Origin of the sequence: Streptomyces sp. NPDC002018, assembly GCF_042890865.1 — a bacterium.
Classification (GTDB): Bacteria; Actinomycetota; Actinomycetes; order Streptomycetales; family Streptomycetaceae; genus Streptomyces.
In genome coordinates this window covers 319277-376947 of the sequence record NZ_JBIASO010000005.1, presented here as the reverse complement: position 1 = coordinate 376947, position 57671 = coordinate 319277, and the positions used below count along the sequence as shown (strand labels likewise).

The window sequence follows — 57671 nt, the reverse complement described above, 5'->3', positions numbered from 1 at the left end:
ACGCCTGGATCGCGATGCACGGCGAGGAGTACGACTTCTTCGCCTCCGTCGACACCGACCATGTACCGCTCCCCAACTTCCTGGAGCGGATGATGGGTTACTTCCGGGATCCGGACATCGCCTTCGTCGTCGGCCCCCAGGTTTACGGCAACTACACCTCACCGGTCACCAAGGCCGCCGAGTCGCAGCAGTTCCTCTTCCACGCGCTGATCCAGCGGGCCGGCAACCGCTACCACGCCCCCATGTTCGTCGGCACCAACAATGTCGTACGGATCGCGGCGGTGAAGCAGATCGGCGGGCTGTACGACTCGATCACCGAGGACATGGCCACCGGCTTCGAACTGCACCGCAGGCTCAACCCCCGTACCGGCCGGTTCTGGCGCTCCGTCTACACCCCCGACGTCCTCGCCGTCGGTGAGGGCCCCGCCTCCTGGACCGACTTCTTCACCCAGCAGCTCCGCTGGTCCCGGGGCACGTACGAGACGCTCTTCACGCAGTACTGGAAGGCGCCCCTGCGGATGCCGCGCGGCCGGCTGCTCAGCTACACGCTGATGCTCGTCTACTACCCGATGACCGCGGTCAACTGGTTCCTCGGCATCCTGAGCTGCGTTCTCTTCCTCTGGCTCGGCGCCTCGGGCACCCAGGTCTCCTCCTCGGTGCTGCTGATGCTCTACAGCGACGCCGCCGCCCTCCAGATCGGCCTCTACCTCTGGAACCGACGGCACAATGTCTCGCCCCACGAGCCCGAGGGCTCGGGCGGTCTGGCCGGGATGGCGATGTCCGCGCTCTCCGCGCCGGTCTACCTCCGCTCGCTCGGCTCGGCCGTGCTGCGCACCCGGGGCGGCTTCGTCGTCACCCCCAAGGGCGGCAGCGCCAGCCCCGACCGGCTGCTGACCTTCCGGCTCCATCTCTTCTGGGCCGGTGTCCTGATCGTCTCGCTGATCGCCTCGGTGTTCCTGGACCACACCCACGCGGCGATGCGCACCTGGGCCCTGCTGGCCCTGGCCATCGCCCTCGCGCCGGTCGGTGTCTGGGCCTGGACGACCTGGCGCGAGAGCGCCGGGCGCCGGGCCGCGGAGGGCGGAGCCGTCACCGTGACCGCCCCAGGAACGGGAGAGGAGCCTGAGCCCGCGCTCGCGACGACGACCGGAGGGAACTGAACCATGGCCTCCTACGGGGACAGACCGTCGAAGAAGTTCAAGAAGACGCTGATGGGCGGCGGGGCGCTGGTCGTGCTCGTCGGGCTCAACGCCCCCGCGGCCTTCTCCTTCGCCCAGGAGAAGTACCACGCGTACAAGATCGCGCAGCCGGGCTACAAGCGGCAGTACGGCTCCTGGGCGATGCTCGACGTCCCCGAGGAGTTCCGTACGAACGCGATCCACGCGGCCCTGCTGCACACCGGCAAGGTGCTGATCATCGCGGGCTCCGGCAACAACCAGAAGAAGTTCGACGAGGGATCGTTCGACACGATCCTCTGGAACCCGGCCGACGACAGCTTCCGGAAGATCCCCACGCCCGAGGACTTCTTCTGCTCGGGCCACGCCCAGCTCCCCGACGGACGGCTGCTGGTGGCGGGCGGTACGGCGCGGTACGAGGTGCTCGACGGGAAGATACGCCGGGCGGGCGGCGGTATGCGGGTCAAGAACGAGAACCCGGACCGCTCCTACACGTTCAGGAAGGGCACGCGCTTCCGTTCCCCCTCGGGCGTCGAGTACGTCAGCACCACCGATGTCACCGTGCCGAGGGCGACGAAGCAGCTCAAGGTCGGATACGGCGAGGGCGACCGGATGCTGCCCTGGAAGACGAAGGTCACGGCCGGTGAGGCACGGGTCTTCGTGGAGGCGGTCGAGGAGGGCCCGCGGGCGCTCACCACCCAGGCCGCGCAGTACGAGATCGTCGGCCTCCGGGGCAAGGACGCGGACAACCTCTACGGTCTGGCGCAGAAACTCACCACGGAGAAGCAGGACTTTCAGGGCATCAGATCCGCGTACGAGTTCGACCCGACGGCCGAGAAGTACGTACCCGTCGACCCGATGAAGCAGGCCCGCTGGTATCCCACGCTGGTGACCCTGGACGACGGCCGGGTGCTCGCCGTCTCCGGGCTGGACGATGTGGGCGCGGTGCTCACCGGCGACAACGAGCTGTACGACCCGAAGACCAAGAAGTGGTCCAAGGGCCCCAGCCGGTACTTCCCGACCTACCCCGCGCTCTTTCTGACCAAGGGCGGAAAGCTCTTCTACTCCGGCTCCAACGCGGGGTACGGGCCCGCCGACAAGGGCCGGGAACCGGGCCTGTGGGACCCCAGGACGAACACCTTCACCACGGTCGACGGACTGACCGACAGCGACAGGACCGAGACCTCGGCGTCGCTGATGCTGCCGCCGGTCCAGGACCAGCGGGTGATGCTCCTGGGCGGCGGGGGCGTCGGCGAGTCGTCCCTGTCCACGCCGCGCACGGCGATCATCGATCTGAGCAAGGACAGCCCGGCCTTCGTGGAGGGGCCCCGGCTGCCGCAGGGCACGCGCTATCTCAGCAGTGTGCTGCTCCCGGACGACTCGGTGTTCACCACCGGCGGCTCGTCGGACTACCGCGGGCGCAGCGCCAGCGACATCCTCAAGGCGCAGTTCTACGACCCGGCGAGCAACTCCTTCCGGCGCGCCGCCGACCCCACGGTGGGCCGCAACTACCACTCGGAGGCGCTGCTGCTGCCGGACGGGCGGGTGGTCACCTTCGGCTCCGACCCGCTCTTCGACGACGCGGACAACACCAGGCTCGGGACGTTCGAGCAGCGCGTGGAGATCTACACCCCGCCCTATCTCCAGGGCGACCGGGCCTCGGAGAAGAACCGGCCGGCGCTCGGGGAGGGCCCGCGGCGGACGGACCGCGAGGGCCGGGCGACCTTCCGCGCGGCGAAGCCGGAACGGATCACCAAGGCGCGGCTGATGCGGCCGAGCGCCGTGACCCACACGACGGACGTCGAGCAGCGCTCGGTCGAACTGGGCCTCACCAGGACGGGGAACACGGTGACGGTGGAGGTGCCGAAGGACCGCGCGCTGGTGCCCCCCGGCTGGTACATGCTCTTCGTCACCGACAGCGCGGGCACCCCGTCCCGAGCCAAGTGGCTCCTGGTGGAGTAACCGCACCCGGGTGCGGACCTGTTCCGGCTGCTGTCGGCCGCCGGCGAGTGAGCCGAAGGGGCGCGTCGGTGCCGAAAGGGAGAGCGCGCGGAGGCCGTGAGGTACGAGCGGTCGAGCACGGTCGACTGTCGGCATCGACATGAGGCGCCCCGGAGGCGAACCGAGCCCCAAAAATAAGGGGGGCCGTCAGGCTTTGGCTTTGCGGGCCAGGCCCAGGGCGTAGTCGGGCCACCAGGTGCCGGCGGCCGGGCCGCCGCGGCAGGGGCCGTCGGATTCGCCGGGACGCTTGATCCAGAGATACGCGTCCAGCAGCTCGTTGCCGGTGTTGGTGGTGGGCGGGGTGCCGAGCGCGCGTCCCGGCGGGTTGCACCAGGCCTCGTTCCGGTCGCCCGACAGCGGTCCGAGGCCGTTCCTGCTGGTGTCGACGGTGAAGTGGGCGTCGCCCAGCAGTCCGGAGAGCCGGGTGCCGAACGCCTTGACCGTGTCGTTCGTCTGGAAGTTGGACACATTGAGCGAGAAGCCGTCGGCCGCCTCGACCCCGGCCCGTTTGAGCGGCTCGGCGATCCTGGCCGGGTCGGAGATCCAGGCCGGGTTGCCGGCGTCGAGATAGACCGTGGTCCTCGGCTGCCGCTTCAGCCGGCTGATCGCCTGGGCGAGCAGTTCGTACCGCTCGTCGTGGTACTGCGCCGGGGTGCAGCCGTCCGCGAGATGCGGTACGGCGTCCGGCTCCAGGATCACGATGGCCGGGGCGTCGCCGATGGCCTCCGCGAAGGCGTTGATCCACTCCCGGTAGAACCCGGCGTCGGGGGCGCCGCCCGCGGAGTACATGCCGCAGTCGCGGTGCGGGATGTTGTACGCGACGAAGACCGCCGTCCGTCTGCCGGCGGCGGCGCCCCGTACGGCCCTGCTGATCCGGGGAACGGGGTTGTCCCCGGCCGGCCACTCGGCCACCGCGCGCTCCGAGATCCGCCGGAGGGCCTTCGCGTCGTCCTTACGGCCCTCCTTCTCCCACTGTCTGACCTGGCGGGCGGCGTCGCTCTCCGGGTCGATCCAGAACGGCGCCCCGGCGCCCGGCGTGTCCTCGTCGCGGACCGCGGGGGTCTGCCCGTCGGCCGGTCCCTCGGCGGAGTCCCGCCGGGAGTCGGTGGAGGACGAGCCGCAGGCGGCGGCCGTCAGCGCGAGCACCGTCGTGACGGCGGCGGTGAAGGCGGCGGTGAGTGAGTACGAACGGTGCGGTCTGCGGCCGGACATACAGCCCCTCGGACGACGACTGACCACTGGGGAGTGGTGGCTGGCAGGTGGTGACGGTTGCGGCGGTGGTGACGGGGTGTGGCGGTGACGCGGATGCGTGACGGTGGCGGGCCGCGTGACTGCAACGGCAGGGAAAAGGCTGGCTCATCGTGACATAGCGGTACATCTCCGCCGGGCTGCGACACCGCGGGCCCCCTCGGCGGGACCGGTGAGACCGAAGGGCGAGACGGGGCTGACCGCTATATGACCAGTGGGTAAGGTCGATGCCGTGCCGAAGCCGCTCAACCTTCCCTTCGACCCCATCGCCCGCGCCGACGAGCACTGGCAGCGGCGCTGGGGTCCCGTTCCCGCCATGGGCGCCATCACCTCGATCATGCGCGCGCACCAGATCCTGCTGGCCGGGGTCGACGCGGTGGTCAAGCCGTACGGGCTGACGTTCGCCCGCTACGAGGCGCTGGTGCTGCTCACCTTCTCCAAGGAGGGGGAGCTGCCCATGTCCAAGATCGGCGAGCGGCTCATGGTCCATCCGACCTCCGTCACCAACACCGTGGACCGGCTGGTGACCTCGGGGCTGGTCGACAAGCGGCCCAACCCCAACGACGGCCGCGGCACGCTCGCCTCCATCACGGAGAAGGGCCGCGAGGTGGTGGAGGCCGCCACCCGCGATCTGATGGAGATGGAGTTCGGACTCGGGGCGTACGACGCGGAGGAGTGCGCGGAGATCTTCGCGATGCTGCGCCCGCTGCGCGTGGCGGCCCGGGACTTCGAGGAGTAGCCCGCCCGCCGAGGGCGGCGGCCCGCCGGAAGTCGGGGGCCGGACCGCGGTGGAGTACGGGCCGCCGGGCCGGGGAGGCGGGGCGCGGGCCGCCGGGGAGGCCGGGTGCGGGCCGCCGGAAGATCGCCGGTCGCGCCCCGTTACGCTCGTCGCCATGAAACAAAGCGTGCTGTCCCGCTACCGGGTGATGGCGTATGTCACCGCCGTATGGCTGCTGGTCTTCACCGTGGCGATCGTCATGAAGTACGGGTTCGACACCGGCGACACGATGCTCATCTCCCAGATCCACGGTGTGCTCTTCATCGTGTACGTGGTCTTCGCCTTCGACCTGGGCTCCAAGATGAAGTGGCCGTTCGGCAAGCTGCTCTGGGTGCTGGCGGCGGGCTGTATCCCGGTGGCGTCCTTCCTTGTCGAGCCGAGGATCACCCGCGAGGTCAAGGCGCAGTTCGCGGAGCAGGACGCCGCCTTCGCCGAGGCCCCGTAAACCCCGGGCCGCCTTTCCGCCCGCGTGGAGGAACGCGCGGGCGGCTGCCATCGACATTTACTTGGACGTCCTAGTAAATTTGAGCGTATGGACGCCGACGCGATCGAGGAGGGCCGCCAGCGCTGGCAGGCCCGTTACGACAAGGCCCGCAAGCGCGACGCGGACTTCACCACGCTCTCCGGTGACCCGGTGGAGCCGGTCTACGGGCCCCGGCCCGGTGACACCTACGAGGGCTTCGAGCGGATCGGCTGGCCCGGCGAGTACCCCTTCACCCGGGGGCTCCACCCGACCGGCTACCGGGGCCGGACGTGGACCATCCGCCAGTTCGCCGGCTTCGGCAACGCCCAGCAGACGAACGAGCGCTACAAGATGATCCTGGCCGCCGGCGGCGGCGGGCTCTCCGTCGCCTTCGACATGCCCACGCTCATGGGCCGTGACTCCGACGACCCGCGCGCGCTCGGCGAGGTCGGCCACTGCGGTGTCGCCATCGACTCGGCCGCCGACATGGAGATCCTCTTCGGTGACATCCCGCTCGGTGATGTCACCACGTCGATGACGATCAGCGGCCCCGCCGTCCCGGTCTTCTGCATGTACCTCGTCGCGGCGGAGCGCCAGGGCGTCGACCCCGCCGTCCTGAACGGCACGCTTCAGACCGACATCTTCAAGGAGTACATCGCCCAGAAGGAGTGGCTCTTCCAGCCGGAGCCGCATCTGCGGCTGATCGGTGATCTGATGGAGCACTGCGCCCGCTCGATCCCCGCGTACAAGCCCCTCTCGGTCTCCGGCTACCACATCCGTGAGGCGGGCGCGACGGCCGCGCAGGAGCTGGCGTACACCCTCGCCGACGGCTTCGGCTATGTGGAGCTGGGGCTCAGTCGCGGTCTGGACGTGGACACCTTCGCCCCCGGGCTCTCCTTCTTCTTCGACGCCCACCTCGACTTCTTCGAGGAGATCGCCAAGTTCCGCGCGGCCCGCCGGATCTGGGCGCGCTGGATGAAGGAGGTCTACGGGGCGAGGACCGACAAGGCGCAGTGGCTCCGCTTCCACACCCAGACGGCGGGTGTCTCGCTCACCGCGCAGCAGCCGTACAACAACGTCGTACGGACGGCGGTGGAGGCGCTGTCGGCCGTGCTCGGCGGTACGAACTCCCTGCACACCAACGCGCTGGACGAGACCCTCGCCCTGCCGAGCGAACAGGCCGCGGAGATCGCGCTCCGTACGCAGCAGGTGCTGATGGAGGAGACGGGCGTGGCCAATGTGGCCGACCCGCTCGGCGGCTCCTGGTACGTGGAGCAGCTCACCGACCGTATCGAGGCGGACGCCGAGAAGATCTTCGACCGGATAAAGGAGCGCGGACTGCGTGCCCACCCGGACGGACGTCACCCGATCGGTCCCATCACCTCGGGCATTCTGCGCGGGATCGAGGACGGCTGGTTCACGGGTGAGATCGCCGAGTCGGCGTTCCAGTACCAGCGCTCGCTGGAGAAGGGCGACAAGCGGGTCGTCGGCGTCAATGTGCACCACGGCTCGGTGACCGGTGATCTGGAGATCCTGCGGGTCAGCCACGAGGTCGAGCGCGACCAGGTCCAGGTGCTCGGGGAGCGCAAGGCCGCCCGCGACGACGCCCGGGTGCGTACGGCCCTGGAGGCCATGCTCGCCGCCGCCCGCGACGGCTCGAACATGATCGGCCCGATGCTGGAGGCGGTACGGGCGGAGGCGACGCTCGGCGAGATCTGCGGCGTCCTGCGGGACGAGTGGGGCACCTACACGGAGCCGCCCGGCTTCTAGGGCTTGTCGAACGGAGATTGTCGAACGGAGAAAGCAGACGGCCGCAGACGGCCGCGGACGGCCGCTCCCGGTGAGGGGGCGGCCGTCCGTCCGTGTGCGGGGTGGGCGGCCGTCGCCGCGTCCGGGGCGTCTCCTCCTGTCCGGCGCCTCTCTTCGCGGATACCTCTCAGTCAGAGCTAAGCTGGCGATATGACCACATTTGAGTCCCCCGAGTCGCTCGCCGATGTGCTGGCGGGAGTCCAGCGCATGATCCGCAGGCGGCTGCGTGACGGCATGACGGCCCCGCCGCTGCGCGGCGCGCAGGTCGATCTGCTGCGGCTGGTCGCGGCCCGGCCGGGGATCCGGGTGTCGGCGGCGGCCCGGGAGCTGTATCTCGCCGGGAACTCCGTCTCCACCCTGGTCAACCAGCTCAGCCGGGCCGGATATCTGCGCCGGGAGACCGATCCGTCCGACCGCCGGTCCGCGCTGCTGCTGCCCACCCAGGCGGCCACCTCGCGCCTGGCGGACTGGGAGGCACGCCGCTCCGCGCTGGTGCGCGAGCAGGTGGCCCGGCTGACGGACGAGGAGCGCGCCGCCCTGGCCGCGGCCCTTCCGGCGCTGCACACCCTCGCCAGGAACCTGCACGAGGAAGTGGAGGGCGCATGACCGGCACACCCGCTACGACCACCGGTCCGGCCGGTGACGACACCGAGGCCGTGAGCTGCCGCGGACTGGACTACGCGTTCGGCGACACCAAGGCCGTCTCCGACCTCGATCTCTCCGTACGCGCGGGTGAGGTCTTCGGTCTGCTCGGCCCCAACGGCGCGGGCAAGACGACCGCGATCCGCTGCATCACCACCCTGCTGCCCGTGCCCGCCGGCATGGTGCGGGTGTTCGGGCACGACGCGGCCAGGGAGAAGATGGCGGTACGCCGTCTGCTCGGATACGTACCGCAGCAGCTCTCCGCCGACGCCGCGCTCACGGGCCGCGAGAACGTGACGCTGTTCGCCCGCGTCTTCGACGTCCCGCGCCGCGAGCGTGCCGAACGTGTCGAGCAGGCGCTGACGGCCGTCGATCTGACCGGCGCGGCCGACCGGCTGGCCAAGACCTACTCCGGTGGCATGATCCGCCGCCTCGAACTCGCGCAGGCGCTGGTCAGCGCGCCCCGGCTGCTGATGCTGGACGAGCCGACGATCGGTCTGGACCCGATCGCCCGTACCAGCGTCTGGGACCACATCAACGCCGTACGGCGGGCCACGGGCATGACCGTGCTGGTGACCACGCACTACATGGACGAGGCCGAGCAGTACTGCGACCGGGTCGGGCTGATGCACCGCGGCCGGATCCACGCGCTCGGCACCGCCGACGAGCTGAGGAACGAGCTGCGCGAGCGCCGGGCGGCCTCGGGCGGCGCGACGGCCTCGGGCGGCGCGACGGAGAAGGACCCGAAGGGGAAAAGCCCGGCAGGGAAGGAAGCGGCGGGGAAGGAAGCGGCGGGGAAAGGCGCGGCGGGGAAAGGCCCGGCGGCGAAGGACGCGGCGGGGAAGGATCCCGCGCGCGAGGACGCCGTGCCGACGCTGGAGGACGTCTTCCGCGATGTGGCGGGCCGGGGCCTGGACGAGGAGGGAGGCGACTTCCGCGATGTCAGGAGCACGCGCCGTACGGCGTCCCGGGTCGGCTGAGGGCGCGGGACCCGGCCCGCTGGATCTGCTGCTCCAGCCGCCGCGCGCCCGTACCGGCTGGCGGGTGCTGCCCGCCAGGGTCATGGCGATGTGTGTGGTGGAGCTCCAGAAGCTGCGCCACGACAGGACCGAGCTGTACACCCGGGCCGTACAGCCCGCGCTGTGGCTGCTGATCTTCGGTGAGACCTTCACCCGGATCAAGGCCATCCCGACCGGAGGCATCCCGTACATCGACTTTCTCGCGCCCGGCATCATCGCCCAGTCCGCGATGTTCATCGCGATCTTCTACGGGATCATGATCATCTGGGAGCGGGACGCGGGCATCCTGACCAAGCTCCTGGTCACCCCCACCCCGAGAGCCGCCCTGATCAGCGGCAAGGCCTTCGCCTCCGGGGTGAAGGCGCTGGTCCAGGCCGTCGTGGTGATCGTCATCGCGGCGGCCCTCGGGGTGGGGCTGACCTGGAACCCGCTGAAGCTGCTCGGCGTCGCGGTCGCGGTGGTGCTCGGCTCGGCCTTCTTCTCGTGTCTGTCGATGACGATCGCGGGGATCGTGCTGACCCGTGACCGGCTGATGGGCATCGGGCAGGCCATCACCATGCCGCTGTTCTTCGCGTCGAACGCGCTCTACCCGGTGGCGATCATGCCCGGCTGGCTCCAGGTGATCAGCAAGATCAATCCACTGACCTACCAGGTGGACGCCCTGCGCGGGCTGCTGCTCGGTTCGCCGTCCCATCTTCTGCTCGACTTCGGCGTGCTGGCGTTCGCGGCGCTCGTGGGCATCACGGCCGCCTCGTCCCTGCTGGGCCGTCTGGCCCGGTGACCCCCGCCCGCGCGCCCTGGTCACCGTCGTCACCCTGAGTGCCCCTGGGCACGCACCCGTCAGGGTGAGGCGCCGACGGCGGACAGACCGCCCAGCAGCAGGGCCGTGAAGGCGCGCGCCCACTGCCGGTCGACCGGTTCCGCGCTGACCAGGGCGCGGTGGACCACCGCGCCGGCGATCACGTCGAAGATCAGGTCCGCGGTCCTGGCGGCCGTCGCGGTGTCCGGTTCACGGGGGAGTTCGCCCCGGGCCTGGGCGCGCTCGCGTCCCAGGAGCACCAGCCGTTTCTGGCGGTCGACGATCGAGGTCCGGATGCGCCGCCGCAGCGCCTCGTCCCTGGTGGACTCGGCGACCACCGCCATCAGCGCGGTCCTGGCCTCCGGCCGCTCCAGCAGCGCGGCGAACTGGAGCACGACGCCCTCGATGTCGGTGGCCAGACTGTCCGACTCGGGGAGTTCGAGCTCGTCGAAGAGGGCCGCGACCGCGTCCACCACCAGCTCGCTCTTGCCCGGCCAGCGCCGGTAGAGCGTGGTCTTGGCGACGCCCGCCCGGCTCGCCACATCGCCCATCGTCAGTCCGGGCCAGCCCCGCTCCACCAGGGCGGCCCTGGTCGCCTCCAGGATCGCCGCGTCGGCCTGGGCGCTGCGGGGGCGGCCCGTCCGGGGGGTACGCGCGCCGGCGGGACGGCTGTGGCTGCACATGGCGGCGACCATACCGGCCGGTGGAGGAGGTGTTGTGAGCCAGTTCACCGGACAGATCTCCCCTGGGTCCCGGGCGGCGGAGTTACGCTACGAGCCGTAGCGAAAGCCGGTGACAGGCCCGCGACGGCAACCACACGGCACGGGGTGGGGACCCCCTGCCGAACCGCGGTGTACGCACCGCTTTTCTGAAGTACGCGCGGAGGGGGGAGGATGTACTCATGCAGCCTAGGAACATGTCCATGAGCGGCGTCGTCGACCTCGCCGCGGTGAAGGCGGCCAACGAGGCCAAGGCGAAGGCGGAGCAGGCCCGCGCCGAGGCGGCCCGCCATGGGGGCGTCGGCGCCGTAGCCCCGTCCAGTCTGGTGATCGACGTCGATGAGGCGGGCTTCGAGCGCGATGTCCTCCAGCGTTCCACGGAGGTCCCGGTCGTCATCGACTTCTGGGCCGAGTGGTGCGAGCCGTGCAAGCAGCTCAGTCCGGTGCTGGAGCGGCTGGCCCGGGAGTACAACGGCCGGTTCGTCCTCGCCAAGATCGATGTCGACGCCAATCAGATGCTGATGCAGCAGTTCGGGATCCAGGGCATCCCCGCGGTCTTCGCGGTGGTGGCCGGCCAGGCGCTGCCGCTCTTCCAGGGCGCGGCCCCGGAAGCCCAGATCCGCGGGACGCTCGACCAGTTGATCCAGGTCGGGGAGGAGCGCTTCGGGCTGACCGGCATCGCGGTCGACCCGGGCGCGGACGGGGAGGCCCCGGCGGAGACCGTCGTCCCGGCCGGGCCCGACGACGCGCTGCTGGAGGCGGCCGTACAGGCGCTGGACGCCAATGACTTCGCCGGCGCGGCGCAGGCGTACCGCAATGTGCTCTCCGACGACCCCGGCAATACGGAGGCCAAGCTGGGCCTCGCCCAGGCCGAACTGCTCGGCCGGGTGCGGGACATGGACCAGGCGGCGGTGCGCAAGGACGCGGCGGAGCGGCCCGAGGACGTCCGGGCGCAGCTCGACGCGGCCGATCTCGATCTGGTCGGCGGCCATGTGGAGGACGCCTTCGGGCGGCTCGTCGAGACCGTGCGCCGTACGTTCGGCGACGACCGCGAGACGGCGCGGGTCCGGCTGCTCCATCTCTTCGAGGTGATCGGCGGGGACGATCCCCGTGTGACGGCGGCGCGTTCGGCGCTTGCGAGAGTGCTCTTCTGACGGTTCCCCCGGTCTCCGTCCGGGGCGCGGCACCTGAGGCGCGGCCCCTGGTGCCGCACCGCGCGGACGCGGCGGCAGTACGGCGACAACGGCCGCGCTTTACCAAATCTTGGTAAAAGCGGCCGCTGTTACTCGCAGTAAATCGCCCCCCTTGTTCTGTCCGGCTATGGGGGGCCTTCGCCGGTTCTGCCGCACCTGGGGGAGGCACCCTGTGTGGCCGCCCGGCACCGCCGGGTCGACGGCCGGTTATCGGGCCGTTACTAGCCAGTAACGAACCCCCTTGTGTGACGGCCGTGAATGGACCACGATCGGCGACGCTCGGTCCAGTTCCGCACCAGCACGGCAACCAGTCGCGCCGTCGGGACTGGGTCCCCACCGGGCGGACCGGCGGCAGCGCCGCCGGGCCGGACAGGGGGGTTCCTGCCTACCGGCAGGGCCTGTCCAGAGGTTGCGCGAAGGCGTGGCCAGTGGTTGTCGCTCGGGGGTGATCGCCGGTGGTTCCGGGCGCGGTTCGCGCCTTTGGGACAGGCGCTCTCCTTCCCGAGGACGTAGCACTTCTCCCATCCCAGGACGGGCTCCCACCCGATCCGGAGATGTACGTCCGAGAAGGAGGAAATTCATGGAGTCCCAAGTGCGTGGCGGGACCAGATGGAAGCGGTTCGCGGTCGTCATGGTGCCGAGCGTGGCCGCGACGGCAGCGATAGGTGTCGCTCTGGCACAGGGGGCGCTGGCGGCCTCGTTCAGCGTGTCCGGCCAGAGCTTCAAGGTAAGGGCCGACAAGCTGGTCGGTCACGACTTCGTCCAGTACGGCGGTGTCGCCGAGGGAACCGATCTCGAAGGCAACAAGGCCGTCCACCCGGTGGCCGTCTCCGGGTTCAAGTCGGCCGAGATCACGAACATGTGCCAGTCCGTGGTCACCCCGCTGCCTCTGCTCAACACGAGCGTGACGCTGGTGCTGAACGCCGGCAACAAGGGCACGGACATCGAGGCGCAGAACCTCTACCTCGATGTCGAGTCGCTCGACGCGGACGCGGTGTTCGAGAACATCGACATCGGTGTCGCGGCCGGTCAGAACAAGTCGCCCGGTATTCAGAAGGGAACGAAGGCGAACCCGTTCGGCTTCGCCCAGCAGGCCGAGACCGCCACGCTGACCGGCGTGGAGCAGACGGCCTGGGCCACCACCGCGGGCACGTTCAAGCTCCCGGACCTGAGCCTGCGGCTCAAGGTCGGTGACCCCAAGAAGTACGAGTGCTACTAGGTCGTGTTCCGGAAGGAGCGTCGTCCGCCCGCAGGGCGGGCCCCGTGGCCGCCGCGCGGCGGCTGAGGTCACCGCGGCGCGCGCACCGCACGGCGGAGGGCCGCCCGCGTACCGCACGTACTCGGGCGGCTCCCGGCGGCGCGGTGGGCGTGCGTACCGCGCACCGCGGGGTGGACGGGACTTCTGAGACACGGCCTGGGCACTCACCTCGGACGGGCCGTACGGTCCCCGGACTGTCCGGTCCGTCCGGCCCCCTGTCTTCTTTCGCAATACCGCATTCCAGGGAGCTGTTTTCCATGAGCGCCGAGTCCACAGGTTCCCGCGGATTCACCTACTGGCGGTCCCGGTTCCGCGCCTGGCGGGGCAGCCGGCCGTTCTGGGCGGGCCTGTTCACTCTTCTCGGTGGTCTGCCGATCGCCTACTTCCCCTACGCCCAGCTTCATCTCGGCAATCTCACGCTGGCCATGTCCACCACGGCCGGGGCGGGTTCGCTGATCATCGGCGTACTGCTGGTGACCCTGGGCCTGACCATGTGGTTCCACAGCATCGTCAGGGTCTTCGCCGGTGTCGCCGCCATTCTGCTGGCGCTGGTGTCGATTCCGGTCTCCAACATCGGCGGCTTTCTTCTGGGCTTCCTTCTCGCCCTGCTCGGCGGCGCGCTCTCCATCTCCTGGGTACCCGGCAAACCGCCCCGGCCGGCCGCCGATTACGACATCCCCCACCAGGCACCGGAACCCGACAGGGCCGGTGACCCCTTCCCCGTACCGCGCGACGGGGAGGACCCGAACGTGACGGAAACGACTGCCCAGGCCAACGGCGGGAGGAACAGTGCGGGGTGAGGAAACGCAGCGGATCGCGGCCGGAGGCGATGAATCCCGGGTGAAGAGAGGGCCGCGCCACGCGGCCCCGAGGAAATCGCTCCTGACCAAGCTGCACATACCCGCCGGCAAGGCGATGGCGCTCGCGGCCATGCCGACGGCGGTCTTCGTGGGGATGGGGCTCACGCCCCGGCTCGCGCTGGCCGACGACAGCAAGGACATCCCCTTCGCGCCGGGGCCGTGCGTGACGCGCTCGGACGATCCGGACCCGTCCGGTTCGCCGTCGCCCTCGCCGTCGGAATCGGCCTCGGGGTCGCCCTCGCAGGCACCGTCCCCCGGCGAGTCGCCGTCTCCCGGCGAGTCACCGTCGGCCCCGTTGGCACCGGAGCCGGGATCGTCGAAGACCCCGGCCGCGGGCGGACAGGGCACGAAGGCCCCGGAGTCCGGGGACGCCACCGCGCCGAAGGCTCCCTCGGCTCCCGGGTCCGGGACGGCACAGGACCCGGCGAAGCCCAGGAACCCGCTGGACCCGCTGGGACTGGGGGACGCGCTCGGCGACCTCCTCGGCATCCCCGGCAAGGAGGCACCGGCCACCCCGGCGCCGAGCCCCTCGGCCACCCCGCAGAAGCCGGGCGCCGGACCGTCCTCCGAGCCCACGCCGAAGCCGGAACCGGAACCGGAGAAGACACAGCGGCCGGACGGCCCGGGGAGCGGCGCCGCGGCCGGCGCCGAGGACGCCATCAGGGAGGCGGCCGGCCGGGCGGGCGTCACGGTCGAGGAGCTGGACGACGACGCCAAGGGGCTCGGCACCCGCGAGGACGGGGACATCCCGGCGGGCGCGGACGGCAAGGAACCCTTCCCCTGCCCGACCGCCGACCCCGAGGCCCTCGCCGCGGCCGAGGAGGAGCCGGGCATCCCGCTGCTCCCGGACGACCCCTGGACACTGCACAGTTCCCTGCTGACGCTGCGCGGGCTCGACTACCACGGCATCGTGGAGGTGAGGACCGGCAGCGGCAAGGTCAAGAAGGCGCTCAAGTTCACCGCGTCGTCGGTGGACATCGGGAACCTGCACCAGACCGTGGTCTACCCCGAGGGCAGGACGGCCCATGTGAAGGCCCGCCAGGGCTCCACGTCCACGATCCGCGACGGCGAGGTGACGATGTACACCGAGAAGCTGACGGGCAACCTCTTCGGTCTCATCCCCATCACCTTCAGCCCGCAGACGCCGCCCCCGCTGAATGTCCCCTTCGCCTTCTTCACGGAGGCCGAGGTGACCCAGGCGGGCCAGTTCGGCGGCACGCTCACCGTCCCGGGCCTCCAGAACTACCTCACGGACTGACCCCGAACTCCCGGGAGCCGCGGGAAGAACGGTGGCCCGCACCCCTCGACGGGGGTGCGGGCCACCGCCATGTGTCCGGCCCGGGGGTCCGTACGCGGGTGCCTGGACCCGCGTGTGCGGGCGCGGGTGTCCGGCGCGCGGGGGACGGTCACCGCTGGATGGACTTGACCTCCAGGAACTCCGCCACGCCGAAGGCCCCCATCTCCCGGCCGTTGCCGGACTGCTTGTACCCGCCGAAGGGGGCGAGCGGGTTGAACTGGGCCCCGTTCACATCGATCTGGCCCGCCCGCAGCCGTCCGGCGACAGCGAGCGCGTGCTCCCGCTCACCGAACACCGCGCCGTTCAGCCCGTACACCGTGCTGTTGGCGATCTCGACGGCCTGGTCCTCGTCGGCGTACGGGATCACCGACAGCACCGGACCGAAGATCTCCTCCTGCGCGATCACGGCCCCGGGATCGACGTTCGCGAAGATCGTCGGCCGTGCATAGGCGCCGGACTCCAGCCCCTCGGGCTTCCCGGGCCCGCCGGTCACCAGCGTGGCGCCGTCCGCGATCCCCCGCTCGACATAGCCGGTGACCCGCAGCCGCTGGGCCTCGGAGACCAGCGGGCCGAGCCGGGTGCTCTCGTCCGTCGGATCACCGACGGTGTACTCCGCGGCGGCGGCGAGGGCCATCTCGACGATCTCGTCGTGCCGGGAGGCCGGGACCAGCATCCGGCTCCACGCGCCGCAGACCTGGCCGCTGTTGATCCAGGCGTGGGACACCCCGAGCGTGACGGCCTGGACGAGATCGGCGTCACCGAGGATCACATTGGCGGACTTGCCGCCCAGCTCCAGGGCGACCCGCTTGACCGTCTCCGAGGCCACGGCCGAGACGCGCCGGCCGGCCCGGGTCGAGCCGGTGAAGGACACCATGTCGACACCGGGATGCGCGGCGATCGCCTCACCGACGACCGGGCCGGTGCCGTTGACGACATTGAACACACCGGCCGGAAGCCCCGCCTCGGCGGCCACCTCGGCCAGGACGCGCGCGCTCAGCGGCGCCACCTCGGACGGCTTGAGGACCACGGTGTTGCCGGCCAGCAGGGCGGGCACCACCTTGGTGACGGTCTGCTGGAGCGGGAAGTTCCAGGGCGTGATCGCGCCGACGACACCGACCGGCTCGCGCACGATCAGCGAATTGCCGATCTCCTCCGTCCAGGGGAAGTCCGCGGCGAGCCCGGCGACGGCCTCGGTCACCGCGATCGGCAGGCCGGCCTGGGCGAAGCGGGAGAGCTGGATCGGCGCGCCCATCTCGGCGGTGATGGTGGCCGCGATCTCTTCCGTACGGCTCTTCAGCCCCTCGGAGACCCGCCACAGGACCGCCGCCCGCTCGGCGGGGGTGGTCGCGGCCCAGGCGGGGAGGGCGGCCGTCGCGGCGGCGACGGCCCGGTCCACGTCGGCGGCGGTGCCGGCCGCCACGGAGGCGACGACCGCGCCGGTGGCCGGGTTCACCACCTCGATCGTGGCGCCGGTGCCGGGGACGGACCGGCCGTCGATCCAGTGGGCGGGGGAGGGGTAGGTGAAGGCGGTCGCGCTGTCCGTGCCGTTGATGCTGTTCATGGCGCCAGCGTGGCAAGACCGTACGGCCGCAACCAGGGACAACCGGTCCGGTGATCCAGGCCACACCCGGGCGGTCCCGACGCGGACCTCACGGTGCCGCGCGCGTCTGCGACGCTTGATGTCACGGGCCCCGGCCGAGATGTCACGGGCCCCGGCCGAGGCGCGGCGCCGCTGTCACGCCCGTATCCGCCGTCCGGCCGCACCGAGCGGTCCGGCCGCACGGAGAGCCGAGCCGTCCGACCGCACCGAGAGGAGCGTGGCCGTATGAACCGGGCCGCACTCGCCGACTTCCTGCGCACCCGCCGGGAGGCGCTGCAACCCGAGGACGTCGGCTTTCCCCGAGGGCGCCGGCGGCGCACCGGCGGGCTGCGCCGTGAGGAGGTCGCCACGCTGGCCAGCATGTCGGCCGACTACTACAGCCGGATCGAGCAGCAGCGCGGCCCCCACCCGTCCGAGCAGATGCTCACCGCCATCGCCCGGGGCCTGCGGCTGTCCCCGGACGAACGCGATCATCTCTTCCGGCTGGCCGGGTACGCCGTACCACCACGGGTGACCCACGACCGGATCGCCTCCGGCATGCTGCGGATCCTCGACCGCCTCGACGACAGCCCCGCCCAGGTGATGAACCACCTCGGCGAGACGCTCGGACAGAACCGGCTCGCGGTCTCGCTCCTCGGTGACGACATGGGCCGTACGGGACTGGCCCGCAGCCTGGCCTACCGCTGGTTCACCGACCCGGCCGCCCGGCTGCGCCACCCCGAGGCCGACCACGCCGCGCACGGCCACGCCCTCGCGGCCCGGCTCCGTGAGGCCGCCACCCGGGGGAGCGGCGACCCGCGCACCGCCGTCCTGGTCGACGCCCTGCTCTCGGCCAGCGAGGAGTTCGCCGCGATCTGGCGGGAGCACCCCGTCATGAGCCCCTCCTGCCCGCCCAAACGCATCGAGCACCCCCAGGTGGGCACCCTGGAGCTGCACGGCCAGAGCCTGCTGGACCCCGAGCGCTCCCAGACGCTGATGGTCTTCACCGCCGTGCCCGGCAGCGAGAGCGAGGAGAAGCTCCACCATCTCGCCGCCGTCACCGGCCGGCTCGTCCGACCGTGAGGCCGTGAATCCGTGAGAGCGGACCGCCGGACCTACCCAGCGGAACGGCCCGCCGGAAGCCGGCGGGCCGAGAAGCGGGAGGGGTCGGGACGGGTGTGGAACAGGCGGCCGGGTCAGACGCTGTCGGGGCCGCCCAGGTGGTGGACACGGACCATGTTCGTGGTGCCGGGGACACCGGGAGGGGAGCCGGCCGTGATGATCATGGCGTCGCCCTCGTTGTAGCGCTGGAGCTTCAGGACCTCCTCGTCGACCAGGTCGACCATCTCGTCCGTGCTGCTCACCCAGGGCACGATGAAGGACTCCACGCCCCAGCTCAGGGCGAGCTGGTTGCGCGTCGACTCGTCCGTCGTGAACGCCAGGATCGGCTGGGCCGCGCGGTAACGGGAGAGCCGGCGGGCCGTGTCGCCGGACTGGGTGAAGGCGATCAGCGCCTTGCCGCCCAGGAAGTCCGCGATCTCACAGGCCGCGCGGGCCACCGAACCGCCCTGCGTGCGGGGCTTCTTGCCCGGCACCAGCGGCTGGAGGCCCTTGGAGAGCAGCTCCTGCTCGGCGGCGACGACGATCTTCGACATCGTCTTGACCGTCTCGATCGGGTACGCGCCCACCGAGGACTCGGCGGAGAGCATGACCGCGTCCGCGCCGTCCAGGATCGCGTTGGCGACATCGGACGCCTCGGCGCGGGTGGGGCGGGAGTTGGTGATCATCGACTCCATCATCTGGGTCGCCACGATCACCGGCTTGGCGTTGCGGCGGCACAGCTCGATGAGCCGCTTCTGCACCAGCGGGACCTTTTCGAGCGGATACTCGACGGCCAGGTCACCACGGGCCACCATGATCGCGTCGAACGCCGCGACGACGGCCTCCATATTGGCGACCGCCTGCGGCTTCTCGACCTTGGCGATGATCGGGACCCGGCGGCCCTCCTCGTCCATGATCTTGTGCACGTCGAGCACGTCCTGCGCGTCCCTGACGAACGAGAGCGCGATCATGTCGCACCCCATGCGCAGACCGAAGCGCAGGTCCTCGATGTCCTTCTCGGAGAGGGCGGGGACGTTGACGGCCGCGCCGGGCAGGTTGATGCCCTTGTGGTCGGAGATCACCCCGCCCTCGATCACGATGGACTTGACCTCGGGGCCGACGACCTCGACCACCCGCAGCTCGACGTTGCCGTCGTTGATCAGGATCTGGTCGCCCTTGGAGACATCGCCGGGCAGACCCTTGTAGGTGGTGCCGCAGATGGACTTGTCGCCCGGGACGTCCTCGGTGGTGATGGTGAACTCGTCACCGCGGACCAGCTCGACCGGGCCCTCGGCGAAGGTCTCCAGACGGATCTTGGGGCCCTGGAGGTCGACGAGCACGCCCACCGCCTGGCCGGTGTCCGCCGAGGCCTTCCGGACGCGGTGGTACCGCTCCTCGTGCTCCGGGTGGCTCCCGTGGCTCATATTCAGACGGGCCACATTCATTCCGGCCTCGATGAGCGACTTCAGTTGCTCGTACGAGTCGACGGCGGGGCCCAGTGTGCAGACGATTTTGGAACGGCGCATAAGGCGGATCCTATCGGTTTGTTTCCCTGCGGAATATTCCGTCTGGTGGAAGATACAAATGGGCGGCCGGCCGCTCAGGCGATAAGCGTCCGGTCCGTGCCGACGAGGGCGAAGGTCTGCCGCGCGATCTCCAGCTCCTCGTCGGTCGGGACGACGGCCACCACGGTCCGCGCTCCGTCGGGAGAGATGATCCGAGGCTCCCCGGAACGTACGGCGTTGCGCCCCGTGTCCACGGCCAGCCCGAACATTTCCAGACCGGCGACCGCGGCCTCCCGTACCGCCGCCGCGTTCTCCCCGACGCCCGCCGTGAAGGCCACCGCGTCCACCCGTCCGAGGACCGCGCTGTAAGCACCGATGTACTTCTTCAGCCGGTGGATGTAAATGTCGAACGCGAGCCGCGCCCGCTCGTCCCCCTCCTCGATACGGCGCAGGATCTCCCGCATATCGTTGTCCCCGCAGAGGCCGGCCAGACCGCTTTTCTTGTTGAGAAGTTCATCGATCTCATCGACGGACATTCCGGCCACCCGCCGGAGATGGAACGTGACCGCCGGATCGATGTCACCGGAGCGCGTACCCATCACCAGCCCCTCCAAGGGGGTCAGTCCCATCGAGGTGTCCACGCACCGGCCGCCCGCCACGGCCGACGCCGAGGCGCCGTTGCCCAGGTGCAGCACGATCACGTTCACCTCCGACGGGTCCTTGCCGAGCAGTTCGGCGGTCCTGCGGGAGACATACGCGTGCGAGGTGCCGTGGAAGCCGTAGCGGCGGATGCGGTGCGCGTCGGCCGTCGCCGTGTCGATCGCGTAGCGGGCGGCGTACTCCGGCATCGTCGTGTGGAACGCGGTGTCGAAGACCGCGACCTGCGGCAGGTCCGGGCGCAGCGCCCGCGCCGTACGGATACCGCTGAGATTCGCCGGGTTGTGCAGCGGTGCCACCGGCACCAGCCGCTCGATCTCCGCCAGTACGCGGTCGTCGACGACGGCCGGCGCGCTGAACTCCAGCCCGCCGTGGACCACCCGGTGGCCGATCGCCGCCAGTTCGGGGGAGTCGAGACCGAGACCGTCCTGGGCCAGTTCGTCCGCGACCGCCTCCAGCGCCGCCGCGTGGTCCGCGATCCTGCCCGTACGTTCGCGCCTGTCCCCGCCGCCGGAGGCCCGCGGGGTGTGCACGAGCCGGGAGGTCCGCTCACCGATCCGCTCGACCAGACCGACCGCGAGCCGCGAGCTGTCCCGCATGTCCAGGAGCTGGTACTTCAGCGACGAGGAACCGGAGTTGAGGACAAGGACACGGGTGGCGTGCTCGGTCACGGGCTGAGGGCCTTCGGTAGGAGAGGGTGCGGGTGCGGGAGAGGGCGTGTCATCAGGGCCGGAGCCGGAGCCGGTGCCGGGACCGGTGCTCGGGACGGGACCGGGACCGGGACCGGTGCTCGGGTCGGGATCGGGACCGGGACCGGGCGAGGGGACACGGGAAGGGACGCGGGAGGGGACGCGGGAGGGACCGGCCGGGGCGGCGCCGCTCACGCGTGCTCGTCCTGGGCCTGGATCGCCGTGATCGCCACCGTGTTGACGATGTCCTGCACCAGCGCGCCGCGCGACAGGTCGTTGACCGGCTTGCGCAGCCCCTGGAGCACCGGGCCCACGGCCACGGCGCCCGCCGAGCGCTGCACCGCCTTGTACGTGTTGTTGCCGGTGTTCAGATCGGGGAAGATCAGCACGGTCGCCCGGCCGGCCACCTCCGACTCCGGCAGCTTGGTCGCCGCGACGGACGGCTCGACCGCCGCGTCGTACTGGACCGGGCCCTCGATCAGCAGATCCGGGCGGGCCGCGCGCACCAGCTTGGTCGCCTCGCGCACCTTGTCGACATCCGCCCCGGAGCCCGAGGTGCCGGTGGAGTACGAGAGCATCGCGATCCGCGGCTCGACCCCGAACCGGGCGGCGGTGACCGCGGACTGGACGGCGATGTCGGCGAGCTGCTCCGCGTCCGGATCGGGATTGACCGCGCAGTCCCCGTACACCAGCACCTTGTCGGCGAGGCACATGAAGAAGACCGACGAGACGATCGACGCGTTCCCCACGGTCTTGATGATCTCGAAGGCGGGCCGGATCGTGGCGGCCGTGGAGTGCACCGAACCCGACACCATGCCGTCGGCCAGCCCCTCGCGCACCATCAGCGTGCCGAAGTAGTTGGCGTCGGCCACGACGTCGTGCGCCAGCTCCGCCGTCACGCCCTTGTGGGCGCGCAGCTCCGCGTACCGCTCGGCGAACCGCTGCCGCAGCTCCGAGGTGGCCGGATCGATGAGCTGGGCCCCGCCGAGATCGATACCGAGATCGGCCGCCTTCTTCCGGACGAGACCGGTGTTGCCGAGGAGGGTCAGCTCGCACACATCGCGCCGCAGCAGGATGTCGGCGGCGCGCAGGACGCGTTCCTCGGTGCCCTCCGGCAGGACCACCCGGCGACGGTGGGCGCGGGCCTGCTCCAGCAGTTCGTGCTCGAACATCATCGGTGTGACCCGCCCGCTGCGGGCCACCGAGAGCCGGTCCCGCAGATCCGCGGTGTCCACATGGCGCTCGAACAGGCCGAGCGCGGTCTCCGCCTTGCGCGGTGTGTCGGCGTTCAGCTTCCCTTCCAGGCCGAAGAGTTCGGTCGCGGTGGGAAAGGAACGGCCCGGCACCGAGATCACCGGGGTGCCGGGCGCGAGCCGTGCGGCCAGGGTCAGTACCGCGTCGTCCGGCCGTTCGTCGAGGGTGAGCAGCACACCCGCTATCGGCGGGGTGCCGGCGGAGTGCGCGGCGAGGGCGCCCACCACCAGATCGGCCCGGTCACCAGGGGTGACCACCATGCAGCCGGGGGTCAGCGCGCGCAGGAAGTTCGGCAGCATCGCGCCGCCGAAGACGAAGTCCAGCGCGTCCCTGGCCAGGCCCGAATCGTCCCCGAGCAGCACCGTGCCCCCCAGGGCCTGGGTGATCTGGGCGACGGTCGGGGCGGCGAGCGCCGGCTCGTCCGGCAGCACGTAACAGGGCACCGGCAGCCGCGCGGCCAGCCGCTCGGCGATCGCCGCGCGGTCCTCCGGGGCGACCCGGTTGACCACCATGGTCAGTACGTCACAGCCCAGGACCTCGTAGGCGCGATGGGCGTTGCGCGCCTCGGCCCGTACGGACTCGGCGCTCTGGCCCTTGCCGCCCACCACCGCGATCACGGACGCGCCGAACTCGTTGGCGAGCCGCGCGTTCAGCGACAGCTCGTCCGGAAGCTGGGTGGCCGCGAAGTCGGTGCCCAGCACGAGCACGACCTCGTACTCCCGCGCCACCCGGTGGAAGCGGTCGACCAGCCGGGAGACCAGCTCGTCGGTGCCCCGCTCGGCCTGGAGCGCGGACGCCTCGTGGTAGTCGAGGCCGTAGACCGTCGCCGGGTCCTGTGACAGCCGGTAGCGGGCCCGCAGCAGTTCGAAGAGACGGTCGGGGCCGTCATGGACCAGGGGCCGGAAGACCCCCACCCGGTCCACCTGGCGGGTCAGCAGCTCCATGACCCCCAGCTCCACGACCTGACGGCCGTCCCCTCGGTCGATCCCGGTCACGTACACGCTGCGTGTCACGCGTGCTCTCCCGTCCCTGCTCGTGAGATGAACAGCCCGTTAGGGTGGCAATGCCTCTTGACAATACCTCCGGGGGTGGTTAGGCAGCGGGGGCGCACACGGCGTACAACGAGGTGTACGGACGTACACGGCATGGTGTACGAAACGGTCGGCGGCGCGGTCGACAGCACCGCCGACAGCGGGACCGCCCGGCGCGTGACGCCGATCACCCGTGGGAGGATCGGAACAGGCTCATATGTGGTGGGCCGAAGATCGGTCCTCCGGAGAAGTACGGCACTAGCGAGCAGGAGACACAGCACGATGCGTATCGGAGTTCTCACCGCAGGCGGCGACTGTCCCGGCCTCAACGCAGTGATCCGGTCGGTCGTGCACCGGGCCCTGACCGGGTACGGCGACGAAGTCATCGGATTCGAGGACGGGTTCAAGGGGCTGCTCGACGGCCACTTCCGTCCGCTCGACCTCAACGCGGTCAGCGGCATCCTGGCCCGCGGCGGCACGATCCTGGGCTCGGCCAGGCTGGAGCGCGGCCGGCTGCGCGAAGCCGCCGAGAACTGCGCGGAGTTGGCGCAGCGCTACGGGATCGACGCGCTCATCCCGATCGGCGGCGAGGGCACGCTGACCGCGGCCCGGCTGCTCTCGGACGCCGGGATGCCCGTCGTCGGCGTCCCCAAGACCATCGACAACGACATCTACTCGACCGACCGCACCTTCGGTTTCGACACCGCCGTCACGGTCGCCACGGAGGCGATCGACCGGCTCAAGACCACCGCCGAGTCCCATCAGCGGGTGATGGTCGTGGAGGTCATGGGGCGGCACGCGGGCTGGATCGCGCTGGAGTCCGGGATGGCGGGCGGCGCGCACGGCATCTGTCTGCCCGAGCGGCCCTTCGAGGTCGACAGCCTGGTGAAGATGGTCGAGGCGAGGTTCTCGCGCGGCAAGAAGTTCGCGGTCATCTGTGTCGCCGAGGGCGCGCACCCGGCCGCGGGCTCGATGGAGTACGGCAAGGGCGAGATCGACCAGTTCGGCCACGAGCGCTTCCAGGGCATCGGCAACCGGCTCGCGGCCGAGCTGGAGCGCCGGATGGGCAAGGAGGCCAGGCCGGTGATCCTCGGCCATGTCCAGCGGGGCGGTACGCCGACCGCGTACGACAGGGTGCTCGCGACCCGGTTCGGCTGGCACGCGGTGGAGGCCGTGCACCGGGGCGAGTTCGGGGGAATGACGGCGCTCAAGGGGACGGCGGTGGAGATGGTGCCGCTGGCGGAGGCCGTGACGCAGCTCAAGACCGTGCCGGAGAACCGTATGTTCGAGGCGGAGAGCGTCTTCTGACCCGGCGCCTCCCGGGCCCCTGACCCGGCGCCTCCCGGGCCCCTGACCCGGCGCCTCCCGGGCTTCTGATCCGGCCCCTCCCGGGGGATCGCCCCGGCCCGGTGCTCAGCCCTTCACCGCGCCGCCCAGCGCGAAGCCCCCGCCCAGTCGGCGGGAGATCAGGAGATAGAGGACCAGCACCGGCGCCGAGTAGAGGATCGAGAACGCCGCGAGCTGTCCGTAGATCACCGATCCGTAGTTGCCGAAGAAGGTGAAGATCGACACCGAGGCCGGCAACTGGTCGGGCGTGAGGAGCAGCATGAACGGTACGAAAAAGTTTCCCCAGAGCTGGATGAACGTGTAGATCGTCACCACCGTCAGGCCCGGCCCCATCAGCGGGAGCACCACCCGGGTCAGTGTCTGGAGGTGCGAGGCCCCGTCCGTCCACGCCGCCTCCTCCAGCACCGCCGGCACCCCGTCCATGAAGTTCTTCATCAGCCAGATGCAGAACGGCAGTTGGGAGGTGGCGAGAAAGAGCGACGTGCCGTACATGGTGTCCACGAGGTCCACCTGTACGAACAGTCCGTACACCGGCACCATGATCGCCGTGATCGGCAGACACGTCGTGAACAGGATCGTCAGCAGATACGGCCGGTTGAACCGCGACCGGTAGCGGGAGAGCGGATACGCCGCCAGCGCCGCGCACACCACCGCCAGCAGTGTGGCGCCCCCGCACAGCAGCAGGCTGTTGAGCATCGGTGTGAAGGTGATCTCGTCGGTGAGGACCGCGTCGAAGTTCTCCCCGGTGACCGACGAGGGGGCCCGTACCCGCATATCGGCGTCCGCGTCCACCGACGCCAGCACCAGCCAGACCAGCGGCAGCGCGAAGGCCGCCGCGGTCACCAGCAGCGAGGCGTCGGCCGCGAGACGGCCCCGTACCCGGCGGCCCTGTATGGGGCGGCCCCACGTGTGGCGGCCCTGTATGCGGCGGCCCCACGTGCGGCGGCCCTGTATGCGGCGGCCCCGCGCGCGGCTGCCGGGACCGGGGAGCGGCGCCATCAGACCTCCACCCTCATCAGCCGCAGATAGACGAGCGAGAACAACGCCCCGACCAGCAGCAGAAGCAGCGCGACGGCCGTCCCGTAGCCGATGAGGCTCTTCAGGAACGCCTGGTCGTACATGAACACCGGCAGTGTCTGACTGCGGTTGCCGGGCCCGCCCCGGGTCATCGCCCAGATCAGTCCGAAGACCGAGAGCGTGGAGAGGGTGTTGAGCATCAGATTCGTACCGATGGAGCGGCGGATCATCGGCAGGGTGATGTGCCGCAGACGGCGCACCCCGCCCGCGCCGTCGACCTGGGCCGCCTCGGTGATGTCCCGGGGTATCTCGGAGAGCGCCGCCGAGTAGATCAGCATGGAGAACGCCGTGCCGCGCCAGACATTGGCGAACGACACCGCCAGGATCGGCAGGGTGAACAGCCAGTTCTGGGACGGCAGATGGAGCCAGTCCAGGATCGCGTTGAGCGTGCCCTCGCGGCGGAAGAACGCGTAGAGGAGAAACGCCGCGACGATCTCCGGCAGCACCCAGGCGGCGATCACCAGTGAGCCGGTGAGCGTCCGGACGGGCCGGGACGCGGCCCGCATCAGCCCGGCCAGCGCAAGCCCCAGACTGTTCTGGCCGACGATCGAGGAGACGACGGTGAACACGAGCGTCAGCCAGACCGCGTTACGGAAGTCCTCGTCGGCGAAGGCCCGGCGGAAGTTCGCCAGACCGACGAAGTCCGAGGAGGACGAGCCCGTCAACTGGGTGTTGGTGAAGGCGATCCAGACGCAGTAGCCGATGGGACCCGCCAGGAAGAGCAGCAGCAGAAGGGTGGCGGGGGCGAGCGGCAGCCAGCGCCACAGCCGGGGCCCCCGGCGCCGGCCGCCGGCCGCGACCACGCCGTCCCGCGCGCTCACTTGTCGACGACCGCGCCGTCGGTGATGGTCCTGAGCTGCTCGTCGTACTCCCGAGCCGCCTCCGCCGCGGACGCGTCACCCGTCGTGACCTTCTCCATCGCCTCGCCGATCGCGGACGACACCTGGGGATAGACCGGCAGCGCGGGCCGGTAGTGCGTGTGCCGGACCAGCCCGGTGAAGAACTCGATGCCCGGCATGGACGCCAGATAGCGCGGATCGGCCGCCACATCCTCGCGCACGGCGATCTGGGCGCCCACGACATCCCACTTCACCGCGTTCTCGGTGGTCTGCTGTGTCTTGATGAACTCCCAGGCCAGATCAGGGTTCCCGGCCTTCTGCGGGATCGCCCACGCCCAGCCGCCCGACATCGACACCGCGCCCGGGGCCTGCCCGTCCCGCGTCGGCATCGGCGCCTGGGCGAGATCCGTCGCCCACCCCGGCCACTCCTTGGGCCCCTCGTTGATCCAGTTCTGGCCCATCCAGGAGCCGTCCAGGGAGATCGCCAGCCTCCCCTCGGGGAACCACTCGGTGGCGACCCGGGTGCCGACATTCGGGTCGAGCGCGTCCGGGACCTCGGGCCCGAGCTTCTCCCCGTACACCGTCCCCACGAACTCCAGCGCGTCGCGGAAGCCCTGACCGCCCGTCACCCACTTCTGGGCGGCCGGATCGTAGAGGGGGTCCTCGCCCGTCCCGTAGAGGAGCATCTCGAAGCCCTGCATCACCGCGGCCTCGCCGGGGCCCTTGCCGGTGTAGACGTTCAGCGGGATGACCCCGGGGACCTTCTTCTTGACCGTACGGGCCGCGTCCAGCACCTCGTCCCAGTCGCGGGGCCGCCAGTCGGCGGGCAGACCGGCCCTGGCGAAGATCTTCTTGTTGAACCAGAGCCCACGGGTGTCGGTGCCGTCCGGGACGCCGTACGTCTTCCCGTCCTCCGCCTTCGCGGCCGACTTCGCGCTGTCGACGAACCGGTCCCAGGTGTCCCACTTCGCCAGATAGTCGTCGAGGGGGCGCAGATACCCCGCCTTGATGTCCGCGTTGATCCGGAAGGTGTCCTCGTAGACCAGATCCGGGGCGGTCTTGGGGGAGCGCATCATCTGCTGCGCCTTGGTGGCGTAGTCGTTGTCCGGCGCCTGGACGGGGATGAGCTCGACCTTCTTGCCCGGATGCTCCTTCTCGAACTGCCGCTTCACCGACTCCAGATAGGTGTCCTTGAAGCGGATCTTGTTGTCGGTGGAGCGGTTGTACACGACCTTGACGGTGTCCGGATCACTGCCTGAACCGCTGCCGCAGGCGGTGAGGGAACCGGCGGCGAGGGCGGCGACGAGGATGAGCGGGGCGGTGGGGCGCACGGGCACGACCTCCTCTGAGCCACGGGGGGCTGCCCGGCGACCGTAGGACCGGGCCCATATCATGGTCAATCCCCTTGCGGCGACCGGTGGTCGGCGCCCCCCGGCTCAGTGGGTCGCGGAGATCCAGCGGTACTGCAACTCGGGGCGCCCGACCTGCCCGTACTGCGGACTGCGCACCGCGCGTCCGTGGGTGACGAGGTGTTCCAGATAGCGGCGCGCGGTGATACGGGAGATCCCCGCCCTGACACCGGCCTCCGCGGCGGTCAGTCCCGTGGGCGACGCGCGGAGCGTACGGGTCACGGCCTCCAGCGTGGGCGCGCTCAGCCCCTTGGGCAGCGAGGAGGGCTGCGGCGCCCGCAGCGCGCCGAGCGCCCGGTCCACCTCCTCCTGGCCGCTGGCCTCCCCGGCCGCCGCCCGGAACTCCGCGTAGCGGGTGAGCCGGTCGCGCAGGGTGGCGAAGGTGAAGGGCTTCAGGACGTACTGGACGACACCGAGCGAGACCCCCTCCCGCACCACCGCGAGATCGCGCGCCGAGGTCACGGCGATGACATCCGCGTGGTGTCCGCCGGCCCGCAGGGCGCGCAGAAGCTGGAGTCCGTGTCCGTCGGGGAGATAGAGATCGAGCAGGATCAGATCGATGTCCGTACGCTCCAGCAGCCGGGCGGCCTCCGCGCGGGAGTGCGCGACCCCCGCGACGGTGAAGCCGGTCACCCGCGCGACATACAGCTCATGGGCGTCGGCGGCGACCGGATCGTCCTCGACCACCAGCACCCGGATCGGCCCCCGCGCCGGGGGCCCGCCCGGCCCGGGGTGCCTCGGCCCGCCCGCCCCGGCGGTCACCGGACGGCCTCCGTACCGGCGGGCGGCGCGGTGTCCGTCCCGGGGGACGGTACGGCCTTCCCGGCGGCGGCGGCGGCGGACGGTGCGGGCGGCGCGGACGCGGCGTTCCCGGGCGTCCCGGCGGACCCGGCGCTGCCGGGGGCCCCGGCGGTCCCGGCGGTCCCGGCGTTCCCGGCGTTGCCGGGGGCCCCGGCGGCCTCCGAACGGGGGGACGGCAGGACGCCCGCGCCGAGGGGCGACGGCACCGGCCCCGCACCGGTCGCGGCCGGCCGGGCCGACGCGGCCGGCCGGGGTCCGAGCGGCAGCCGTACGGTGAACTCCGCGCCGCCCTCCGCGCCCCGGGTCAGCGACACCGTCCCGTGCGCGCGGTGCACGGCCTGGCGCACCAGCGCCAGCCCGAGCCCGCGTCCCGGGCCGCGGGTCGACCAGCCGCGCAGGAACACCTCTTCCATGTCCCCCGGGTCGACGCCGTCCCCGGTGTCCCGTACGCCGAGCAGCAGTTCACCGCCGGTCGTGCCGTCCGTGCCGTTCGCGGTGTCGTCGACCCGTGCCGTCACCGTCACCCGCGCACCCTCGCCGCCCTGCGCCGCGTCCACGGCGTTGTCGATCAGATTGCCCAGGATCGTCACCAGATCGCGCGGCGCGAGCGTCGTCGGCAGCACACCGTCGTCGATCCGGCTGTCCTCCGCGAGCACCAGCTCCACACCGCGCTCGTTCGCCTGGGCCGCCTTCCCCAGCAGCAGCGCCGCGAGCACCGGCTCGGCGACCGAGCCCACCACCCGGTCCGTGAGCGCCTGGGCCAGCTCCAGCTCCGCCGTGGCGAACTCCACCGCCTCCTCCACCCGGCCCAGCTCGATCAGCGAGACGACCGTGTGGAGCCGGTTGGCGGCCTCGTGCGCCTGGGAGCGCAGCGCCTGGGTGAACCCGCGCTCCGAGTCCAACTCGCCCGACAATGCCTGGAGTTCGGTGTGGTCCCGCAGGGTGATGACCGTGCCGCGCTGCTCCCCGCCCACCACCGGCTGGGTGTTGACGACCACGATCCGTTCGGCGGTCATATGGACCTCGTCCACCCGGGGCCCGGAGGCGAGCAGCGCGCCGGTGAGCGGTGCGGGCAGCCCCAGCTCGGCGACCGGACGGCCCACCGCGGAGTCGTCCAGACCGAGCAACTCCCGGCCGGCGTCGTTCATCAGGGCGATCCTGCGGCCGCCGTCGAGCATCAGCAGGCCCTCGCGCACGGCGTGCAGCGCGGCCTGGTGGTAGTCGTGCATCCGGCTCAGCTCGGCCGCGTTCATGTTGTGGGTGTGCCTGCGCAGCCGGGCGTTGACGACATAGGTGCCCACCCCGCCGAGCACCAGCGCCGCGCCCGCCACCAGCGCCAGCACCTTGACCTGCTGGGTCACCTCGGAGGAGATCCGGTCCACGGTGATGCCCACGCTCACCAGCCCGGTGATCCTCCCGTTGTCCCTTACCGGTGTGACCGCCCGGATCGAGGGCCCGAGCGTGCCGGTGTAGGTCTCGGTGAACGTCTCACCGCGCAGCGCCGGAGCCGTACGGCCCAGAAAGGGCATACCGATCTGCGCCGGATCGGGGTGCGTCCAGCGGATCCCCTCCGGGGTCATGATCGTGATGAAGTCGATCCCGGTGTCGCGCCGCACCCGCTCCGCGTACGGCTGGAGCAGCGCCGAGGGATCGGACGTACGGATCGCCTCCCGTACAGAGGGCGAATCGGCCAGTGCGTACGCGGTGGCCAGAACTTGCTTGCGTGCGGTCTCGGCCGCGTGGGCACGACCCGTGATGTACGCGAAGAGCGCGCACCCCGCCACGACCGCGGCGACCAGCACGACCTGCATGGCGAAGAGCTGGGCCGCGAGGCTGCGAGGACGGGGCAGATGCATGGGGCAAGTCTGCATCGCCGCATTCACATGAACGAAATGAACGTAACCGTGACCAGGGTCACATGCTGGTGGATAGTCGCCGGGACCCCCTCGGGACAGGGACGGGGGAATCGCACGGAACGAGTCAAGGAGGACCCGTGGCCGCACGCCGGGACCGCACCCATTATCTGTACATAGCGGTGATCGTCGCCGTCGCACTCGGCATTCTGGTGGGCTTCGCGGCTCCCGGTGTGGCCGTCGAGCTGAAGCCGATCGGTACCGGCTTCGTCAATCTCATCAAGATGATGATCTCGCCCATCATCTTCTGCACCATCGTGCTGGGCGTCGGATCGGTGAGGAAGGCCGCGAAGGTCGGCGCCGTCGGCGGACTCGCCCTCGGCTACTTCCTGGTGATGTCGACCGTCGCCCTGGCCATCGGTCTGGTCGTCGGCAACATCCTGGAGCCCGGCTCCGGTCTGCACCTCACCGAGGCCGCCCGTGACGCGGGCGCGGCCCAGGCGGACGGCGCGAGCGAGTCCACCGCGGACTTCCTCCTCGGCATCATCCCGACGACGCTGGTCTCCGCCTTCACCGAGGGCCAGGTGCTCCAGACGCTGCTGGTCGCCCTGCTGGCGGGCTTCGCGCTCCAGGCGATGGGCTCGGCGGGCGAGCCGGTCCTGCGTGGCATCGGTCACATCCAGCGGCTGGTCTTCCGGATGCTCGCGATGATCATGTGGGCCGCGCCCGTCGGCGCGTTCGGCGCGATCGCGGCGGTCGTCGGCGAGACGGGTATCGACGCGCTGAAGTCGCTGGCGATCATCATGATCGGCTTCTACATCACCTGTGTGATTTTCGTCTTCGTCATCCTGGGCCTGCTGCTGCGGCTGGTCGCGGGTGTGAACATCCTCTCGTTGCTGAAGTACCTCGGCCGCGAGTTCCTGCTGATCCTCTCGACGTCCTCCTCGGAGTCGGCGCTGCCGCGGCTCATCGCGAAGATGGAGCACCTGGGTGTCAGCAAGCCCGTCGTCGGCATCACCGTGCCGACCGGCTACTCGTTCAACCTGGACGGTACGGCGATCTATCTGACGATGGCCTCGCTCTTCATCGCCGAGGGCATGGGCAACCCGCTTTCCATCGGTGAGCAGATCTCGCTGCTGCTGTTCATGATCATCGCGTCCAAGGGCGCGGCGGGTGTCACCGGCGCGGGTCTGGCGACCCTCGCGGGCGGTCTCCAGTCGCACCGGCCCGAACTGGTCGACGGCGTGGGCCTGATCGTCGGTATCGACCGCTTCATGAGTGAGGCCCGCGCGATGACGAACTTCGCGGGCAACGCGGTGGCGACGGTTCTGGTCGGCACCTGGACCAAGGAGATCGACCGGGGCCGGGTGGACGAGGTGCTGGCGGGCCGGATCCCGTTCGACGAGAAGACCCTGGTCGACGACGGCCACGGCGAGGCCCCGGCGTCGGAGCCGGAACCCCGTACGGAGAAGACGGAGAAGACCACCGCCGCGGTCTGACCTTTCCCCTCGTCCCGGTCCGACCCCGTCCCCCCACCGCGGTCCGAACCGTCCCCCCACCATGACCCCGGCCGGGGCCACCCCCCTCCACCCCGGCCCCTCCCGAGACCGGCCCGTACGGAGACGCTTCCGTACGGGCCGGTCTCCCTTTTTCACCCCCTCCGGCGCGGCGGGCGGGGCGGGGCGGAAGAGGGCCCCCGGCGCGGCTCGACCGCGGCCGCGGATACCGGGGCCAGTGGTACGCACGCCGGTGGACGCACACCGGTGGCACGCGCGCCAGTGGCACGCGCCCGCGCGGGGGCGTTGACGCGCGACGTCCGTCTCCCTAGCCTCCATTCCTGTACGTAGATGGCATCCACATAGGGAGACGATCAGGGGGCGGCAGCCACCGCGGTCCCGCCGCGCCGCCGATCGTCGGGACCCGAGACCGACGGAGTGCTCCATGGCTGATCCGATCATCACCGAGGTCCGTCTCACGCCGATCCTGGTGACCGACCCGCCGCTGCTCAACACCCAGGGCGTGCACCAGCCGTACACCCCCCGGCTGATCGTGGAGGTGGTCACGGCCGACGGGGTGACGGGTGTCGGCGAGACCTACGGCGACACCAAGTACCTGGAGCTGGCACGGCCGTTGGCCGACCGTCTCCCCGGCCACCGGGTCACCGACCTCAACGGCCTGTTCGCGCTGGCCGGCGGGGTGGCCGTCGACTCCTCCCGGGTGGACAACTCCGTCGACGTCGGCGGGCTGCGGGGCGTACAGACCGCCGACAAGCTGCGGCTGTCGGTCGTCTCCGCCTTCGAGGTGGCGTGTCTGGACGCCTGGGGCAAGTCCGCCGGCCTGCCCGTGCACGGACTGCTCGGCGGCAAGGTCCGCGACCGGGTCGAGTACGGCGCGTATCTCTTCTACCGCTGGGCCGAGCACCCGGGCGGCGCGGGGGAGACCGACGACTGGGGCGCCGCCGTGGACCCGGCCGGGGTGGTCGCCCAGGCCGAACGCTTCGCCCGCGACTACGGTTTCACCTCCTTCAAGCTCAAGGGCGGGGTGTACGAACCGGCCGAGGAGGTCGCCGCGATCCGCGCCCTGGCCGAGCGCTTCCCCGGGCAGCCGCTGCGCCTGGACCCCAACGGCGCCTGGTCCGTGGAGACCTCGCTCCAGGTCGCCGACGAACTGCGCGAGATCCTCGAATATCTGGAGGACCCCACCAGCGGTACGAAGAACATGGCCGAGGTCGCCGCACGCGCCCGTGTCCCGCTCGCCACCAATATGTGCGTCACCACGTTCGCCGAGATCCCCGAGGCCTTCACGACGGACGCGGTCCAGGTGGTGCTGAGCGACCACCACTACTGGGGCGGTCTGCGCGCCACCCGTGAACTGGCCGCCGTCTGCCGCACCTTCGGTGTCGGCCTGTCCATGCACTCCAACACGCATCTCGGGATCAGCCTGGCCGCGATGACGCATGTCGCCGCCACCGTCCCCCATCTCGACCACGCCTGCGACAGCCACTACCCCTGGCAGACCGAGGACGTCATCACCGATGCCTCGAAGGAGCGGCTCACCTTCACCGACGGTCACCTCGTCGTCCCGGACGCACCCGGCCTCGGGGTCGAACTCGACCGGGACCGGCTCGCCGTGCTGCACCGGCGCTGGCTGGACGACGACGGCACTCTGCGCGACCGTGACGACGCGGCCGCGATGCGGGTCGCCCACCCGGGGTGGACCACCCCCGCCGTCCCGCGGTGGTGACCTCCGGGGGCCGGAACCCGCGATCCGGCTGATCCGGCTGATCCGGCCGGTCCGGCCGGGTCGACAGGTCCGCCCGGTCCGGGCGGTCATGAGGGCGGGGCCCCGGGGTGACACCCGGGGCCCCGCTCCCGCTCCTGTCCGTCCTCACACAGCCCCCTGTCCGTCCCCACTCCGTCCCTACCAGGCCACCGGCAGTTCGATCGGGAACCGCCGGATCGTCTCCGTGTCCCAGCGGATGTCCTCGACCGGCACCGCGAGCCGCAGCCGCGGGAAGCGGTTCACCAGCCCCCCGATCGCGGCCTCCAGCTCCACCATCGCCAGCGGCGCGGCGATACAGCGGTGGCCGCCCCAGCCGAAGGTCATGTGCGGGGTGGGCGGACGGTCCGGGTCGATGACATCCGGGTCGGTGAACCGCTTCGGGTCGCGGTTCGCGGTCAGATACGAGACATGGACGAAGTCGCCCGCCCGGATCGTCACCCCCTCGATCTCCACGTCCTCGGTGGCGATCCGCGGGATGCCGACGCCCTTGCGGAACGGAATGAACCGCAGGAGTTCGTCCAGTACCCGCGTCAGCTCCTCCGGCTGGTCCCTGACCCGCTCCATCAGATCGGGCCGGTCCAGCAGGATGTACGCGATATTGCTGATCTCGCAGGTCGCGGTGTCGTGCCCGCTCAGCATGAGCGTGAGCGCCATGACCGCCAGGTCCTGGTCGTCGAAGGCGTCGTCGCCCTCCTTCGCGGCGGCCAGCGTGCTGATCAGATCGTCCCCGGGGTCGCGCCTTCGCTCGGCGACCAGCTTGCCGAAGTACCCGCGCAGGGCGGTCTTCGCGTCCGCCGCGGCCTGTCGCGTCTGCGGTCCCGTGGACAGCAGTTGGTGCGCGTACTCCTGCATCAGGGGCCGGTCCTCGGGCGCGATGCCCAGCAACTCGCAGATGGTGTGCTGGGGCAGCCGGTCCGAGAGATGGCGCACCAGATCGGCGGGCGTGCCGTGCTCGGCCATCTCGTCGAGGAGCCCGGCGGTGATGCTCTCGACGGCGGGCCGCATCCGGTCCACATGCCGCATGGTGAACGCCTGCGAGGCCAGCCGGCGCAGCCGGGTGCTCCGGGGCGGGTCGATCACATTGATCGATTCCGGCGAGACGATCGGTTCCGGCGTGAGCCGCGGATAGTTCCGGCCGGTGATCGCCGCCCGGCTGAACCGGCTGTCCGTGGTCACCTGCCGTACCCCTTCGAACCCGGTGACCAGCCACGCGTCCGCGTCCCCGTAGGGCAGCCGGATCTTGGTCACGGGACTCCTCGACATCAGTTCCGTGAACAGGGGATCGAATTCAAGGCCTTCGCTGAAGTCGAACGGACAGGTGGTCGTTTCGCCGATTTCAGTCATCGCTTACTCCAGAACGGGCGCGTTCGGTAGGAACAGTGCGGTTGTCAGCGATGCATAATTACCTCCCCCATTTCGCGTATATGCCCCGGGCGCGGCAAATGGGTAGCCACCCCACCCGTTGGAGTGCCCGCGCCCACGACGGCGCGCCCGGTCCCGCACGAGCCCCCGGGCACGCCCCCGTGCTGCGGCGAGAAGGTGCCACGGCGGTAGGACGGCGGCCGTCGGATGCTTCACTTGGTGGGAAGGTGACAAATCAAGTCATCACTGCGCCTTTGTGTGCGAAGCCGAGGGAGGTGGGTCGGATGACGGTCGGACCGATGTGCGGGACCGCCGACGGCCGGGACGAGGAGAAGAAGGACAAGCTTCCTGGTGAGCCGTGGAAGCCTCTTCCGCCACCACCGCCGGACGGTGGAGCCCCCGAAGGGGACGGAAAGCACCGCAAGTGACTCTCGTGTCCGAGCGGGAGGGCCGCGCAGGCGATGAGCTGACGCGTCATCTCCTCGCACGCGGAGTTCTGACAGCGGAGTGGGCGAAGGCGTTCAGGGCCGTGCCCCGGTCACTGTTCCTGCCGGATCTCTTCTGGGCGTTCGACACGGCGACCGGCCGCAGTGAGGCCGTGGTCAGGGGCGACGACCCGGCCGGCTGGGAGCGGGCCGCGTACCGGGACATTCCGTTGGTGACCCAGTGGGACGACGGCCGGCACACGGGCATCGAGCCGGGGTCCACGGGCACCAGTTCGGCGAGCATGCCGTCCGTTGTCGCGTCCATGCTGCGTGATCTGGACGTGAGTGACGGTATGCGGGTCCTGGAAGTGGGCACAGGCACCGGCTGGAACGCCGGGCTGCTCGCCCACCGCCTGGGCGGCGAGAACGTGGTCAGTGTCGAGATCGACCCGGCGGTGGCGGGGCGTGCCGCGGACACACTGACGCGAGCCGGACTCGGTCCGCGACTGGTCGAAGGAGACGGCCGGGACGGCTGGGCGCCGGGCGCGCCCTACGACCGGGTGATCGTGACGGCAGGCGTACGGGTGCTCCCGCCGAGCTGGCTCGCACAGACGCGGCCGGGCGGCACCATCCTCGCCCCCTGGGGCACCCACTACAGCAACCAGGACGCGCTCGTCCGGTTGACCGTGGGCGAGGACGGCCGCGCCGTCGGTCCCTTCCTCCGCATGGTCGAGTTCATGAAACTCCGGGACCAGCGTCTCCACTGGGACCGGTTCCACGGACACGTCAAGGACTTCCCCGGTGACGCCGATGTCTCCAGGACGTCCATGCCGCTGGCGGACCTGGGGGACCGTTACGAGACGCCCTACTTCGTGACGGGGCTCTGCGTCCCCGATTGCGCCCATGTCGTCAACGCCGGTGACGACGGCGAGGCGAAGGCATGGTTCTTCGACTTCCGCAGCCGGTCATGGGCGGCCGTCCTCTTCACCCCCGGCTCCCCCGACGCCACGGTCCACCAGTCCGGGGCCCGTCGCCTCTGGGACGAGGTGGAACGCGCCCTGACCTGGTGGATCGACCACGGCAGGCCGGACCACGCCCGCTTCGGACTCACGGTGGACCGAGACGGGAGCACACACCCCTGGCTCGACGCCCCCTCGAACACCCTGCCGTTCGCCCAGCGGTGAACAACGAGGGAGCATTGATCCCGATGCCGGTCGCGGCCGACGCGCTGACCGGTGGCCCCGCGTCTGTTCCGACCGGTGGCGCGTGGGTCACGTTCGTCCATGCCCTCGGCGACGGGGAGTTCACCGCACCATGACCGCAGACGTGTCCCCCATCTCGCCGCGCCCGCGACCGCACCGAGGTCATCCGCCTCCCCAGTGCCGCGAAGCCGACTCCCGCGCTCGGGGCACGGCCCGGCTCCGTACAACCACTGCACTGTGGGCCGCTTCCTTCTCGGAAGCAGCCCGCAGACGGTAGACGGCCACGGCGTTACTCGTACGCCCACGCCCGTCCGGTCTGGCGGTACTCCTCGATGGGGATGGGCTCGACACCGGGCCGCATCCGGGCCGTGTAGAGGCGGCCGTAGAGGTGATCGATCTCATGGTGGATCAGCCGGGCGAGGCCGCGCTCGTACACGGTGCTCACCGTGGTTCCATCCAGCGTGGTGGTCTCGACGGTGATGCGCAGAGGCCGAGGTACGAGGCCACGGACATCGAAGAAGCTCAGGCAACCCTCGTACTGCTCGTCCGTCTCGTCGGAGGACGTGGTGATGCGTGGGTTGAGCAGGATGACCGGCTGTGGGTCGGGGCCGGAGGGCCGGACGACGGCCGCCGCGCGCGCGGTGCCGATTTGCGGTGCCGCGACGCCCATGCCTTTGGCGAAGGGGTGCACCTGACCGATGCGCTCCATCGAGGCGAGGAGTTCGGCGGTGACGCGCTCGGCTTCACCTCGTTCGCCCGGCAGACCGAAGCGGCGGGCAGGCTCGGTGAGGATCGGGGAGCCGTACTGTACGACTCCGAGCTCACGCATCTGTCCACTGGGCCGCACCTGAGTCACCTGAACTCCCCTGAATCAACGACCTGTTCGGGCTCGGCCCGGAAACGCCATTCGAGACGGTACCGGGCATGCAGCGCCGGGGCGGGCGTCGACCAGGTGAAGACGCACATCACGCCGTCGTCGTGGCGGGTCGCAGCGCTTCGCAGAGGCCTCGCCTCGGCCGTCATCGACGTTTCCGTACCCCACACCGCCGGATCGAGGACGCTGGGAAAGGCCAGTTGGACTTCGAGATGTTCGGTAGGCAGCCGTACAGCGCGCTGGAACCAGCGTCCCCACTTACTGTCACTCACCGAGTAGGCGTACTCGATCCACACGGACTCGCCTGGATAGAGAGGGAAGCGGCCGTACTCGTTCTCGAACAGCAGCCATACCTCCTTGAAGGCATCCCGGTCGTGTTTGGCTTCACACCGCATCCTGTCGGTGGCGCAGTTGGCGATCAAATCCAGCTCATCCCATGTCAGGGGGTGTTCGCGGTAGTGAGCGTTGGATCGTTCGGGATCGCCCGGGTAGCGGTCGACGCTGATGCGGATCAAATACCGGGTCACCGGCTCCGTACCGGTGTTGCGTAAGTGGCGGCGCATGGTGAGCCGGTAGTGGCTGCCGTCGTAGTCCAGGCGGGCGGCGTCGTGCTCGACGATGAGCGCCGATCCGGTGGCGTACGGCTGCTCGATCCGGTGTGGTGCGGGCGATACCGGGGTGCCGATACGGGTTTTGGCGGCCTCGTAGTCGCACCACCGGCGCCAGATGGCCTTGCCCGCGTTCATGGCCTCGTCTGCTCGGCGGGCGAAGTCCTCGCTCGGTTTGTGCCTGCCGGATTCCACATGACTTACGTATGAGGGATCGAAGCGCATCGCCGTGGCGAGCGCTCGCTTGGACAATCCACGTACTTCGCGCCAGTAGGAGACCTCGGCAGCGAACGCCTCGGCAGCTTGTTCCACTGGCACAGCCGTAGCCTGCTCGCCGTTCATCAGACGCCCCCGAACCGATCACTAGTTGTTGAGAATGAATGAACCGTGAGTGACCTCAGTTCATCATCCCCTCATCTCGCCTGCCCGGGGTTTGCTATCCCCGTCAGCCAGGGATGCCCCGGGACCGGCTGCCCAGCCCGTCCGTACTCGGTCGGCCCGATCAGTGAGGAAGGCCATGCCCCATCACTCAGTCATCCGGCGTCCGCGTTACTCCAAGTGGTTCGCGGCTCGACCGCAGACCGTGGTGGTTCAGCCCACGACCTGGTGCAACCTGGATTGCACCTACTGTTATCTGCCTTTCCGGAGGCTCAAACACGAGATGTCCACAGAGGTCGCCGATGCCCTGGCGGAGTCGGTCGCCGAGTTCACGGACGGTTCTCCTCCCATCGGCGTCGTCTGGCACGGCGGGGAGCCGCTGGCGCTGGGGCCGAGGAAGCTCGCGGCGCTTCTCACACCGTTCGAAGAGCTGCGCCGCGCGGGCCGTGTCCATCACTATGTGCAGACGAATGCCACCCTGATCACCGAGGCCTGGTGCGAGCTGCTGGCCAGGTACGAGTTCCGCGTCGGCGTGAGTATCGACGGCCCGGCGGCTCTCAACTCCCAGCGCGTCGACCTCCGCGGCCGTCCCGCCTTCGACAGGATCAGCCGAGGCATCGAGCGGCTGCGTGCGCATGGCCTCCCCTTCTCGGTGATCATGGTGGTCGGGACCGATGGCATCGATCATCCCGAGGAGCTTCTGGACTTTGTGGCCGGTCTGGGCTGCCGGTCGGTGGGCTTCAATATCGAAGAGGCCGAAGGAATCAACACCGACCGGCAGCAGCCCACCTGCAGGCAGGCCGAGGCCTTCTGGCTGCGGACTCTGGCGTGGTCCCGGCGCCACCCTGGTGAGCTGGAGGTGCGGGAGCTGGAGCGCCTGGGTGAATATCTGCGGATGATCCGCGCGGGACAGCGAGCCGATTGGGACCTCCGCAGGCTGGACCCCATCCCGACCGTGTCCTGGAACGGTGATGTGGTGCTGCTTTCCCCTGAGCTGGCGGACACCACCGATGCCGGGTACGGCAACTTTCTGGCCGGCAGCGTCCTCGATCGCCCTCTGGGGGACATCCTCGACGGCGCGCACCGATTGGGATACGTCCGCGATTTCCTTACCGGGCTGGAGGGCTGCTCAGCCGGGTGTGATTTCTTCGATTTCTGTCGAGGCGCCCAAGCAGCCAACCGCTACTTCGAGAACGGCAGCCTCGCGACGACCGAGACCCAGTACTGCCGTGTTACCCGGCAGGCCCTGGTCACCGCCTTGTCTTCCATGGCGGCAAAGGAGAAGGAAGCCTCATGACGATTCTGGAGCTATTGGCCGCGTCCGAGGCCGCTGTCGTGGTGGAGCTGATATCCAATCACGGGGCCCAACGGCACGAGGGTTCTGAAGGAACGTGGGACAACCGGCCTACCTGGGACAACTGGGCCAAGAGTCCGGCTCGGTTCGACAACCGGCCCACCTGGGACAATTGGAACAAGAAAAAGTAGCTCTGCCGTCGTCGGTCCCCCTGCCCGCGGGTACCCCGGCGGTACGGGGACAGACTCCTCGCTGGAAGGCACCTGATGGACAGCCGCGCGATCCGCCGTACGAGCGTCACTCTCCCTGCCCTGGACGAGCCGGGCCGGTATCTGTCCCACGTCACCTCGCTCGAAGGCGGTCGTGGCCGGGTCGCGGATTTCCATTACGCCGATGCGGATCTGCGCCAGATCGACCTGGCGGACATCCATTTGCTGGACGGGCGCGTCACCGGTATGAAGGCGCGGCGCGCCCGGTTCGACAAGCTCCGCATCGACTCCGTGGAGTTCTCCCACTGCGAGCTGTCGTCACTGCGCTGGACGGAAAGCAAGATCTCGCGCGTCGCTTTCACCGACTGCAAGTTCATGGGCGCGACTGTCGAGGATCTGACGCTCGACAGCGTTTTTTTCGAGAACTGCAAGTTCGACTACACCACCTTCGAGCGCATGCGGGCCGCTGGACCGGTGATCTTCTCGAAGTGCTCACTGAGGGAGGCCGCATTCACCTCGGCCGACCTCGGCGGTGTCCTCTTCGATGGCTGTGACCTGCGGTTGACGGAGTTCGACGGAGGTAAGTACCGCGGCTGCGACCTGCGTGGCAATGATCTTTCCCGCGTACGTGGCATCAGCGCGCTCAAGCAGATCGTCGTCGATCGGTCCCAGACGCTTCAACTCGCCGAGGCGCTCGCGGACGAGTTGGACATCACCTTCGGTGAGGACCTGGACGACGCGTAACTCCGCACCATCATCTTGCAAGAGGAACAGCGGCCGGTGATTCCCTGTGGCCGTCGTATATCGACGCGGCCGGGTCGGCGGGGCCGGCTCGTACGGGGGGAATCGTACGAGCCGGCCGGGGTGTGGGCGGGGGTGGGTCAGGCGAAGGGGATGCGGACCACGGACTGGTTGCCGATGCCGAGGGTGCTGGGGCCGTTGCCGATGGCGTTCCAGACCTCTATGCGCACCTTCCCGTTGGTGAGGTTGCCATGGGTACCGGTGGCCGACTTCAGCCCGCGCGCCTGGGTGTAGTGCTCGTAGCCGGCGACGGGGTCGGTCGCGAAGTACAGATACGTCTCCGTGCGGTCCCAGGTGCCGTCGCCCGTGCGGTCGTAACTCACCCTGACCTGCTGCCCGTTGCCGACCGCCGCGCCCGCGTCGACGAAGAGGTCGAACTGCGTCGAGCCGCCGTTGTACGTGCGGGTGATACCGCTGGAGGTGAAGACCTGCGGATTGTGCGGTGTGCCGTCGTGGTTGGCGCCGCCCGCCGTGGGAAGGGCGGCCGTCGTGGCCGAGCCGGTGGAGTCGCCGAGGCCGGCGCCCGTACGCGCGTACAGCGTGGAGGAGCCGGAAGGCGGCGGATCGGTGGGCGGGTCGCTCGGGGTCGAGCCGCCGCCGCGCGTCCAGACGGCCACATAGTCCACGAGCATGGGACGGCCGGGTACGGTCGCCGCGGTGGGGGTCGGACCGCCGAGCGCGTCCGGGAACGCGCCGCCGATCGCCACGTTGAGCAGCAGGAAGTATCCGGCGTGGTCGGTCATGTTGGCCCAGGTCCCCGCGTCGACCCGGTCCTGCCGTACGGAGTGGAAGAGCTGGTCGTCCACGTACCAGCGCAGCTCGTTCGGTGCCACCGAGCGGTCCCACTCGAAGCGGTAGGTGTGGAAGGCGGACTGGCAGCTCGCGCCGGGGCAGGCGCGGCTGGCGCCGAGGCCGGTGGTCTCGTTGCAGGGGCCGCCCGGGTTCACGCCGCAGTGCAGCACGCCCCAGACGGAGTTGATCCCGTTGACGTTCTCCATGATGTCGAACTCACCGGTGCCCGGCCAGTTCCAGTAGTTGCCGCGGTACGGCGAACCGAGCGCCCAGAAGGCGGGCCAGTAGCCGAGCGCGGCGTTCCCGGTCACGTTCGGCATCTGGATACGGCCCTCGATACGGAGGGTGCCGCCCGTCGGAGCCTTGAAGTCGGCGCGATGGGTCTCGATCCGGGCGGAGGTCCAGTTGCCCGCGCCGTCCCTGAGCGGGGTGATCCGGAGGTTGCCGTTGCCGTCGAGGCTCAGATTGTCGGGGCTCGCGGTGTAGTTCTGGATCTCGCCGGTGCCCCAGTTGCCGGGCCCGCCGGGGTAGCCGTGACCGGTGTCGGTCTGCCAGTTGGCGGACGAGGGCGGGGTGCGGTCGGCGCCGTTGAAGTCGTCGCTCCACTGGAGGTTCCAGCCGGGAGCGGGCGGGATGGCGCCCTGCGCGCTGCCCGCGCCGGTCAGACCGATGAAGCCCGCCAGCGCGACGGCCAGCGCCAGGGCCGCGGCGACCAGGGGGGTGCGGGGCGTGCGGGGCGTACGGGGACGGGCCGGGGCCCTTCGTCCGGTACGGCCGCCGAGGGAGTGGATCGTCGTGCTGATGCGGCTCGTTCTCAAGGAAACACCTCCGGTGAGGATGGTGCCGAGGGAGATCTGAGAGCGCTCTCAGTACGTCTTGTACGACCTGCCGGGTGACTCGTCAATGGCTCCCGCCCCGTCCATTTCCTGAAGGAACCGGCTCCTTGCCCTGACGTCGGCGTCAAGGATTACGGTCGGGGACATGCGCATCGGCGAGCTTGCGGAGCGGGCCGGCACCACCGCCCGGACTCTGCGGTACTACGAGTCCCGCGGGCTGCTGCCCGCACGGCGCGCGGTGAACGGGTACCGCACGTACGACGAGAGCGATCTGCGGCTCCTCCAGCAGATCAGGACCCTTCAGGACTTCGGGTTCGATCTTGAGGAGACGCGGCCGTTCGTGGAGTGTCTGCGCGCCGGGCATCCGGCCGGGGACGCGTGTCCCGCCTCGCTCGCCGTGTACCGGCGCAAGCTCATGGAACTGGACGGTCTGATCGACCAGCTCCAGTCGGTCCGGGCCCAGGTCGGGGCACAACTCGCCCAGGCGGAGGGCGCTCGGGCAGCGGGCGCGGGGGCGGAGAGCGCGGGTCCCGGCCCGGGGTCCGGGCCGGCCCTCCGCTCCGGCTCCGGCACAGGCACAGGCACAGGCGCAGGCATCGGCATCGGCACCGGTCGCGGTCCCGGCCGCGGACCCGTCTTCGGCGCCGGCCCCGAGCCCCGGTGCGAGCTCACAGCACAGGGCCTCACACATGGCGGGCCCACTCATGGAGGGGAAGAGGAATGATCAAGGCAGCGGGCGTCGACGCGGTGACGGACGCCGACTTCGACGACGAGGTACTGAACTCCGGGCAGCCGGTCCTGGTGGAGTTCACCGCGGACTGGTGCCCTCCGTGCCGCCAGCTCGCACCGGTCCTGAGCGCCGTGGCCGAGGAGGAGGCCGCCCGTCTCAAGGTCGTACAGATCGATGTGGACACCAACCCGCGGACCGCGGCGCGGTACGCCGTGCTCGCGCTGCCGACCCTCCTCGTGTTCCGCGAGGGCGAGCCGGTGAAGTCGATGGTCGGCGCCCGGCCGAAGCGCACGCTGTTGCGGGAGCTGGCCGACGTGCTCTGACGCGTACGGAAGGGGCCGGTGGCCGTACGCCGCCGGCCCCTTCGGCATGAGAGGACCGGCCCACGGACGACGCCTGCGCCGGCCGGTCCGCTCCCGGAATCCGTCCGGCGGTGCGCACAAAAAATCCCCGGTCCGAATTGACGGCCGGGGTATTCGTCTGCGTATATTGAGTGTTTCCGTGTCCTGATTTCCTTTGAGGATGCGGGCCACTCGCTGGAATGAAGCGTATCGGACAGGGGCTGAATTGTCAACCAGGGAATCCATCGACGAATTGCGGAATGAGCAGCAATTCATCTCTGTCCTCTACGAGCGTCTCGATGCCCTCAGGGAGCAGGCCGGGGCCGCCGTGGAGGCGTCGGCCGGCCAGGTCACCACCGTGCGCCAGGCCCGGGTGGAACGGGACATCAGCGTGGCGGAGCAGTCCGACCGGCTCTCCTCGCTGAACGCCGTCGAGACGGGGCTGTGTTTCGGGCGGATCGACCTCCGTGAGAGCGATCCCGGGGCCGAGAACGGGACTGAGAGCGAGGCCGAGGGCGATAACACCGCCGGGGCCGGCGCCACCCACCACATCGGTCGTATCGGAATGCGCGCGGACGACGAGGAACACACCCCGCTGCTGATCGACTGGCGGGCTCCCGTGGCACGCCCTTTCTATCTCGCCACCGGCTATTCCCCCATGGGGCTGCGCAGGCGCCGCCACCTCACCACCCAGGGGCGCCGGGTCACCGCGCTGCACGACGAGATCATGGATCTCACCGACACCACCCGCACCGGATACGAGGACCCGGACGGTGACGCCGTACTGCTCTCCGCGCTCAACTCGGCGCGTACGGGCCGGATGAGCGACATCGTCCAGACCATCCAGGCCGAACAGGACCGCATCATCCGCGCGCCGCACCGCGGTGTCCTGGTCGTCGAGGGCGGTCCCGGCACCGGCAAGACCGCTGTCGCGCTGCACCGCGCGGCCTATCTGCTCTACGCGCACCGGGAGCAGCTCGCCCGCCGGGCCGTGCTGATCGTCGGCCCCAACCCCGCCTTCCTCGGCTATATCGGCGAGGTACTGCCCTCGCTCGGTGAGACCGGGGTGCTGCTGGCCACCACCGGCGAGCTGTTCCCCGGCGTCGAGGCCACCGGTACGGACACCCCGGCGGTGGCCGAGATCAAGGGCAGGGCGGCGATGGCCGAGGTGCTGGCCGCCGTCCTGCGCGACCGGCAGACCGTGCCCCACCGCGCCACCGAGATCGCCCACGAGGGCTACGGGACGCTCCTCCTCGACCGCGCGATGGCCGAGGACGCCCGCTGGCACGCCCGGGGGACCGGCCTTCCGCACAATCTGGCCCGTCCGCACTTCGCCTTCCATGTCATCGACGCCCTGACCGCACAGCTCGCGGAGCGGATCGGCGCCGATCCGCTCGACGGTCCCAATCTGCTCGGCGCCGACGACATCGCCCAGCTCGGCAAGGAGATCGCCACCAGCCGTGAGGTGCACGCGGCGATCGAGGAGCTCTGGCCGCTGCTCACCCCGCAGCGGTTCGTCGCGGACTTCCTCGCCGCCCCGTCCCGGCTGCCGGACGACGAGGCCGCGCTGATCCGCAGGGCCGACGGCCCGTGGACCCCGGCCGACGTACCGCTGCTGGACGAGGCCGCCGAACTGCTCGGGGAGGACGACAGCGCCGCCCGCGCCGCGGCGGAGGCCGAACGCCAGGACCGGATCGCCTACGCGCAGGGCGTGCTCGACCTCTCGGAGGGCTCGAAGACCTTCGAGTTCGAGGACCAGGAGTCCGAGGTGCTCGCCGCGCACGACATCATCGACGCCGAGCGGTTCGCGGACCGGCAGGAGGAGAGCGACACCCGCAGCGCCGCCGAACGGGCCGCCGCCGACCGCACCTGGGCCTTCGGTCATATCGTCGTGGACGAGGCCCAGGAACTCTCCGCGATGGCCTGGCGTCTGCTGATGCGCCGCTGCCCCACCCGCTCCATGACCCTGGTCGGCGACCCCGCCCAGACCGGGGACGCGGCGGGCTGCGACTCCTGGCAGCAGATCCTCGGGCCGTATGTCGGCGAGCGCTGGAAGCTCGCCACGCTCGGGGTCAACTACCGCACCCCCACGGAGATCATGGAGATCGCGGCCGAGGTACGGCGGACGGCCGACCCGCTCTTCGAACCCCCGACGTCGGTACGGTCGACCGGCCGCGCCCCGCTCGTCCGTACCGTGGAGCCGGCGGACCTGGTCCGTACGGCCGCCGCGCTGACGGCCGGACCCGAGCTGGCGCATCCGGGCGAGGGCCGGGTCGCGGTGCTCGCCCCGGCCACCCTGCTCCCCGCCCTGGCCGCCGAACTCCCGGACGCCTCCTGGGGAGCCGCGCCCGATCTGACCCGGCCCGTGGTCCTGCTCAGCGCCCGTCAGGCGAAGGGCCTGGAATTCGACACGGTGATCGTCGTCGACCCGGACGGCATCCTGAAGGGCTCACCGCGCGGCACCAACGACCTGTATGTGGCACTGACCCGGGCGACCCAGCGGCTGGGGATCGTACGCACCTGAAGGGTCCGGGTGCCGCCCCCCGGCCCCCTCCGGCCCCCGCCGGGACGGTCTTCCCGGCGGGGACGGCACCCAGGACAGGCCGCAGACGGGCCTCAGACGGGCCTCAGACGGGCCTCAGACGGGCCGCAGCCAGACCGTCGCCAGCGGGGGCAGGGTGAGCTGGATGCTGGCCGGGCGCCCGTGCGAGCCCACCGACTCCGTCTTCAGCGGCTCAGGATTGAGCACATCACTGCCGCCGTAGCGCGCCGCGTCCGTGTTGAGCACCTCGGTCCAGGCCGTGAACTCCTCGGGGACACCGAACCGGTACTGCCGGCGGACCACCGGCGAGAAGTGGGAGACCGCGAGCAGCGGCGAGCCCTCCGCGTCGAAGCGGAGGAAGGCGAAGACATTGTCGTCGGCCGCGTCCCCGTCCACCCAGGAGAAGCCCTCGGGCACGGTGTCGCGCTGCCAGAGCGCGGGCGTCGCGCCGTACACCCTGTTCAGGTCGCGCACCAGGTCGCGCACACCCCGGTGGTCGGCCTCCGCCTCGTACGACGGGTCGAGCAGCCACCAGTCAGGGCCATGGCTCTCCGACCACTCCGCGCCCTGGGCGAACTCCTGCCCCATGAAGAGGAGCTGCTTGCCGGGATGGGCCCACATGAAGCCCAGATAGGCGCGTTCGTCGGCGCGCTGCTGCCACCAGTCGCCGGGCATCTTGGAGACCAGCGACCGCTTGCCGTGCACGACCTCGTCGTGCGAGATCGGCAGCACATAGTTCTCGCTGTACGCGTACACCATCGAGAAGGTCATCTCGCCGTGGTGGTACTTGCGGTGGACCGGCTCCTTGGAGACGTAGTCCAGCGAGTCGTGCATCCAGCCCATGTTCCACTTCAGCCCGAAGCCGAGACCGCCGAACCCGTCGGGGCCCCTGTGGTGGGTGGCACGGGTGACACCGTTCCAGGCGGTGGACTCCTCGGCGATGGTCACCACACCGGGACAGCGGCGGTAGACGGTGGCGTTCATCTCCTGGAGGAAGGCCACCGCGTCCAGATTCTCCCGGCCGCCGTGCTCGTTCGGGGTCCACTGGCCCTCCTCGCGCGAGTAGTCGAGGTAGAGCATCGAGGCCACCGCGTCGACACGCAGTCCGTCGACATGGAACTCCTCGCACCAGTACACCGCGTTCGCGACCAGGAAGTTGCGGACCTCGGTGCGGCCGTAGTCGAACTCCAGCGTTCCCCAGTCGGGGTGCTCGGCCCGCCGGGGGTCGGCGTGCTCGTACAGCGGCCGGCCGTCGAACCGGGCCAGCGCCCAGTCGTCCTTGGGGAAGTGCGCCGGCACCCAGTCGACGATCACCCCGATACCCGCGCGGTGCAGGGCGTCGACGAGGTACCGGAAGTCGTCCGGGGTGCCCATGCGGGAGGTGGGCGCGTAGAAGCCGGTGACCTGGTAGCCCCAGGACCCGCCGAAGGGATGCTCGGCGACCGGCATCAGCTCGACATGGGTGAAGCCGAGGTCCTTGACATAGGCGGGGAGCTGCGCGGCGAGCTGACGGTACGTCAACCCCGGCCGCCAGGAGGCGAGATGGACCTCGTAGACCGAGAACGGCGCCTCGTGCACCGGGCGGTCGGCACGGTGGGCGAGCCACTCCTCGTCGCGCCACACATGGTGCGACTCGGTCACGATGGAGGCGGTGGCGGGCGGCACCTCGGTACGCCGCGCCATCGGGTCGGCCCGTACGGTGTGCGAACCGTCGGGGCGGGTGATGTCGAACTTGTAGAGCGCGCCCTCGCCGATCCCGGGCACGAACAGCTCCCAGACCCCGGTGGAGCCGAGCGAGCGCATCGGGAGCGCCGTGCCGTCCCAGTAGTTGAAGTCGCCGGAGACCCGCACGCCCCGGGCATTGGGCGCCCAGAGGGTGAAGCGGGTGCCGGCCACCCCCTGGTGGACCATGGGCCGGGCGCCCAGGGCCCGCCACAGCTCCTCGTGCCTGCCCTCGCCGATCAGATGCAGATCGAGTTCGCCGAGGGAGGGCAGGAAGCGGTACGGGTCCAGCACCTCCAGCTCGTCGAGCGGCTCCGTGGCCTCGCTGTAGCGGACGAGGAGGGTGTACTCGGGCACGGCGGGTTCCGGCGCGGCGGGCTCCGGTCCGGCGGGCAGGGGCAGCACGCCGGAGAAGAATCCGTCGCCGTCGTCGTTCAGCTCGGCCCGCAGGTCCTGCTCGTCCACGACGACGGTCACGGCGCGCGCGTACGGCCGCAGGGTCCTGAAGAGCACGCCGTCCTTCACCGGGTGCGCGCCCAGCAGCGCGTGCGGATCGTGGTGGGAACCGTCGAGCAGCCGCTGCCGGTCGTCCTCGGCCGGCGCGGGAGCGGCCCGCACCCCGCGGCCGCCCGGGGTGGCGCGCGGCGCGGGCGCGGCGGCGCCGGAGCCCTGCGGTCGCCCGCGGCGCGCGGGCTTCTTCGCCTTCCCCGCCGGGGCGGGGACGGCGGTGGTGGGGAGCGTGGGCTCCGAAGGACGGTCGGACGGCGTGCGGGCGGTCACGGGGGCTGCCTCCTCGGCGGGACTGCGCTGTGCGGACGGTCGGTGCGGCGTACGGTCACGGGGCGCGGAACCGGTGGCCCGCCGCTGCGGACCGCCGGCCCCTGGAAACCGGGGCACGGCCGGTGACCGCGGGCCACGGACGGTGCCCCGGGAGTCGGGGACACGAGAGACGACACGAGGGACGGGGATACGAGAGACGACACGAGGGACGGGGATACGGGGGACAGGGGAGCCGGGGTGCCGGTGCCGGGGGCGCCGGGCCCGGGGCGCCGTCTCAGGTGCCGTCCGCCAGCCGGCGGATCGCCGCCATCGGCACCGGGAGCCAGTCCGGGCGGTGCCTGGCCTCGTACAGCACCTCGTAGACCGCCTTGTCCGTCTCGTACGCGCGCAGCAGTTGCGGCTCCGCGCGCGGGTCGGTGCCCGCCGCCAGGGCGTATCCCTCGCAGTACGCGGCCCGGCAGCGGGCCGCCCAGTCCGGGCGCCAGGGCTCGTGGGAGCGTGCCGCGTAGTCGAAGGAGCGGAGCATGCCCGCGACATCGCGGACCGGCGGCTGCGGCCGACGGCGCTCGGCGAGGGGGCGGGCCGGCTCGCCCTCGAAGTCGATGACCGACCACCGTCCGTCCGGCGTGCGCAGGGTCTGCCCGAGATGCAGATCGCCGTGGACGCGCTGCGCGGGTCTGCCGCGGGCCGCCTCGTCCAGCCCGGCGAGCGCGTCGAACGCGGTGCGCAGCCCCGGTACGTACGGCATGAGCACCGGCACCGCCCGCGCCGCCGCCTCCAGACGCTCGGCCATGCCCTCCGCGAGCTGCGCGGTCTGCCGGCGCCCCAGGGTGACCGTCGGCAGCGCGGCGGCGAGCGCGATGTGCACCTCGGCGGTGGCCCGGCCGAGCGCGCGCGCCTCCTTCGTGAAGTCGCGGCCCCTGGCCAGCGCGGCCAGGGCGAGCTGCCAGCCGTCCTGGGAGCCGCGCAGATAGGGCTGGAGCACACCGAGGGTCAGGGAGTCTCCGCTGCCGGACGGGTCGGCCGCCTCGAACCAGGCGACGGGGGCGGGCACCCGCTCGCACCCCTCGGCGGCCAGCGCGAGCGGCAGTTCCAGATCGGGATGGGGTCCGGGGAAGACCCGCCGCAGGATCTTGAGGATGAACGCGTCGCCGTACACCAGGGACGAGTTCGACTGCTCCGCGTCGAGCAGCCGCCCGGCCAGCCCGGCGGGGACCGTGCCCGCGTGGTCGAACCGCAGCGGCCCCAGCGCGCCGGACGCGCGCAGCCGCTCCAGCAGCAGTTCGGCCAGGCGCGGGTCGTGCAGTCCCTCGTAGACGGTGCGGCCGGCCAGCGGGCCCTGGGTGGCATGGCCGATCAGCGCGGGGGCCAGGGCCGGCGGCAGTGCCTTCCGTACCCCGAGCAGAAGCTGGTAGCAGTCGCCGCCGGAGACGGTGGCGGAGCCCGCGGCCGAGGAGGCGACCCCCGAGGGGGTGGAGGAGGGAATCGACGGCGGCGGCCCCGAGGCGCTCCGCTGTTCGACCCGTACGAGCAGATGCAGCAGCCCCGGACCCCCCGCGTTCATCGGCAGCAGCTCGGTGGCCGCCACCGGAACGAAGCCGGTGACCGGCCGGCCCTTGCCCGCGAACCAGCGCTGGCGGGGGAGCCAGTCATGGAGCAGCGGTGCGAGCGAGCCGACCAGCGCCTTCGCGTCGGCGGGCGAGAGAGCGGACGACACGGCTGGTGAGGCAGCGGGCGAGGCGGTGACGAGGCACGGGGTAGTCCGGGTGGAGGCAGCCTTCGACATGGCATCGCGTCCTTTCCCCGGGCACACCACAGGATGCGCAGAGTGTCCCGGATTGCGGCAATGGCTGTCCGGCTGTGCGGGACGTGTCGGGTGAGGATGATCCGTACGGGCTCGGTTCTGTCCGTACGGAGTGCGGACAATGTCCGTACGCAGTCCATACAAGAGCGGTTTGCTGATCGTTTCCGTACGAACTCGTTAAGAACTCGATACGGACCCGATCGAAACGGAATGTGCCGGCTGTGGTGGAGCGTGCCCCGTGCGGGGCGGCGGAAACCGCCTCGCACGGGACCGGGGCGGTCCGGATCACGGACCGGCGCCGGGCACGGTGTCCTTCCTGAGCCGGAACCAGTAGAAACCGTGGCCCGCGAGCGTCAGCAGATAGGGCCACTCCCCGATGGCGGGGAAGCGCACCCCGCCGATCAGCTCCACCGGATGGCGCCCGCTGAACTGGCGCAGATCCAGCTCGGTGGGCTGGGCGAACCGTGAGAAGTTGTGCACGCAGAGCACCAGGTCGTCGCCGTCGCCCTGGGGGGAGGGCGCCTCGCGCAGAAACGCGAGGACCGCGGGGTTCGAGGACGGCAGCTCGGTGTACGAGCCGAGTCCGAAGGCCGGATTCTGCTTGCGGATCTCGATCATCCGCCGGGTCCAGTGCAGCAGCGAGGACGGCGACGCCATCGACGCCTCCACATTGGTCACCTGGTACCCGTAGACCGGGTCCATGATCGTCGGCAGATAGAGCCGGCCCGGGTCGCTGGACGAGAATCCCGCGTTCCGGTCGGGGGTCCACTGCATCGGGGTCCGTACGGCGTCCCGGTCGCCGAGCCAGATGTTGTCGCCCATCCCGATCTCGTCCCCGTAGTAGAGGATCGGGGATCCCGGCAGCGACAGCAGCAGCGCGGTGAACAGCTCGATCTGGTTGCGGTCGTTGTCCAGCAGCGGGGCGAGCCGGCGCCGGATGCCGATGTTGGCCCGCATCCGGGGATCCTTGGCGTACTCCGCGTACATGTAGTCGCGCTCTTCGTCCGTGACCATTTCGAGGGTCAGCTCGTCATGGTTGCGCAGGAAGATGCCCCACTGGCAGTTGGTCGGGATCGCCGGGGTCTTCGCCAGGATTTCCGAGACCGGGTAGCGGGACTCGCGCCGTACGGCCATGAAGATCCGCGGCATCACGGGGAAGTGGAACGCCATGTGGCATTCGTCGCCGCCCTTGGCGTAGTCGCCGAAGTAGTCGACGACATCCTCCGGCCACTGGTTGGCCTCGGCGAGGATCACCGTGTCCGGGTAGTTGGCGTCGATCTCCGCGCGTACCCGCTTGAGGAACTCATGGGTGGCCGGGAGGTTCTCGCAGTTGGTGTTCTCCTGCTGGTACAGATACGGCACGGCGTCCAGCCGGAAGCCGTCGATGCCCAGGTCCAGCCAGAACCGCAGCGCGGAGACGATCTCCTCCTGCACCGCCGGGTTCTCGTAGTTGAGATCGGGCTGGTGCGAGAAGAACCGGTGCCAGTAGTACTGCTTGCGCACCGGGTCGAAGGTCCAGTTGGACGTCTCCGTGTCGACGAAGATGATCCGGGCGTCCTGGAACTGCTTGTCGTCGTCGGCCCAGACGTAGTAGTCGCCGTAGGGGCCCTCGGGGTCCTTGCGGGACTCCTGGAACCACTCGTGCTGATCGCTGGTGTGGTTCATGACGAAGTCGATGATCACGCGCATACCGCGCTGGTGCGCGGCGTCGACGAACTCCACGAAGTCGGCGAGGTCGCCGAACTCGGGAAGCACCGACGTGTAGTCGGACACGTCGTAGCCGCCGTCGCGCAGAGGCGACTTGAAGAACGGCGGCAGCCAGAGACAGTCGACCCCGAGCCACTGGAGATAGTCCAGCTTGGCGGTGATGCCCTTGAGGTCTCCGATGCCGTCGCCGTTGCTGTCCTGGAACGAACGCACCAGGACCTCGTAGAAGACGGCACGCTTGAACCAGTCGGGATCCCGGTCCTTGGCCGGGGTGTCCTCGAACGTGTCGTGGACGGGCTCATTGACGATCATGATGTGGGTGACCCTCCGATCGGCGGGGACGGTCGCAGCACCACGATGTGCGCGGGCGTGACGCCCGGCTCGAGACGCACATAGTTGGAGCTGCCCCAGTGATAGGTCTCGCCGGTGAGCTCGTCGCGCACCGGAACGGTCTCGTGCGGTTCAAGGCCGAGCCGTTCCATGTCCAACGAGACCGTCGCCTCCTGGGTGTGGTGAGGGTCGAGGTTGACGACCACCAGAACGATGTCCGTGCCCGCCCGCTTGCTGTACGCGATGACCGCGTCATTGTCGGCGTGGTGGAAATGGATGTCGCGCAGTTGCTGAAGTGCGGGATGCCGTCGTCGGATCCGGTTGAGCAGGGTGATCAACGGGGCGATGGTGCGGCCCTCACGCTCGGCCGCCTCCCAGTCCCGGGGCCTCAGCTGATACTTCTCGGAGTCAAGGTACTCCTCACTGCCCGGCTTCGCGGGGGTGTTCTCGCAGAGTTCGTACCCCGCGTAGACACCCCAGGAAGGCGCCATCGTCGCCGCGAGCACGGCCCGTACCTCGAAGGCGGGCCGGCCCCCCTCCTGAAGATAGGCGTGCAGGATGTCCGGCGTGTTGACGAAGAAATTCGGCCGCATGTACGCGGCGGTCTCCCGGGACAGTTCGACGAGGTACTCGGTGAGCTCCTGCTTCCCGTTGCGCCAGGTGAAGTACGTGTACGACTGCTGGAAGCCGACCGCGCCGAGCGTGCGCATCATCGCCGGCCGGGTGAACGCCTCGGCCAGGAAGATCACATCGGGGTCGGTGCGGTTGATGTTCGCGATGACCTTCTCCCAGAAGATCACCGGCTTGGTGTGCGGATTGTCGACGCGGAAGATCCGTACGCCGTGGGCCATCCAGTACCGCAGAATGCGGGTGGTCTCCCGGACCAGCCCGCGCAGATCGCTGTCGAAGGCGATGGGATAGATGTCCTGGTACTTCTTCGGCGGGTTCTCGGCGTAGGCGATCGAGCCGTCGGCGCGGTGGTGGAACCACTCGGGGTGCTTGCTGACCCAGGGGTGGTCGGGGGAGCACTGGAGCGCGAAGTCGAGCGCGATCTCCATCCGCAGGGTGCGGGCCGTCTCCACGAAGTGGTCGAAGTCCTCGATCGTACCCAGATCGGGATGGATCGCGTCATGGCCGCCGTCGGGCGAGCCGATCGCCCACGGCACACCGACATCCCCGGGGCCGGGCTCCAGGGTGTTGTTGGGGCCCTTGCGGTGGGTGGTGCCGATGGGGTGGACCGGCGGCAGATAGACGACGTCGAACCCCATCGCGGCGACCGCGGGCAGCCGCTCGGCGGCCGTTCTGAAGGTACCGCTGACCGGCGGCCCGTCCTTCGTGAGGACCGCGCCCTCGGAGCGCGGGAACAGCTCGTACCAGGAGCCGTACAGCGCGCGCCTGCGCTCGACGAGCAGGGGAGCGGGGCGCGAGGCGGTGACCAGGTCGCGCAGCGGGTGGCGGGCCAGGGCGGCGTCGGCCTCCGGGGAGAGCGCGGCGGCCAGCCGGTCCGCGGCGGACAGCGACTCGTCGCGCAGGGCGTCCACGGCGGCCAGCACGGCCTCCCGGTCCTCGGGCTTCGGCACACCGGCCGCGGCCCGCTCGTACAGCTCCGCGCCCTCCGCGAGGACGAGGGCGATGTCGTGCTCGTCGGTGGCCGCGGGGATCTTGATCCGGGCGGCGTGGCGCCAGGTGGCGACGGGGTCGCTCCACGCCTCGACGGTGTAGGTCCAGCGGCCTTCCTCGGTGGGGGTGACCTCGGCGCCCCAGCGGTCGGTGCCGGGGGCGAGTTCACGCATCGGGGTCCAGGGGCCTGGGCGGCCACCGGGGTCCATGAGGACGACATTGGCCGCGACGGCGTCATGACCCTCCCGGAAGACGGTCGCGGTGACCTGGAAGGACTCACCGCTCACCGCCTTCGCGGGGCGTCTGCCGCAGTCGACGAGCGGTTGTACGTCCAGGACGGGAATGCGACCAATCAGCGGTTTCACTGGATCACCTGAGGGCTGTGCGGGCGTGACAGGCAGGGCGGGTGGGGCGGGTCGGTCGGATGCGGTGGATGGACCGGGCTCGGCCGTTCGACCGGATGGAGCGGGTGCGTCGGGCTGAGCCGGCTGCGTACCTTTACTAGGTTTTGAGGTTCTTTGTAGCTGCTCGGTAGACGACTGGGAGGCTGCGGGCATGGCCGCTCCTGTCCGCGTTCACTCGAATAGCGCTGGAATCGTGTGAGAACGCGCTCGTTTGCCGTACGGGCACTGCGTATGAGCGGTGCGTGGAGCTGTGCGTACCGGTTGAGCCTTCCCCCTCCCTTCGGGTGGGCAATCCGGTGATCTGTTAACTACTGGGGCGTAGAGAGCCGCAGGCGAATGCGCGCATGCGCCGTGGTTGCTCGGGCCGCCTGGGGACTACCGTCGGAGGGACGGCGGACCGCACACCCGTGGTGCGCCCGCTCCGACTCGTATGTCCCTGCGAAGGTGGAACACGTGAAGGCAATCCGTCGGTTCACCGTCCGCCCCGTCCTGCCCGAACCACTCCAACCGCTCAGCGACCTCGCCCGCAATCTGCGCTGGTCCTGGCACACCGAGACCCGAGAGCTCTTCGAAGCCGTCGATCCCGCCGGCTGGCGGGCCGCCGACGGCGACCCCGTACGGCTGCTCGGCACCGTCTCCGCCGCCCGTCTGGCCGAGCTGGCCGGGGACAGTTCGTTCCTGGACAGGCTGACCGCCGCCGCGGCCGGTCTCGACACCTATCTGCGCGGCGACCGCTGGTACCAGGAGCGCGACGGCGAGGGCGCCGAGCTGCCCGCCGCCGTCGGCTATTTCTCGCCCGAGTTCGGTGTCACCGCCGCCCTGCCGCAGTACTCCGGGGGTCTCGGCATCCTCGCCGGGGACCACCTCAAGGCCGCCAGCGATCTGGGCGTACCGCTCATCGGCGTCGGTCTGCTCTACCGGCACGGCTACTTCCGCCAGTCGCTCTCCCGGGACGGCTGGCAGCAGGAGCAGTATCCGGTCCTCGACCCCAACGAACTGCCGCTCACCCCGCTGCGCGAGGAGGACGGCACCCCCACCCGGATCGTCCTCACCCTGCCGGGCAGGCGCACGCTGCGCGCCGGTGTCTGGCAGGCGCAGGTGGGGAGGGTCCCGCTGCTGATGCTCGACTCGGACGTCGAGGAGAACGGTCCGGGCGAGCGCGATGTCACCGACCGGCTCTACGGCGGCGGCAGCGAGCACCGCCTCCTCCAGGAGATGCTGCTGGGCATCGGCGGGGTCCGCGCGGTCCGCGCGTACTGCCGGCTCACCGGCCACCCGGCGCCCGAGGTGTTCCACACGAACGAGGGCCACGCCGGCTTCCTCGGCCTGGAGCGCATCCGCGAACTCGTCGGCACCGGTCTCGGCTTCGAGGCGGCCCTGGAGGCCGTCCGGGCCGGCACGGTCTTCACCACCCACACCCCCGTGCCGGCCGGGATCGACCGGTTCGACCGCGAGCTGGTCGCCCGCCACTTCGGGGAGGACGGGGAGCTGCCCGGCGTGCCCGCCGAGCGGGTCCTCGGCCTCGGGCTGGAGAGCTATCCGGGCGGCGAGCCGAATCTCTTCAACATGGCCGTGATGGGGCTGCGGCTCGCCCAGCGGGCCAATGGCGTCTCCACCCTGCACGGCGCCGTCAGCCGTGAGATGTTCGCCGGGCTCTGGCCGGGCTTCGACCCGGAGGAGGTGCCCATCACCTCCGTGACCAACGGTGTGCACGCGCCGACCTGGGTCGCGCCCGAGATCGCCCGGCTGGGCGAGGGCCCCCCGGACGCCACCCTCTCGCCCGCGGTCCCCGACACCGATCTCTGGGACGTACGCCGCCTCCTGCGCGAACAGCTCGTCACGGAGGTGCGCAAGCGGCTGCGGGCGTCGTGGCTCCAGCGCGGCGCCCAGGCCGCCGAGCTGGGCTGGATCGACGGTGTCCTCGATCCGGACGTCCTCACCATCGGCTTCGCCCGCCGTGTCCCCTCGTACAAGCGGCTGACCCTGATGCTGCGCGACCGCGACCGGCTGACGGATCTGCTGCTCGACCCGGAGCGGCCGGTGCAGATCGTCGTCGCGGGCAAGGCCCACCCGGCGGACGACGGCGGCAAGCGGCTGGTGCGGGAGCTGGTGCGGTTCGCCGACGATCCCCGGGTGCGCCACCGGATCGTCTTCCTGCCCGACTACGGCATGGGGATGGCCCGCAAGCTCTACCCGGGCTGCGACGTCTGGCTGAACAATCCCCTGCGTCCGCTGGAGGCGTGCGGCACCAGCGGGATGAAGGCCGCGCTCAACGGCTGTCTCAATCTGTCGGTGCTGGACGGCTGGTGGGACGAGTGGTTCGAGCCGGACTTCGGCTGGGCCATCCCCACCGCGGACGGCTCGACCACCGACGAGAACCGCCGGGACGAGCTGGAGGCGAACGCCCTCTACGCGCTGATCGAGGACCGGGTCGCGCCGCGCTTCTACGACCGGGGCCCGGACGGTCTGCCCGAGCGCTGGATCGAGATGGTCCGCAGCACCCTGGTCACGCTGGGGCCGAAGGTGCTCGCGGGACGGATGGTGCGTGAGTATGTGGAGCGGCTCTACGAGCCCGCCGCCCATGCCCATCGCGCCCTGGACGCCGCGACCGCGACGGAGCTGGCGTCCTGGAAGTACCGCACCCGCACGCTCTGGCCCCATGTGTCGGTCGACCATGTGGAGGCTGTCGCGGCCACCGCCGCCTGCGGTACGGCCGAGCTGGGCTCCACCCTCTCCCTGCGGGTCCGGGTCGGCCTCGGCGAACTGCGCCCGGACGATGTGGAGGTGCAGGCCGTCGCGGGCCGGGTCGGCTCGGACGACACACTCGTGGACGCGCGGGCCTTCCCGCTCAAGCCGGCCGGAGGGCCGGACCTGGAGGGGCGCTGGGTGTGCGAGGGACCGCTCGCGCTGGACCGTACGGGACCGTACGGCTACACGGTCCGGGTGCTGCCCTCCCATCCGCTGCTCGCCACGAGCGCGGATCTGGGGCTGGTCACGCTGCCCGACGAGATGACGGGGGAGGGCGCGGGCGTCCTGCTGCGCTGACGGACGGACGGACGGTCAGGGGTGATCCCGGACCGGCCGGATCCGGTGGGGGGGGGGGGCCCCGGGGGCCCCGCCCCCCCCCCCGGGGGCGGCCCGCGGCGGGGGGGGGGGGCGGGGGTACCAAACGCGGTGAAAACCCCGGTGACCCCCCCCCACACGCGTGGAATTAGTGGAACCCCC

Annotated in this window: 43 protein-coding genes and 1 pseudogene (1 of these 44 cut by a window edge); 25 read left to right on the top strand and 19 right to left on the bottom strand. The window is 70.6% G+C overall.

Translation table 11 applies throughout. The features are described from left to right. Both ACFYYH_RS11135 and ACFYYH_RS11130 read left to right on the top strand, forming a co-directional pair. Nucleotides 1–1160: the 3' portion of a glycosyltransferase family 2 protein gene (locus tag ACFYYH_RS11135; RefSeq protein WP_388548915.1), read on the top strand. 616 nt of this gene lie to the left of the window's left edge; the window shows 1160 of its 1776 coding nt (coding positions 617–1776); its start codon lies beyond the left edge, outside the window; the stop codon is at nt 1158–1160. 3 nt (nt 1161–1163) lie between these two features. After that, on the top strand, nt 1164–3137 hold the full coding sequence (locus ACFYYH_RS11130; RefSeq protein WP_388548790.1) for a galactose oxidase-like domain-containing protein: 1974 nt from the start codon (nt 1164–1166) through the stop codon (nt 3135–3137). Between the two features lie 186 nt (nt 3138–3323). Here the strand turns inward: ACFYYH_RS11130 and ACFYYH_RS11125 are convergent, their stop codons facing one another. Beyond that, nucleotides 3324–4388: a glycoside hydrolase family 6 protein gene (locus tag ACFYYH_RS11125; RefSeq protein ID WP_388548788.1), complete on the bottom strand. Its 1065-nt coding sequence runs from the start codon at nt 4386–4388 to the stop codon at nt 3324–3326. 268 nt (nt 4389–4656) lie between these two features. Here ACFYYH_RS11125 and ACFYYH_RS11120 point away from each other — a divergent pair, with 268 nt between their 5' ends. From ACFYYH_RS11120 to ACFYYH_RS11095, 6 genes are all read left to right on the top strand, one after another. After that, nucleotides 4657–5163, top strand: a complete 507-nt coding sequence (locus tag ACFYYH_RS11120) for a MarR family winged helix-turn-helix transcriptional regulator (protein ID WP_388548785.1) — start codon at nt 4657–4659, stop codon at nt 5161–5163. Between the two features lie 154 nt (nt 5164–5317). Next, nucleotides 5318–5647, top strand: a complete 330-nt coding sequence (locus ACFYYH_RS11115; RefSeq protein ID WP_388548782.1) for a DUF3817 domain-containing protein — start codon at nt 5318–5320, stop codon at nt 5645–5647. Between the two features lie 87 nt (nt 5648–5734). Beyond that, the gene (locus ACFYYH_RS11110; protein WP_388548779.1) at nt 5735–7435 is read left to right on the top strand and encodes a methylmalonyl-CoA mutase; all 1701 of its coding nucleotides are present in this window, start codon (nt 5735–5737) and stop codon (nt 7433–7435) included. Nucleotides 7436–7624: 189 nt separating this feature from the next. Next, nucleotides 7625–8080, top strand: coding sequence for a MarR family winged helix-turn-helix transcriptional regulator (locus ACFYYH_RS11105; protein WP_388548777.1), 456 nt, complete (start codon nt 7625–7627; stop codon nt 8078–8080). Continuing rightward, the gene (locus tag ACFYYH_RS11100) at nt 8077–9096 is read left to right on the top strand and encodes an ABC transporter ATP-binding protein (protein ID WP_388548774.1); all 1020 of its coding nucleotides are present in this window, start codon (nt 8077–8079) and stop codon (nt 9094–9096) included. The genes ACFYYH_RS11105 and ACFYYH_RS11100 overlap by 4 nt, the downstream gene beginning before the upstream one ends. Continuing rightward, nucleotides 9056–9916 carry an ABC transporter permease gene (locus ACFYYH_RS11095; protein WP_388548770.1) on the top strand — a complete coding sequence of 287 codons (861 nt, stop codon included), beginning with the start codon at nt 9056–9058 and terminating at the stop codon, nt 9914–9916. The genes ACFYYH_RS11100 and ACFYYH_RS11095 overlap by 41 nt, the downstream gene beginning before the upstream one ends. Before the next feature lie 59 nt (nt 9917–9975). Here the strand turns inward: ACFYYH_RS11095 and ACFYYH_RS11090 are convergent, their stop codons facing one another. Continuing rightward, nucleotides 9976–10617 (bottom strand): TetR/AcrR family transcriptional regulator, encoded by a 642-nt coding sequence (locus tag ACFYYH_RS11090; protein ID WP_388548768.1) that lies wholly within the window; start codon nt 10615–10617, stop codon nt 9976–9978. 218 nt (nt 10618–10835) lie between these two features. Between ACFYYH_RS11090 and ACFYYH_RS11085 the strand changes: the two genes are divergently transcribed. The 4 genes from ACFYYH_RS11085 to ACFYYH_RS11070 all read left to right on the top strand — a co-directional run bounded on the left by ACFYYH_RS11085 (nt 10836) and on the right by ACFYYH_RS11070 (nt 15222). Beyond that, nucleotides 10836–11807 (top strand): tetratricopeptide repeat protein, encoded by a 972-nt coding sequence (locus tag ACFYYH_RS11085; RefSeq protein WP_388548765.1) that lies wholly within the window; start codon nt 10836–10838, stop codon nt 11805–11807. 619 nt (nt 11808–12426) lie between these two features. Continuing rightward, nucleotides 12427–13065 carry a DUF6230 family protein gene (locus ACFYYH_RS11080; RefSeq protein WP_388548762.1) on the top strand — a complete coding sequence of 213 codons (639 nt, stop codon included), beginning with the start codon at nt 12427–12429 and terminating at the stop codon, nt 13063–13065. A gap of 296 nt (nt 13066–13361) precedes the next feature. Continuing rightward, nucleotides 13362–13904 carry a DUF6114 domain-containing protein gene (locus tag ACFYYH_RS11075; RefSeq protein ID WP_388548760.1) on the top strand — a complete coding sequence of 181 codons (543 nt, stop codon included), beginning with the start codon at nt 13362–13364 and terminating at the stop codon, nt 13902–13904. Next, complete coding sequence (locus ACFYYH_RS11070) at nt 13894–15222, top strand: hypothetical protein (protein ID WP_388548758.1); 1329 nt, start codon at nt 13894–13896, stop codon at nt 15220–15222. Before ACFYYH_RS11075 ends, ACFYYH_RS11070 begins: the two co-directional genes overlap by 11 nt. Before the next feature lie 148 nt (nt 15223–15370). On the opposite strand, the gene ACFYYH_RS11065 is transcribed toward ACFYYH_RS11070, so the two are convergent. Continuing rightward, on the bottom strand, nt 15371–16822 hold the full coding sequence (locus ACFYYH_RS11065) for an aldehyde dehydrogenase family protein (RefSeq protein WP_388548755.1): 1452 nt from the start codon (nt 16820–16822) through the stop codon (nt 15371–15373). 264 nt (nt 16823–17086) lie between these two features. On the opposite strand from ACFYYH_RS11065, the gene ACFYYH_RS11060 reads away from it, so the two are divergent. Beyond that, the gene (locus ACFYYH_RS11060; protein WP_388548752.1) at nt 17087–17923 is read left to right on the top strand and encodes a helix-turn-helix transcriptional regulator; all 837 of its coding nucleotides are present in this window, start codon (nt 17087–17089) and stop codon (nt 17921–17923) included. Between the two features lie 113 nt (nt 17924–18036). Here ACFYYH_RS11060 and pyk read toward each other — a convergent pair whose 3' ends face one another. The 3 genes from pyk to pta all read right to left on the bottom strand — a co-directional run bounded on the left by pyk (nt 18037) and on the right by pta (nt 23059). Then, nucleotides 18037–19467, bottom strand: a complete 1431-nt coding sequence (gene pyk / locus ACFYYH_RS11055) for a pyruvate kinase (RefSeq protein ID WP_388548749.1) — start codon at nt 19465–19467, stop codon at nt 18037–18039. A gap of 74 nt (nt 19468–19541) precedes the next feature. After that, nucleotides 19542–20774, bottom strand: coding sequence for an acetate kinase (locus ACFYYH_RS11050; RefSeq protein WP_388548747.1), 1233 nt, complete (start codon nt 20772–20774; stop codon nt 19542–19544). 209 nt (nt 20775–20983) lie between these two features. Beyond that, nucleotides 20984–23059, bottom strand: a complete 2076-nt coding sequence (gene pta, locus ACFYYH_RS11045; protein ID WP_388548744.1) for a phosphate acetyltransferase — start codon at nt 23057–23059, stop codon at nt 20984–20986. A 300-nt stretch (nt 23060–23359) separates the two neighbouring features. Here pta and ACFYYH_RS11040 point away from each other — a divergent pair, with 300 nt between their 5' ends. Beyond that, nucleotides 23360–24385: an ATP-dependent 6-phosphofructokinase gene (locus ACFYYH_RS11040; RefSeq protein ID WP_388548741.1), complete on the top strand. Its 1026-nt coding sequence runs from the start codon at nt 23360–23362 to the stop codon at nt 24383–24385. 105 nt (nt 24386–24490) lie between these two features. Here ACFYYH_RS11040 and ACFYYH_RS11035 read toward each other — a convergent pair whose 3' ends face one another. From ACFYYH_RS11035 to ACFYYH_RS11015, 5 genes are all read right to left on the bottom strand, one after another. Continuing rightward, nucleotides 24491–25423 (bottom strand): carbohydrate ABC transporter permease, encoded by a 933-nt coding sequence (locus tag ACFYYH_RS11035; RefSeq protein WP_388548739.1) that lies wholly within the window; start codon nt 25421–25423, stop codon nt 24491–24493. Next, entirely contained in the window at nt 25423–26304 is an 882-nt protein-coding gene (locus tag ACFYYH_RS11030) for a carbohydrate ABC transporter permease (RefSeq protein ID WP_388548912.1), read from the bottom strand. Before ACFYYH_RS11030 ends, ACFYYH_RS11035 begins: the two co-directional genes overlap by 1 nt. Nucleotides 26305–26318: 14 nt before the next feature. Further along, complete coding sequence (locus ACFYYH_RS11025; protein WP_388548738.1) at nt 26319–27671, bottom strand: extracellular solute-binding protein; 1353 nt, start codon at nt 27669–27671, stop codon at nt 26319–26321. Between the two features lie 105 nt (nt 27672–27776). Then, nucleotides 27777–28448, bottom strand: coding sequence for a response regulator (locus ACFYYH_RS11020; RefSeq protein ID WP_388548909.1), 672 nt, complete (start codon nt 28446–28448; stop codon nt 27777–27779). 59 nt (nt 28449–28507) lie between these two features. Next, nucleotides 28508–30406 carry an ATP-binding protein gene (locus tag ACFYYH_RS11015; protein ID WP_388548736.1) on the bottom strand — a complete coding sequence of 633 codons (1899 nt, stop codon included), beginning with the start codon at nt 30404–30406 and terminating at the stop codon, nt 28508–28510. A 137-nt stretch (nt 30407–30543) separates the two neighbouring features. Between ACFYYH_RS11015 and ACFYYH_RS11010 the strand changes: the two genes are divergently transcribed. Beyond that, nucleotides 30544–31902 (top strand): cation:dicarboxylate symporter family transporter, encoded by a 1359-nt coding sequence (locus ACFYYH_RS11010; protein WP_388548735.1) that lies wholly within the window; start codon nt 30544–30546, stop codon nt 31900–31902. 442 nt (nt 31903–32344) lie between these two features. Beyond that, nucleotides 32345–33646 (top strand): glucarate dehydratase family protein, encoded by a 1302-nt coding sequence (locus ACFYYH_RS11005; protein WP_388548733.1) that lies wholly within the window; start codon nt 32345–32347, stop codon nt 33644–33646. 177 nt (nt 33647–33823) lie between these two features. Here ACFYYH_RS11005 and ACFYYH_RS11000 read toward each other — a convergent pair whose 3' ends face one another. Continuing rightward, the gene (locus ACFYYH_RS11000; protein WP_388548730.1) at nt 33824–35029 is read right to left on the bottom strand and encodes a cytochrome P450; all 1206 of its coding nucleotides are present in this window, start codon (nt 35027–35029) and stop codon (nt 33824–33826) included. Between the two features lie 302 nt (nt 35030–35331). On the opposite strand from ACFYYH_RS11000, the gene ACFYYH_RS10995 reads away from it, so the two are divergent. Both ACFYYH_RS10995 and ACFYYH_RS10990 read left to right on the top strand, forming a co-directional pair. Next, complete coding sequence (locus ACFYYH_RS10995) at nt 35332–35475, top strand: hypothetical protein (RefSeq protein WP_388548727.1); 144 nt, start codon at nt 35332–35334, stop codon at nt 35473–35475. Further along, on the top strand, nt 35472–36656 hold the full coding sequence (locus tag ACFYYH_RS10990) for a methyltransferase domain-containing protein (RefSeq protein WP_388548724.1): 1185 nt from the start codon (nt 35472–35474) through the stop codon (nt 36654–36656). The genes ACFYYH_RS10995 and ACFYYH_RS10990 overlap by 4 nt, the downstream gene beginning before the upstream one ends. A 307-nt stretch (nt 36657–36963) precedes the next feature. Here the strand turns inward: ACFYYH_RS10990 and ACFYYH_RS10985 are convergent, their stop codons facing one another. After that, nucleotides 36964–37503, bottom strand: coding sequence for a peptide deformylase (locus ACFYYH_RS10985; protein ID WP_388548721.1), 540 nt, complete (start codon nt 37501–37503; stop codon nt 36964–36966). 23 nt (nt 37504–37526) lie between these two features. Next, on the bottom strand, nt 37527–38498 hold the full coding sequence (locus tag ACFYYH_RS10980) for a multiprotein-bridging factor 1 family protein (protein WP_388548719.1): 972 nt from the start codon (nt 38496–38498) through the stop codon (nt 37527–37529). Nucleotides 38499–38673: 175 nt separating this feature from the next. Here ACFYYH_RS10980 and amcB point away from each other — a divergent pair, with 175 nt between their 5' ends. The 3 genes from amcB (at nt 38674) to ACFYYH_RS10965 (ending at nt 40781) form a co-directional block, all read left to right on the top strand. Next, entirely contained in the window at nt 38674–39831 is a 1158-nt protein-coding gene (gene amcB / locus ACFYYH_RS10975; RefSeq protein WP_388548716.1) for a cyclophane-forming radical SAM peptide maturase AmcB, read from the top strand. Further along, a complete protein-coding gene (gene amcA / locus ACFYYH_RS10970; protein ID WP_388548714.1) occupies nt 39828–40019 on the top strand; it encodes a multiple cyclophane-containing RiPP AmcA in 192 nt (63 codons plus the stop codon). Before amcB ends, amcA begins: the two co-directional genes overlap by 4 nt. Nucleotides 40020–40094: 75 nt before the next feature. Next, a complete protein-coding gene (locus ACFYYH_RS10965) occupies nt 40095–40781 on the top strand; it encodes a pentapeptide repeat-containing protein (RefSeq protein ID WP_388548711.1) in 687 nt (228 codons plus the stop codon). A 137-nt stretch (nt 40782–40918) separates the two neighbouring features. Here ACFYYH_RS10965 and ACFYYH_RS10960 read toward each other — a convergent pair whose 3' ends face one another. After that, a complete protein-coding gene (locus tag ACFYYH_RS10960) occupies nt 40919–42346 on the bottom strand; it encodes a glycoside hydrolase family 16 protein (RefSeq protein WP_388548906.1) in 1428 nt (475 codons plus the stop codon). A gap of 265 nt (nt 42347–42611) precedes the next feature. On the opposite strand from ACFYYH_RS10960, the pseudogene ACFYYH_RS10955 reads away from it, so the two are divergent. The 3 genes and pseudogenes from ACFYYH_RS10955 to ACFYYH_RS10945 all read left to right on the top strand — a co-directional run. Next, a pseudogene (locus ACFYYH_RS10955) lies at nt 42612–43004 on the top strand (MerR family transcriptional regulator); the annotation flags it as partial. Between the two features lie 182 nt (nt 43005–43186). Then, nucleotides 43187–43519 (top strand): thioredoxin, encoded by a 333-nt coding sequence (gene trxA / locus ACFYYH_RS10950; protein ID WP_388548709.1) that lies wholly within the window; start codon nt 43187–43189, stop codon nt 43517–43519. 244 nt (nt 43520–43763) lie between these two features. Then, entirely contained in the window at nt 43764–46061 is a 2298-nt protein-coding gene (locus ACFYYH_RS10945) for a HelD family protein (RefSeq protein WP_388548708.1), read from the top strand. A gap of 114 nt (nt 46062–46175) precedes the next feature. Here ACFYYH_RS10945 and glgB read toward each other — a convergent pair whose 3' ends face one another. From glgB to ACFYYH_RS10925, 4 genes are all read right to left on the bottom strand, one after another. Beyond that, complete coding sequence (glgB, locus tag ACFYYH_RS10940; protein WP_388548706.1) at nt 46176–48581, bottom strand: 1,4-alpha-glucan branching enzyme; 2406 nt, start codon at nt 48579–48581, stop codon at nt 46176–46178. Nucleotides 48582–48855: 274 nt separating this feature from the next. Then, entirely contained in the window at nt 48856–50367 is a 1512-nt protein-coding gene (locus ACFYYH_RS10935; protein WP_388548704.1) for a phosphotransferase, read from the bottom strand. 303 nt (nt 50368–50670) lie between these two features. Then, nucleotides 50671–52404, bottom strand: coding sequence for a maltose alpha-D-glucosyltransferase (gene treS / locus ACFYYH_RS10930; protein ID WP_388548703.1), 1734 nt, complete (start codon nt 52402–52404; stop codon nt 50671–50673). Next, nucleotides 52401–54398: an alpha-1,4-glucan--maltose-1-phosphate maltosyltransferase gene (locus ACFYYH_RS10925; RefSeq protein WP_388548904.1), complete on the bottom strand. Its 1998-nt coding sequence runs from the start codon at nt 54396–54398 to the stop codon at nt 52401–52403. Before ACFYYH_RS10925 ends, treS begins: the two co-directional genes overlap by 4 nt. 501 nt (nt 54399–54899) lie before the next feature. On the opposite strand from ACFYYH_RS10925, the gene glgP reads away from it, so the two are divergent. Next, complete coding sequence (glgP, locus tag ACFYYH_RS10920) at nt 54900–57491, top strand: alpha-glucan family phosphorylase (RefSeq protein ID WP_388548701.1); 2592 nt, start codon at nt 54900–54902, stop codon at nt 57489–57491. Nucleotides 57492–57671 lie beyond the last annotated feature (180 nt).

Coding starts and splice junctions, on each gene's coding strand:
- ACFYYH_RS11130 (WP_388548790.1), top strand. CDS start 1,164: ATGGCCTCCTACGGGGACAGACCGTCGAAGAAGTTCAAGAAGACGCTG.
- ACFYYH_RS11125 (WP_388548788.1), bottom strand. CDS start 4,388: ATGTCCGGCCGCAGACCGCACCGTTCGTACTCACTCACCGCCGCCTTC.
- ACFYYH_RS11115 (WP_388548782.1), top strand. CDS start 5,318: ATGAAACAAAGCGTGCTGTCCCGCTACCGGGTGATGGCGTATGTCACC.
- ACFYYH_RS11110 (WP_388548779.1), top strand. CDS start 5,735: ATGGACGCCGACGCGATCGAGGAGGGCCGCCAGCGCTGGCAGGCCCGT.
- ACFYYH_RS11105 (WP_388548777.1), top strand. CDS start 7,625: ATGACCACATTTGAGTCCCCCGAGTCGCTCGCCGATGTGCTGGCGGGA.
- ACFYYH_RS11100 (WP_388548774.1), top strand. CDS start 8,077: ATGACCGGCACACCCGCTACGACCACCGGTCCGGCCGGTGACGACACC.
- ACFYYH_RS11095 (WP_388548770.1), top strand. CDS start 9,056: ATGTCAGGAGCACGCGCCGTACGGCGTCCCGGGTCGGCTGAGGGCGCG.
- ACFYYH_RS11090 (WP_388548768.1), bottom strand. CDS start 10,617: ATGTGCAGCCACAGCCGTCCCGCCGGCGCGCGTACCCCCCGGACGGGC.
- ACFYYH_RS11085 (WP_388548765.1), top strand. CDS start 10,836: ATGCAGCCTAGGAACATGTCCATGAGCGGCGTCGTCGACCTCGCCGCG.
- ACFYYH_RS11080 (WP_388548762.1), top strand. CDS start 12,427: ATGGAGTCCCAAGTGCGTGGCGGGACCAGATGGAAGCGGTTCGCGGTC.
- ACFYYH_RS11075 (WP_388548760.1), top strand. CDS start 13,362: ATGAGCGCCGAGTCCACAGGTTCCCGCGGATTCACCTACTGGCGGTCC.
- ACFYYH_RS11065 (WP_388548755.1), bottom strand. CDS start 16,822: ATGAACAGCATCAACGGCACGGACAGCGCGACCGCCTTCACCTACCCC.
- ACFYYH_RS11060 (WP_388548752.1), top strand. CDS start 17,087: ATGAACCGGGCCGCACTCGCCGACTTCCTGCGCACCCGCCGGGAGGCG.
- pyk (WP_388548749.1), bottom strand. CDS start 19,467: ATGCGCCGTTCCAAAATCGTCTGCACACTGGGCCCCGCCGTCGACTCG.
- ACFYYH_RS11040 (WP_388548741.1), top strand. CDS start 23,360: ATGCGTATCGGAGTTCTCACCGCAGGCGGCGACTGTCCCGGCCTCAAC.
- ACFYYH_RS11035 (WP_388548739.1), bottom strand. CDS start 25,423: ATGGCGCCGCTCCCCGGTCCCGGCAGCCGCGCGCGGGGCCGCCGCATA.
- ACFYYH_RS11015 (WP_388548736.1), bottom strand. CDS start 30,406: ATGCATCTGCCCCGTCCTCGCAGCCTCGCGGCCCAGCTCTTCGCCATG.
- ACFYYH_RS11005 (WP_388548733.1), top strand. CDS start 32,345: ATGGCTGATCCGATCATCACCGAGGTCCGTCTCACGCCGATCCTGGTG.
- ACFYYH_RS11000 (WP_388548730.1), bottom strand. CDS start 35,029: ATGACTGAAATCGGCGAAACGACCACCTGTCCGTTCGACTTCAGCGAA.
- ACFYYH_RS10995 (WP_388548727.1), top strand. CDS start 35,332: ATGACGGTCGGACCGATGTGCGGGACCGCCGACGGCCGGGACGAGGAG.
- ACFYYH_RS10985 (WP_388548721.1), bottom strand. CDS start 37,503: ATGCGTGAGCTCGGAGTCGTACAGTACGGCTCCCCGATCCTCACCGAG.
- ACFYYH_RS10980 (WP_388548719.1), bottom strand. CDS start 38,498: ATGAACGGCGAGCAGGCTACGGCTGTGCCAGTGGAACAAGCTGCCGAG.
- amcB (WP_388548716.1), top strand. CDS start 38,674: ATGCCCCATCACTCAGTCATCCGGCGTCCGCGTTACTCCAAGTGGTTC.
- amcA (WP_388548714.1), top strand. CDS start 39,828: ATGACGATTCTGGAGCTATTGGCCGCGTCCGAGGCCGCTGTCGTGGTG.
- ACFYYH_RS10965 (WP_388548711.1), top strand. CDS start 40,095: ATGGACAGCCGCGCGATCCGCCGTACGAGCGTCACTCTCCCTGCCCTG.
- trxA (WP_388548709.1), top strand. CDS start 43,187: ATGATCAAGGCAGCGGGCGTCGACGCGGTGACGGACGCCGACTTCGAC.
- ACFYYH_RS10935 (WP_388548704.1), bottom strand. CDS start 50,367: ATGTCGAAGGCTGCCTCCACCCGGACTACCCCGTGCCTCGTCACCGCC.
- treS (WP_388548703.1), bottom strand. CDS start 52,404: ATGATCGTCAATGAGCCCGTCCACGACACGTTCGAGGACACCCCGGCC.